The following is a 57,671-nucleotide window of genomic DNA, read 5'->3' on the forward strand; positions in this document are numbered from 1 at the left end:
GGCAGCGAAATATGGCGAGGGCACGGTAATTGCCGTGGCCGGCGACCAGGTGACGCTGGCCTTCCCTGGACAGGAAGAACCGCATACTTTCCTGGCCGGATTCCTCCAGCCGCTGCAGGCCTCGCAGGCCCAGGCGGCGTGAGCCGCGCTTCAACGAGAAAGGACCGCATGGGAGACATGGTAGTCGTGCGCAAGGAGGGGCTGTATTGCGTGCCCGGCCAGTTCTATATCGACCCCTGGCGCCCGGTGGACCGGGCCGTGATCACGCACGCCCACGGCGACCACGCGCGGGTCGGCCACGGGCATTACCTGTCCACTAGCTCCGGCGTGAACGTGCTGCGCTCGCGCTTAGGTAGCGACATCAATATCGACGGCATCGAATACGGCGAGACCGTCACCCATAACGGCGTGGCCATCTCGCTGCACCCGGCCGGCCACGTGCTCGGGTCGGCCCAGGTGCGCATGGAATGTGGCGGCGAAGTCTGGGTTGCCTCGGGCGACTACAAGGTCGAACCCGACAAGACCTGCGTACCCTTCGAGCCGGTTGTCTGCGACACCTTCATCACGGAATCTACGTTCGGCCTGCCGATCTACCGCTGGGAGCCCGAGCAGCAGACCATCGACGAGATCAACGCCTGGTGGCGCAAGAACGCTGACGAAGGCCGCTGCAGCGTGGTGTTCGCCTACGCCTTCGGAAAGGCCCAGCGCATCCTGTCGCGCCTCGACGCGTCGATTGGTCCGATCGTCTGCCATGGCGCGGTCGAGCCGCTCAACCGCGTCTACCGTGCCGGCGGGGTGGACCTGCCCGAGACGGTGATGGTCAGCGACATCGACAAGGCCGCGCTGCGCCGTGCGATCGTCATCGCGCCGCCGTCCGCGGGCGGCTCGCCCTGGATGAAGCGCTTCGGCGACTACAGCGACGCGTTCGCCAGCGGCTGGATGCTGCTGCGCGGTGCGCGCCGCCGCCGCGGCGTGGACCGCGGTTTCGTGCTGTCCGACCATGCCGACTGGCCCGGCCTGATGAGCGCCATCAAGGCGACCGAAGCCGAACGCGTCATCGTCACCCATGGGTCGATTCCGACCATGGTGCGCTGGCTGTGCCAGAACGGGCTCGATGCCAAGGGTTTCGATACCGAATACGGCGACGAGGAAGAGGACGAATCGGCGCCGCCGGCTCTTGATGCGGCCTCAAAGGTGAAGGCGGAGGGGGAGGATGAGGCGCCCGCAGGAGAGCCTGATGCGTGAATTCGCCCGCCTGTACGCCGAACTCGACGAAACCACTTCCACCACCCGCAAGCTCGACGCCCTGCAGCAGTATTTTTCCAGCGCGGCGCCCGAAAACGCCGCCTGGGCCGTCTACTTCCTGGCCGGCGGCAAGCCGCGCCAGGCAGTGCCGACCAAGCTGCTGCGCCAGTACGCCATCGAATACGCGGGGCTGGACGAATGGCTGTTCGACGAGTCCTACCACGCGGTCGGCGACATGGCCGAGACCATCGCCCATATTTTGCCGGCGCCCAGCAGGCGCAGCGACGTCGGGCTGGCGCAGTGGATGGAAGAGCGCATCGGCCCCCTGCGCGGCGCCGACCCCGGCACCATCCGCGAGGCGCTGTTCGCGGCCTGGGATGAACTGGATTGGCGCGAGCGCTTCCTGTTCGTGAAACTCATCGGCGGCGGCTTCCGGGTCGGCGTCTCGCGCCTGCTGGTGACGCGTGCGCTGGCGGCGATTGCCGCCGTGGACAGCAAGCTGATTGCCCAGCGTTTGATGGGCTGGACCGACAATTCCGTCAGACCCACGGCGACCAGCTTCCTCCAGCTGATCGCCGAACAATCCGATGAGGAGCACAAGCTGCGCGGCGGCCAGCCTTACCCCTTCTTTTTGGCGCACCAGTTGCAGGGCGACCCTGCTACTTTAGGCGAAGTCGACGACTGGCAGGTGGAGTGGAAATACGACGGCATCCGCGCCCAGCTGGTGCGGCGCGGCGGCCAGAACTACCTGTGGTCGCGTGGCGAAGACTTGATCACCGAGCGCTTTCCGGAACTGGCGAGCGTGCGCATCCCCGAAGGCACGGTCCTGGATGGCGAAGTGCTGATCTGGCAGCCTGGTTGCGACGCCCCGGCGGCGTTTGCGGACCTGCAAAAGCGCATTGGCCGCAAGACCTTAAGCAGTAAACTGCTGGGCGAACTGCCGGCGGTGCTGTGCTGCTACGATTTGCTGGAGTTCGGCGGCGTCGACCTGCGCGCGCTGCCCCAGCACGAGCGGCGCGCCCTGATGGAAACCGAGGTGGCCGCCGCCGCTTCCCCGCAGCTGCGCACGTCGCCTGTCATCAAGGCCGACAGCTGGGCCGAGCTGGCGACCTTGCGTGAAGAATCGCGCCAGCGCGGGGTCGAGGGCATGATGCTCAAGGCGCGCGGCGCGCAGTATGGCGTGGGCCGCACCAAGGATGTCGGCACCTGGTGGAAGTGGAAGGTCGACCCGTACACGGTGGATGCGGTGCTGATCTACGCCCAGGCCGGCAGCGGACGCCGCGCCTCGCTCTACACCGACTACACCTTCGCGGTCTGGGATGGCGAAGGCGAGGAGCGCAAGCTGGTGCCCTTTGCGAAAGCCTATTCCGGCCTGACCGATGCCGAGATTGCGCAGGTCGACAATGCCGTGCGCAAGACGACCATCGAGAAATTCGGGCCGGTGCGTTCGGTGAAACCCACCATGGTGTTCGAACTCGGCTTCGAAGGCATTGCGCTGTCGACCCGGCACAAGGCCGGTGTGGCAGTGCGCTTTCCGCGCATCCTGCGCCGGCGCCAGGACAAGCCGGTGGACGAAGCCGATACCCTCGATACCCTGAAAGGCTTGCTGGCCGCAGCGGGAGAAAAAGCGGGTGCATGACTAAAAAGAACCCTGTTACCGAACGCATCGACGCCTGGTTCGCGGAGAAAGGCTGGAAGGTCTTTCCCTTCCAGCGCAACGTCTGGAAGGCGGCGCTCAAGGGCGAATCGGGCCTGCTGCATGCGAACACCGGCGCCGGCAAGACCTTCGCTGTCTGGTTCGCCGCCCTGCAGCGCGCAGGCCTCAAGACTGGACGCCAGACGGCGGGCCTGCGCGTGCTGTGGATTACGCCAATGCGCGCGCTCGCGGCCGACACCATGCGCGCACTCGAAGAATCCGCCGCCCAGCTCATGCCCGAGTGGGCCATCGGCGCGCGAACCGGCGACACCGGCTCGGCCGAGCGTGCGCGCCAGACGCGCAAGATGCCGGCCACCCTGGTGACCACACCGGAAAGCCTGTCGCTGATGCTGAGCCACGCGGCCGCTGGTGAGCAGTTCAAGCATCTCGACATGATCGTCATCGACGAGTGGCACGAACTGATGGGCAGTAAACGCGGCGTGCAGGTGCAGCTGGCGCTGGCGCGCCTGCGCCACTGGCGCCCCGAATTGCTGGTGTGGGGTGTGTCGGCCACCATGGGCAACCTCGACCTGGCGCGCCAGGTGCTGTTAGGGGGCGACGAGGGCGTGCTGGTCGAGGGCGACATGCGCAAGCAGATCCAGGTCGACTGCCTGATTCCCCAGAACGTGGCGCGCTTTCCCTGGGGCGGGCACATGGGCCTGCAGATGCTGCAGCCGGTGATCAACGAGATCGAACACTACAATGCGACCCTGGTGTTTACCAATACCCGGGCCCAGTCCGAGATCTGGTACCAGAACATCCTGGAGGCGCGGCCCGACTGGGCCGGCGTGATTGCGCTGCACCACGGCTCCTTGGATCGCGAGGTGCGCGAATGGGTGGAACAGGGACTCAAGAAGGGCGAACTGAAGGCCGTGATCTGCACCGCCAGCCTGGACCTGGGGGTGGACTTTTTGCCGGTCGAGCGCGTGCTGCAGATCGGCAGCGCCAAGGGCATCGCCCGGCTGCTGCAGCGCGCCGGCCGCAGCGGCCACGCGCCGGGACGCATCTCGCGCGTGACCCTGGTGCCGACCAACAGCCTGGAACTGCTGGAAGCGGCCGGCGCCAAAAAAGCGGTGGCGGCGCGCCGCATCGAAGGCCGCTACGTGCCGAACAAGCCCTTCGACGTGCTGGTGCAGCACCTGGTCACGGTGGCACTGGGCGGTGGCTTCGTGTCGAAAGAGCTGTACGAGGAAGTGCGCCAGGCCTGGTCCTACCGCAACCTGGATGAGGAAGAATGGCAGTGGGCGCTCGACTTTGTCGCGCGCGGCGGCCAGAGCCTGACGGTCTACCCGGAATATCGCCGCGTGCTGCCCGACGAAGAGGGCGTCTACCGCGTGCCCGACAGCGCCATCGGTCGCCGCCACCGCATGGGCATCGGCACCATCGTGTCCGATGCCTCGATCTCGGTGAAATACATGAGCGGGGGCCGCATCGGCAGCGTCGAGGAATCCTTCATCTCGCGCATGAAGCAGGGCGACCATTTCCTGTTCGGCGGGCGCATCCTGGAATTCATCCGCGTGCATGAGATGACGGCTTTCGTCAAGCGCGCCACGGGCAGCCGCGGCGCGATCGCGCGCTGGGGCGGGGCCAAGATGCCGATGTCGTCGGAACTGGCGAATGCGGCGCTCGAGGAATTGCGGCTGGCATCAACGGGCATCTACGATAGTCCCGAGATGGAATCGATCCGCCCGCTGATCGAAATCCAGTGCCGCTGGTCGGCGCTGCCCACCAACGAGACCCTGGTGCTGGAGCATATGAAGAGCCGCGAAGGCTACCACCTGTTCGTGTACCCGTTCGCGGGACGCTCGGTGCACATGGGCCTTGCCTCGCTGTTCGCCTACCGCGTCGGGCGCATGCAGCCATCGACCTTTTCGATCGCGATCAACGATTACGGCTTCGAGCTCATGAGCCCGGAGCCGGTCGACTGGCCGGGCATTTTTGACGCCGAAGCAGGCGCCGGCGTGGACTTGTTCTCCACCGACTGCCTGCTCGAGGACGTGTTGGGCAGCCTGAACGCGACCCAGTTGTCGCAGCAGCGCTTTCGCGAGGTGGCCCGCATCGCCGGCCTGATCTTCCAGGGCTATCCGGGCCAGCCGAAATCGAACCGGCAGCTGCAGGCTTCGTCCTCGCTGTTTTTCGAAGTCTTCCGCAAGCACGATTCAGGCAACCTGCTGCTGACGCAAGCCCAGCGCGAGGTGCTGGAGCAGGAGCTGGAACTGACCCGGCTGCGCGAGACCCTGGTCGAACTGCACGGGCGGCGCGTGGCCTACCGCGAGGTCAAGCGCGCCACGCCCTTCGGTTTCGCGCTGATGGTCGAGCGCTTCCGCGAGAAGGTCAGCACCGAGAAGCTGTCCGACCGCGTCTCGCGCATGGTGCGCGAACTGGAAAAAGCGGCTGCCGTATGAGCACCATGGCCAAGACCACGAGCCTGCCGGTGCGCATCGCCGGCGAAACCATGCTGCTGCTGCCCGAGAAGGCGCTGTACTGGCCGGCGCAAGACATGCTGGTCATCGCCGACATCCACTTCGGCAAGGCCGCCGCCTTCCGCGCGCTCGGCGTGCCAGTGCCGCGCGGGACCACCACCGAGAACCTGGCCGGGCTGGACGCGCTGATCGACGCGCATGGGGCGCGCCAGGTCGCCTTCCTCGGCGATTTTTTGCATGCGCGCGCGGCCCATGCCAGCGCCACCCAGCAGGCAATGCTGGCCTGGCGCGAGCGCCGGCGCGAGCTCAACCTGATTCTCGTGCGCGGAAACCACGACCGCCATGCGGGCGACCCGGCCAGGGCGCTCGGTATCGAACTGGTGGACGAGCCGCATGCGCTCGGGCCCTTCGCCTTTTGCCACCACCCCGACCTGGCTACCCCGGGCTATGCCCTGGCCGGCCACATCCACCCGGTCTACGTGCTGGCGACCCGCTTCGATTCCCTGCGCCTGCCGTGTTTCGTGGTCGGGCGCGAGCGCATGATCCTGCCGTCCTTCGGCTCCTTCACCGGCGGCCATGCGATTCGTCCGGAAGCGGGCGACACCATCTACGTCACCTCCGGGGAGGCCGTTCACTACGTTCGTTAGCGAACGGACTCCTGTTGGGTCAGGGCGTAACTTGCACGTATTGACATACAAGCTCGTGCCTGCATTCAAAAACGGAGGAAACACCATGCAATTTCGTAATCTAGTACAAGCCGTCTTCGCCACCATCGTGGCGTTCGGCCCCGTCGCCCTGGGTGGCGCCGCTGCCCAGGCCCAGCAATACCAGGACCGCGACAGCCGCGACAGCCGCGACAGCCGCGACAGCCGCGCCTACGGCCCGGTCATCAATGGCTTCAACGTGGAAGAAGTGCGCCGCCTGATGCCGGGCGTCGAGCTGCACTTCGACCTGTACGGCAGCCCGGGCGGCAACGCCACGCTGCGCATCGACGGCGCCACGCGCAACCTGAACCTGACCGAAGTCGAGCCAGGCCAGTACACCGGCACCTATACCATTGGCACACGCGACCGCATCGTGGCCAGCAGCGGCGTGACCGCAAACCTGCGCCTGGGGAACCAGGTCGCTACCAGCCTGCTGAGCGAATCGGTGCTGGCCGCGAACGTCCAGCGCGGCGACCGCCGCGGCCAGATCGCCTCGAACCTGGTGATCCAGCGCTTCGACGTGCAGGGCGCACCGGATCTCGGCCCGGGCAACGAGCTGCGCTTCATGGTGGTCGGCACCCCCGGCGCCCGCGTCGAAGTGGCGATCGCCGGTACCCGCGGCGTGTTCTTCCTGCCGGAAGTGCGTCCGGGCGAATACGAAGCCATCTACACGGTGCGCAACCGCGACGCCGTCACCCCGACCAGCCGAGTCACCGCGACCATCCGCGCCAACGGCCGCTACACGACCTCGGTGCTGGCCCGTCCACTGCTGATGGAAACCCGCGGCGAGCAGGCGCGGGTGGCACGTTATTGCACCAATTGCGCCACCGTGGAAGCGGTCAACGTGATCGAAGTGTCGGGTAACGGCAACTACCTGGGCACCGTCGGCGGCGCCGTGGTCGGCGGCCTGCTGGGCAACCAGGTCGGCAGCGGCAGCGGCCGTACGGCAGCTTCGGTGGCCGGCGCAGTGGCGGGCGGCCTTGCTGGCCGCAACATCCAGCGCAACATGAACAAGGCCCAACGCTACGAGGTCGTGGTGCGCTACGCTAACGGCGGCACCCAGACCTTGCAGTACGAAAACGACCCGGGCTTCCGCCAGGGCGACCGCGTGCGCGTGAACAATGGCGTGCTGGCGCGCGATCAGTAACTAATTAATGGCGGGGCGGTTCGCCGCTCCAATGAAGAAGGCCGGCTTCCTTGTGGGAGCCGGCCTTTTTATTATTGGCGGGGAGTTCAGGCAGTCGCCAGCACCTGACTGTCGCCGGCCTGGTCGAGCTCGGCTTTCTTGGCCGCGCCCTTGGTGCGCGAGCGCGATGGCGGCAGGCGGCGCAGGGTCTTGAGCGCTTCGGCATCCTTGATGCCGATGGTGCGCTGGTCGACGGTGATCAGGCCGATTTCGTTGAAGGCCGACAGCGTGCGGCTGACCGTTTCCAGGGTCAGGCCCAGGTAGCTGCCGATCTCGTGGCGGGTCATGCGCAGGTTGAACAGCTTGCTGGAATAGCCCATTGCGGCGAAGCGGTCGGCCAGCGAGACCAGGAAGCGGGCCACCCGCGCTTCGGCCGACAGGGCGCCAAGCATGCCGATCATGGTCTGCTCGCGCACGAGTTCGCGGCTCATGACGCCGTACATCATGTTTTCGAGTTCCGCGTGCACGCGGCCGAGGGCGGTGAGCTTCTTGAACGGCAGCAGGATCAGGTCGCAGTCCGACAGCGCGACAGCTTCGGAAGCGTAGTGGCGGGTGTGGATGCCGTCGACGCCGAGCATGTCACCCTTCATGGGGAAGCTCAGCACCTGCTCGTTGCCGAACTCGTCGATGAGCACGGTCTTGAGGAAGCCAGAGTTGACGATGTAGAGGGTGTCGAAGGCCTGGCCGATGGTGTGGACGCGCTGGCCGGTCTTGAATTGCACGTGCTGGAACAGCAGTTCTTCCGAGGTGACCGATACGCTGGCAGGGATGCGCAGCAGGTCGCAGACTTCCTTGAGGTTGGACCAGAGACGTCCCTGGCGCTGGCGGCCAGCTTCCATGGGGGAATGCAGGGTAGGCGTATTGACGTTGCGTTGTTCTGACGTTGGCTGGGACTGCATGCTCATCTCCAGGTAAAAAATCTTGGGTTTCAGGCGGCGACCACAGGGCGGAGACCCAACCGGCACTGTAGAGGCGGACCTCGCCGCAGGCTGGCTCACGCTGGGACTTGGATCGCAGGCAAGTCGAAACGTTGAATTCAGTATGCCAACACGAGTCCGGCACGGATATCAGCGGCTACTGAAAATGTAGGTAGGAGGGATTACGGCTTTGTAGGAATCGTCTGACGCCCGACAGTAACGCCAGAGGGAGAGGCGGGGCAGGAGCAGGAAATGCGGGGAAGGGCAAGGGCAGGGCGCAGCCGACGGTTTGCGCCCGAGAGTGGCACAAAAACCGCGGCGGCTTGTCTAAAGCTGTTTGTCCTATGCGTTCATTGGCGAGAGCAGGCGGTGGGCGACCGCGTATTGCACCATCTCCGACAAGGACGTCATGCCCATCTTTTGCATGATGCGGGTCTTGTGGGTGCTGACGGTCTTGACCGACAGGTGCAGGCCATTCGCAATTTCCGTGATCGACTTGCCGCCGACGAGTAGCGAAAATACCTCGAATTCGCGGTCTGACAGCTGTTTATGGAGCAATTGTTCATTCGGCGCCATGATGTTCAGCGCCAGCTGCTCGGCTACCTCGGTACTAATATAAGGGCGTCCCGAGGCCACCTTGCGGATCGCCCCCACCAGTTGCGTGCCCGCGCTTTCCTTGGTCAGGTAGCCCTGGGCGCCGGCGCGGATCGCGCGCACCGCGTATTGCTCTTCTTCGTGCATGGTCAGGATCAGGATCGCCAGCTTGGGCGCTTCGCTGCGCACCTGGCGGATCAGGTCGACCCCGCTGCGGCCCGGCATCGACAGATCGAGCAGCAGCAGGTCGAATCCGCCCTGGCGCACCTGGGCCAGCACTTCGAAGCCATTGGTGGCCTCGCCGGCAATCTCGATATCCGGCGCGCCGTCGAGGATGCGCTTGAGGCCCTCGCGCATGATGGTGTGGTCGTCGGCAATGACAATTCTAATCATGAATCACCCTTCCAGCGGGAAGCGATAGTAAGCAGCAAAGGCTAACACAGTATTACAAAACAAATTGTCATTGAATGCTATCCGGCCGCAGGCCGGTGCCCGGGCCTGGGCCTTTCCCGGCGGCCGATGACGGGCGGCGGCCCTCATGTGGCGGCCGGCTCGCTGATCAGGCGGTGTACCAGCACCGGCTTGGCCGTGTGCGACAACACCTTGTTGGTGACGCTGCCCAGCAGCAGCTGGCCCCAGCCGCTGCGGCCGTGCGAGCCCATGAAGATCAGGTCGCAGCCCTCTTGTTCGGCAACGTCGACGATCTTGAGGGCAGCGGTATCGGAGAAGGCGGTCACGCAGGCATGCTTGAGGCCGGCATTCTCGGCCGAGCGCATGATCTTGCCCATGTATTCCTCGCCCAGGCGGCGCATCTGGGCGATGTATTCTTCTTCACTGGGGTAGGACGGCGGAATGATCTCCACGTACACGGGATACTGGTAATCGGGCGCGACGAACAGGGCCAGCACTTCGGCGCCCATCTGTTGCGCAAATTTGACACCGGCGCAGGCCGTGTGCTGCGACACGGCCGAGCCGTCGGTAGTGATCAGGATTTTGCGATACATGGTTGACTCCTCCAATGGCCACGCCATTCTGGGCTGTCCGGGACGTGGCGGCTATTGCGGGAACGCAAACTGTTGAGCTCGATCAAACATCAGGCCGCCTCCTCGGCGCACGACCACATGCAAGAAACAAACGATCGCGATTACGAAAAACAACACCAAGCTTGTGTAAACACTCAGGAACCGGGCATTTTGATTGTCGCGGAATTAAGATTCCTTGTCCATTTTGTTGCGTTGCCTTCGCCGACATTTACCTACGGCAACCACGCTGCTACACTCCCGTGCAGACTCTCACCATCTGTCACATTGCGCCTTTGCGCGGACCGGATGGCCGCAGTACACACCGACGCACACGCACATCGCGAACCAAACACCATGGAGAAGCAGGGATTATGACTGACGCCGCTGACGATTTCGACGCACTATTCGAGGAAGTGGCGGCCCAGCGCGCCAGTGCGCCTGCTGCCGCCCCGGCGCCTGCCGCGTCTGCCGCCGCCGCTCCCGCCATTGACGAAGACGACCTCGAGTCGCTGTTCGACCAGGTGGCCTCCAGCGCCGCTCCGGTAGCCGCCGCACCGGCAGCACCGGTAGCCGCACCAGCCCAGGCCGGCGCCGCGAGCGCCGCCGCCGCTGCCGACGGCGAGCATAGCGGCATGTTCGAACGCCTCGGCGGCATCGTGCGCCTGCTGCACGATTCGCTGCGCGAACTGGGCTACGACAAGGCGCTGACCGAAGCCTCGTCGGCCATCGTCGATGCCCAGGACCGCCTGGAATATGTCGCCACACTGACCGAACAGGCCGCCAACAAGGTGCTCAATACCCTGGACGACGGCATGCCGGCCCAGGACCTGCTGTCGAAGCAGGCCAAGGACATGGAAACGCGCTGGGCCGACCTGTATTCGGGCAAGCTGAGCCTGGACGAATTCAAGGCCCTGGCCGGCGACTCGCGCCAGTTCGCCGCCACCGTGAGCGAAGCGACCGAAGCCGAAAAGGCGCGCCTGCTAGAGATCATGATGGCCCAGGACTTCCAGGACATCACCGGTCAGCTGATCAAGAAAGTGGTCAAGATCACCCAGACCGTGGAATCGGAACTGGCGCAGCTGCTGCGCGACCACGCACCGGCCGACCTGAAGGAAAAGCTGGCCAAGAAAGAAGCGCCGCCGCCACCGGCGCCGCTGATGTCGGGCCCGTCAGTGCCGGAGTCGGCACTGAACCAGGACAACGTTGACGACCTTCTCGCCGATCTGGGGTTTTAATGGACGATATGCTCAAGGACTTCGTCGTCGAGGCGATGGACCTTGCAGTAAATGTTGAAGAACATTTGCTGCGCCTCGAACGCGATCCGGACAACAAGGAAACGCTCAATGCGGTGTTCCGCTCCTTCCACACCATCAAGGGCGGCGCCGGTTTCATGGGCCTGCCCGCGCTGGTCGCCGCCTGCCACCTGACCGAGAACCTGTTCGACGCCCTGCGTACCGGCCAGGCGCCGGTCACGCCGCTGGCGATCGAAGCAGCGCTGGAAGCCTCGGGCTTCGTGGCCGACCAGCTCAATGACCTGAACAACGGCACGCCGCCGGAAGGCCTGGCGCAAATGCCGGCCGCCCTTGAGCGCATACTGACGGACGCGATCGAAGGCAAGGCAGCCGCGGCCGCTGCACCTGCGGCAGCACCGGCGCCTGCCGCTGCCGCGCCGGTCGCGGTGGCAGCAGCGCCGGCCGCAGCTGCCGTCGGCGACGATGGCCTGGACTGGACCGCGATGTACAACGCCGTGGTGCCGGCCGGCAGTGCCATCGCCGTGACGGCCGGCGCCGCGGACGCACCGGTTGCCGCTGCTGCCGCACCCGCAGCGCAGGGCGAGGCCGCAGCGCCGGCACGCGCGAGCGGCTGGGATGGCGTCGATCGCCGCAGCGACAAGGTGGCCGATGCACGTGCCGCCGCGGCGCCTGCGAAAGACGAAAGCATCCGTATCGATGCGGTCAAGCTCGATGCGCTACTGGAAGTGGCGGGCGAATCGGTGCAGGCTGCCAACCAGGCCGCCGTGCTGCTCGAGCGCCTGCAGCAGTTCAAGTTCGAAGGCCCGGCCGCCGCTTTGATGGCTACGCTGACCGAAACGCTGGAACGCGCCTCGCGCTATTCGGCCGAACTGCAGCGCGCCACGCTGGCGACCCGCATGCAGCCGGTGGGCCGCCTGTTCCAGAAATTCCCGCGCCTGGTGCGCGAGCTGGCCAAGGACCTCGGCAAGGACGTCGAGCTGACCATCGAAGGCGCCGAGACGGAAGTCGACCGCGTCGTGGTGGACAGCCTGTACGACCCGCTGGTGCACATGCTGCGCAATGCGCTCGACCACGGTGTCGAGTCGCCGGAAGAACGTGTCGCCGCCGGCAAGCCGGCCAAGGCTTTCATTTTGCTGAAAGCCTGGCAGGAAGCCAACAGCGTCATGATCGTGCTGCAGGACGACGGCAAGGGCATGGACCCGATCAAGCTGCGCAAGAAGGCAGTCGACAAGGGCCTGATCGGCGAGAACGGCGCCCAGAGCGACGAAGACGCTTATCAACTCGTGTTCCTGCCGGGCTTCTCGACCAAGGAAGTCGCGTCCTCGGTCTCGGGCCGCGGTGTGGGCATGGACGTCGTGAAAACGGCGGTGGAAAAGAACCGCGGCGCGATCCGCATCGATTCCTCGCTGGGCCACGGCACCAAGTTCGCGATCCGCCTGCCGATCGAACTGTCGATCGTCCCGACCATGCTGGTGTCGACCTCGAGCGCCTCGCTGGCGCTGCCGATGGCCGTCGTCGAGCGCGTGGTCGAGCTGCCGGAAGAGTTCCAGTGCGTCGGCGGCGCCCCGGTGCTGAAAGACCAGGGCCGCCCGCTGCCGGTGCGCTCCCTTGCCGCGGCGCTGGGTTACGAAGCCTGCTCGGAACGCGTCGGCATCGTCATCAACGCACCACAGCCATATATTTTGGCGGTGGAAGCGGTGGATGGCACGGCCGACCTGGTGATCAAGCCGATGACGGCGCTCAGCGTCGAAGGCATTACCGGTACCGCGCGTTCGGCCGAGGGCGAGCTGGTGCTGGTGGTGGGGCTGTCCTTCCTGATGGATGGGTGCCGCGGCAATGTGCGATTGGCTGCGTAGGGTTGTCGGCGGAGCCGACCACCCTGCCGCACTGCGCAATACGGGTTATCCACCCGTAGCGTGACAAAAGCGCATACAAAAGCCTGTGCAAGCCGCGCAGGCTTTTTTTATTTGCATCCCGACTTGCCTGTGCAAATTATATTTGCATGAGATCGTATTGATTGGCAGAAAAATGCGCCGCCCCCTCTTGGTGCGGCACTGCACAATTATGGCATAATCAAAATCCGGCTCCGCACAAGCGGTGCGCGCTTACGGATTGACCATGCAAAAAACGCTCTACGACAAACTCTGGGATTCCCATGTCGTGCGTGCCGACGCCGATGGCACCACTGTCCTCTACATCGACCGCCACCTGGTGCATGAAGTGACCAGCCCTCAGGCCTTCGAAGGCCTGCGCGAAGCGGAACGGGGGCTATGGCGCACGTCCGCCAACCTGGCCGTGGCCGACCACAACGTGCCGACCACCGATCGTGCCCAGGGCATCGCGGACCCGACTTCGCGCCTGCAGGTCGAGACGCTGGACGCCAACGCCAGGAGCTTCGGTCTGACGTATTTCAACATGAACGACAAGCGCCAGGGCATCGTCCACGTGATCGGCCCGGAGCAGGGCGCCACCTTGCCTGGCATGACCGTGGTCTGCGGCGATTCGCACACCTCGACCCACGGCGCCTTCGGCTGTCTGGCGCATGGCATCGGCACCTCTGAAGTCGAGCACGTGCTGGCCACGCAAACCCTGCTGGCGAAGAAATCCAGGGCAATGCTGGTGCAGGTTGAAGGCAGCTTGGGGCCGGGCGTGACCGCCAAGGACATCGTGCTGGCAGTGATCGGCGAGATCGGCACGGCCGGCGGCACGGGTTATGCCATCGAATTCGGCGGTTCCACCATCCGCGCGCTGTCGATGGAAGGCCGCATGACGGTCTGTAACATGGCGATCGAAGCGGGCGCCCGCGCCGGTATGGTCGCGGTGGATGACACCACCATCGACTACGTGAAAGGCCGCCCGTTCTCGCCCAAGGGCGAACAATGGGAGCAGGCCGTCGCTTACTGGCGTACCCTGCGGTCCGACGAAGGCGCGGTGTTCGACACCGTCGTCAGCCTGGACGCGTCCAGGATCCGCCCGCAGGTCACCTGGGGCACCTCGCCCGAGATGGTCACTTCGGTGGACGGCCGCGTGCCCGACCCGAGCATCGAGCCGGACGCCGTGCGGCGCGGCGCGATGGAAAAGGCGCTGGCCTACATGGACCTGGCGCCGAACACGCCAATCGAGCAGATTGCGATCGACAAGGTTTTCATCGGCTCCTGCACCAATTCGCGCATCGAAGACCTGCGCGCGGCAGCCGACGTGGTGCGCGGCCGCCAGCGCGCCGCCAGCGTCAAGCTGGCGATGGTAGTGCCGGGCTCCGGCCTGGTGAAAGAGCAGGCCGAGCGCGAAGGACTGGACCGTATCTTCATCGATGCCGGTTTCGAATGGCGCGAGCCGGGCTGCTCGATGTGCCTGGCCATGAACGCCGACCGTCTCGAGCCGGGCGAACGCTGCGCCTCGACCTCGAACCGCAACTTCGAAGGACGCCAGGGGCAAGGCGGCCGCACCCACCTGGTCTCGCCGGCCATGGCGGCGGCCGCAGGAATCGCCGGCCACTTTGTCGACGTACGCGCACTTTGATACGTTAATACCGTTTTAACCGTTCCACCGAACCACAGGATCATCATGAAAAAAGTCATCGCACTCGCAGCACTCGCCGCATTTGTCCTCACCGGCTGCAACACTATCTCGGGCTTCGGCCGCGATGTGCAGAAGGTCGGCCAGGTCGTCACCGGCGCCGGCGGCAAATAAGACGACACCCGCACGGGGCAACAGAGGACAACTGAGGGGCAAGGCAGATGGACAAATTCACCGTACACGAAGGACTGGTAGCGCCGCTGGACCGCGCCAATGTCGATACCGACGCCATCATCCCGAAGCAGTTCCTGAAGTCGATCCGCCGCACCGGCTTCGGCCCCAACCTGTTCGACGAGTGGCGCTACCTCGACCACGGCGAGCCGGGCCAGGATTGCACGAACCGTCCACTGAACCCGGACTTCGTGCTGAACCAGTCGCGCTATGCCGGCGCCTCGATCCTGCTGGCGCGCAAGAACTTCGGCTGCGGCTCCTCGCGCGAGCACGCGCCCTGGGCCCTGCAGCAGTATGGTTTCCGCGCCATCGTCGCGCCGAGCTTCGCCGATATCTTCTTCAACAACTGCTACAAGAGCGGCCTGCTGCCGGTCGTGCTGCCGGAAGATGCGGTCGAGGATTTGTTCCAGGCAGTGGAAAACACGCCCGGCTTCAGCCTCGTGGTCGACCTGGAGCAGCAGCGCATCGGTTCGAAGGACGGCAGCCTGTCCTACGGCTTTGCCATCGACGACTTCCGCAAATACTGCCTGCTCAACGGCCTGGACGATATCGGCCTGACCCTGCGCCATGCCGACGAGATCCGCAGCTTCGAGCAAGGCCACCTGGCGGCCCAGCCCTGGCTGGCCAACACGATCTGAAAGAGTCTGCATGAAAATCGCAATCCTGCCGGGTGACGGCATCGGCCCCGAGATCATGAGCGAGGCCGTGAAGGTGCTGAACGCACTGGGCGAGCCGTTCGAGATGGAGACGGCGCAGGTTGGTGGCGCCGGGTATGCCGCCCATGGCCACCCGCTGCCGGATAGCACCCTGAAGCTGGCGAAACAAGCCGACGCGGTGCTGTTCGGGGCGGTGGGCGACTACCAGTACGACACGCTCGAGCGCGCGCTGCGTCCCGAGCAGGCGATCCTCGGACTGCGCCGCGAACTCGGCCTCTTCGCCAACCTGCGCCCGGCCATCCTGTATCCGGAGCTGGCCGGCGCCTCCACCTTGAAGCCCGAAGTGGTCGCCGGCCTGGACATCCTGATCATCCGCGAACTCACCGGTGACATCTATTTCGGCAAGCCGCGCGGCGTGCGCGAATGCCCCGACGGCCCGTTCAAGGGCCAGCGCGAAGGCTTCGACACGATGCGCTACGCCGAGGGCGAGATCCGCCGCATCGCCCACGTCGCCTTCCAGGCCGCGCGCAAGCGCGACCGCCGCGTGACCAGCGTCGACAAGGCCAATGTGCTGGAGACCTTCCAGTTCTGGCGCGACGTCGTGACAAGCGTCCATCAGGAATACCAGGACGTCGAGCTCGAGCACATGTATGTCGATAACGCGGCCATGCAGCTGGTGCGCGCGCCGAAAAAATTCGACGTCCTTGTCACCGGCAACATGTTCGGCGACATCCTGTCCGACGCCGCGGCCATGCTGACCGGTTCGATCGGCATGCTGCCCTCGGCCTCGCTCGATGCCAATAACAAGGGCCTGTACGAGCCTTCGCACGGTTCGGCGCCGGACATCGCGGGCAAGGGCGTGGCCAATCCGCTCGCGACCATCCTGTCTAGCGCGATGATGTTGCGCTTTACTTTCGGCCGCGTTGATCAGGCCGAGCGCATCGAGGCGGCCGTCAAGCGCGTGCTGGCCCAGGGCCTGCGCACCCCCGACATTTTTGAAGCGGGCACCAAGAAGGTCGGCACCCGGGAGATGGGCGACGCGGTGGTCGCCGCCCTCCAGTAAAATATTCGCAAATTTTGATACCTGAGAGAAGACAATGACTTTAGTAGGCCTGGTAGGTTGGCGCGGCATGGTGGGTTCGGTCCTGATGCAGCGCATGCAGGAAGAGGGCGATTTCGACCACATCGAGCCGGTGTTCTTCACCACCTCGAACCCGGGCGGCGCCGCGCCAGGCATGGCGAAGAACGAAACGACCTTGAAAAGCGCCAGCGACATCGCTGAACTGAGCAAATGCGAGATCATCATTTCCTGCCAGGGCGGCGACTACACCAGCGAAGTCTTCCCGCAGCTGCGCGCCAGCGGCTGGAACGGCTACTGGATCGACGCCGCCTCGACCCTGCGCATGAACGATGACGCGGTCATCGTGCTCGATCCGGTCAACAGGGACGTTATCAAGAACGCCATGTCGCGCGGCGTGAAGAACTACATTGGCGGCAACTGCACGGTGTCCTGCATGCTGATCGGCCTGGGCGGCCTGTTCGAGCAGGGCCTGGTGGAGTGGATGACTTCCATGACCTACCAGGCGGCGTCCGGCGGCGGCGCCCAGCACATGCGCGAGCTGCTCACCCAGTTCGGCACCATCAACGGCGCCGTCAAGCCGCTGCTCGACAATCCGGCTTCGGCCATCCTCGAGATCGACCGCACCGTGCTGGCGACCCAGCATGGCTTGAGCGCGGACGAAACGAAGCAGTTCGGCGTTCCGCTGGCCGGCAACCTGATCCCGTGGATCGACAAGGACCTGGGCAACGGCCAGTCGAAGGAAGAATGGAAGGCCGGCGCCGAGACCAACAAGATCCTGGGCCGTGGCGAAGGTTTTGGCTCCCGCGCGATCCCGGTGGACGGCCTGTGCGTGCGCATCGGCGCCATGCGCTGCCATTCGCAGGCGCTGACCATCAAGCTCACCAAGGATGTGCCGCTCGACGAGATCAACGACATCATTGCCTCGCACAACCAGTGGGTGAAAGTCGTGCCGAACACGCGCGAAGCCTCGATGCTTGAGCTATCGCCGGCTGCCGTCACCGGTGGCTTGAGCATCCCCGTGGGACGCTTGCGCAAGATGTCGATGGGCGGCGACTACCTGTCGGCCTTTACCGTCGGCGACCAGCTGCTGTGGGGCGCGGCCGAGCCGCTGCGCCGCATGCTGCGCATCGTGCTCGACAAATGATGTAGAAACAGGCGGGCGCAGCCATGCGCCCGCGCCGGGTTTCGCGGCCTTGTCGCAGGACCATATTGAAACATCATCGGCCGGCGGTTTTTCCGCCAATCTGGCCACACTTCCCTTCTCGCGGGAAGGAGTTGTGCGCGGAGAGCTTGCATGCTCCAGAGCATGATGATATGTTGAGACTCCCGGGGAGTTTCTTGCCCAGAGTCAACTATTTCACTGCCAATTATGCACCTTCCTCACCGTCCTGCGCTCATGGCGTTTGCGCTGAAAACAGTCACCGCGGCAGTTGCCAGTGCCGTGCTCCTGTCGCCTGCCGCCTCTGCTGCCGGCCTCGGCAAGCTGTCGGTGCTGTCGGCCCTCGGCCAGCCGCTGCGCGCCGAGATCGAACTGACGACGACGGCGGGCGAAGATGCGTCCAGCCTGGCAGTGAAACTGGCCTCGCCGGAAGCCTTCCGCGCGGCGAATATCGAATTCAACCCGGCGCTCCTGTCGCTACGCTTCAACGTCGAGACCCGCGCCGGCCGCCAGTTCATCCGCGTGAGCTCGACGCAGCCGCTGAACGAACCTTTCGTCGACATGCTGCTCGAGCTGTCGTGGAATAACGGCCGCCTGGTACGCGAATACACCTTCCTGCTCGACCCGGCCGAACTGCGCGCCACCCAGCCGGCCCAGGTCGCCGCCGAGACCCCGCGCCCGGCAGCCGCCATGGCGCCCGCTGCTGCTGCGGCCCAGCCGCGCGCCGCGACGGCGCAGCCGGCCCCAGTGCAGGAGCCGCGCCGCGAGGCGGCAGCCCCAAGCCCGCGCGCCACGCCGGCCGTCGATGCCCCGTCGAGCTACCGCGTGCGCCCGGGCGACACCCTGGGCAAGATCGCGACCAGGCTCAAACCGGCCGACATCTCGCTCGACATGATGCTGGTGTCGCTCTACCGTGCCAATCCGGATGCCTTCATCGGCAACAACATGAACCGCCTGAAGTCGGGCCAGATCCTGTCCGTGCCGGATGCCGGCGCGCTGCGCGGCAGCGGCGAGGGCGAGGCCAATGCCGTCGTCGTGGCCCATGCCGCCGATTTCAACGCCTACCGCAACAAGCTCGCCGGCCAGGTGGCCAGCGCCGCGCCCCAGCGTACGCCCCAGGCCGGCCAGAGCGCGACCGGCAAGATCACCGCCAAGGTCGAGGAGCGCCCGACCGCGGCGAACGAATCGCAGGATCAGCTGCGCCTGTCGAAGGCGACCCAGGCCGCTACCGGCGCCGCGGGTGCCACCGCGAGCGCCGAAGACCGGATCGCACGCGAGCGCGAACTGGCCATGGCCCAGGCCCGAGTCAAGGAACTCGAACGCAATGTCAGCGAGCTGGAAACGCTGATGACGGTGAAGAGCCGTACCGGGACCGACACCCAGAATGCCGCGGCCGTCGGCGCCGCAGCCGGTGCGACTGCAGGCGCCGCCGCCGGAAAGGTCGCAGAAACCACGCCTGCGCCTGCGTCGAAGCCGACCGACAAGGCCGTGGCCAAGCCGGAGAAACAAGCCAAGCTCGAGGAAAAGACCCTGGCCGACACGCTGATGGACAACATCAACCTGGTCGCCGCCGGTGCTGCCGTGCTGCTGCTGGCAGCCTTCGGCCTGTCGCGCCGCAAGAAAAAGAAAGCCAACGAACGCATCCTGGACGCCGAGCCCTCGATGCTGGGCGTGCCGACCAAGGCGGCGCACTCGCTATACGCAGAAGCGGGCGGCCAGAGTGTCGATACCAGCAACAGCGTGTTCAACTCGAGCTTCGCGCCCTCGGCTTCGCAGCTCGACACCAATGAAGTTGACCCCGTGGCCGAAGCCGACGTCTATATCGCCTATGGCCGCGATGCCCAGGCCGAAGAGATCCTGAAGGAAGCCCTGCGCAACCATCCGGAACGCCATGCGGTGCGCCTGAAGCTGCTTGAGATCTATGCCGCGCGCAAGGACACGCGCGCGTTTGAGACCCAGGCCGGCGAACTGTTTGGCATCACGCGCGGGCAGGGCGACGAATGGACGCAGGCGGTGGCGCTGGGCCAGAGCATCGACCCGAGCAACCCGCTGTATGCCAGCGCCAGCGGCGCTGCGCCCGTGGCGCACGTGCCAAGCCCACAGGAACGCGACCAGCAGTCGCTGCTCTCGCAGCAGCTGGAAGACGCCTTCCGCAGCGGCGGCCCGGCATCAAGCTTCGGCGCCGGCGCGGCTGGCGCCGCACTGGCCGGTGGCGCGGCTTATGCCGCCATGGACCATGACCAGGATGCAACCGCAGTGCCGGCCGCGGACACCGTGGCCGAGCAGCGCGCCGAAGACAATGCGCTCGACTTCGACCTCGGCGGCTTGAGCTTCGAGCCGGTGAGCAGCAGCGGGTCGATCGCGATGGGCGGACCGTATTCGCCGGAGCAGGACGAGACTGCCGTGCCAGACCTCGATTTCGCGCTCGACCCGGTCACGCCGGCCGACATCACCGCGGCGCCGGCCCCGGCGTCCGAAGAACCCTTCGACCTCGCCTTCGACATGGGCTTCGGCGAGCCGGACGCGCCACAGGCGCAAGCCGCCCAAACGGCGATGAACGCGCCGGGCATGGATGTCGACATGGCCGGCCTGGCCGCCGACTTCGAGCTGCCGCCGCTGCCTGCCGTCACCGAGGACGAGGTGCCGATGGCTTCGGCCCCGGGCGCCGCGCAGGATCCGCTGTTCGACCTCGACATGATGGACTTCGGTCTGCCCGCTACCCCGGCCGCGCCGGCGGCCGTGGCCGAGGCCACGCCCTTCCACGACGAGGTGCCTGCCATCGTCGCCACGCCGGCAATGTCCGGCGTGGCGGACGATCCGCTGTTCGACCTCGATACCATGGACTTCGGCAGCCCGTCCGACTATGCCCAGGCTGCACCGGCGCCGGCCCGGGCTCCCGTCGAGCCCTTCGAATTCGACGCGCCGCCTGCCGCCCAGCCGCCACGCGAAGCGCCGCAGGCTTTCGACCAGCAGTTCGCGTCCGACGAGGATCCGTTCGCGCTGCCGGAGATGCCGATGGCCGCACCAGCCTACGATGCCGCCCCAGCTGCAAGCGCGCCAAGCTTCGACCTGACCGACATCGACCTCGACCTGCCCGCAACCAGCCAGGCGGCGGTGGCCGATGCCGCGCTGCCGGAGCCGGACGAAGCCCTGGCGCCGGGGGCGATGTCGCCCGAGCACATGGAAATGGAAACCAAGCTCGATCTTGCGATCGCCTACCAGGAAATCGGTGACAAGGAAGGCGCGCGCGAGCTGCTCGATGAAGTCATCAAGGGTGGCAACAGCGAACAGGTGAGCAAGGCCAGCTCGATGCGCTCCCTGCTCGCGTGAGGCGTATCGCATTAGGTCTCCAGTACGTCGGCACGGGCTGGAACGGTTACCAGAAACAGCCCGACCGAAACACCGTCCAGGACCGGCTCGAGATCGCGCTCGAGAAGTTCGCCTGCACGCCGCTGGCCACGACCTGTGCCGGCCGCACCGACGCCGGCGTGCACGGCCTGGAGCAGGTTATCCACTTCGACACTGAGCTCGACCGCGCCACCCAGAGCTGGGTGCGCGGCGTGAACACCTTCCTGCCCGATTCGATCGCGGTGCGCTGGGCCCACGAAACCCAGCCAGAGCTCGACGGCCTGGAATTCCATGCGCGCTTCTCGGCGCGCTCGCGCACCTACCACTACGTGCTCTACAACCACCCGACCCCGTCGGCGCTGCTGGCCGGCCGGGCAGGGTGGGTATTCCGCCCGCTCGACCTGGACGCCATGCGCGAGGCAGCGCGCCACCTGGTCGGGGAACACGATTTCTCGGCCTTCCGCGCCGCCAGCTGCCAGGCCAATACCCCGGTCAAGCTGATGCACGAAGTCGGCATCCAGCGCTACGGCGACGTGATCGTGTTCACCGTGCGCGCCAGCGCCTTCCTGCACCACATGGTGCGCAACATCGTCGGCTCGCTGGTGTATGTCGGCACCGGGCGCCACCAGCCGGGCTGGATGGCCGAGGTGCTGGCCAGCCGCTCGCGCGACGTGGCTGCGCCCACCTTCATGCCGGACGGCCTGTACCTGGCCAAAATCGATTACGATCCACGCTGGGGATTGCCGCAGGAGCCATCCTCGCCGCTACCCTGGCTTTGAGAATTCCTTAGGATCGACATGCAACGCACCCGTATCAAGATCTGCGGCATCACGCGCGAGGAAGACCTGCGCGCGGCTGTCGCTGCCGGCGCCGATGCGCTGGGCTTCGTGTTCTACCCGAAGAGCCCGCGCTACCTCACCCCCGAACGGGCAGGGGAACTGTGCGCCGCGCTGCCGCCTTACGTGAGCGCGGTGGCGCTGTTCGTCAACGCGACCATCGACGAGGTGCGGGCGGTCGCGGCCCATGCCCCGCTGTCGCTGATCCAGTTCCATGGCGACGAAACGGCCGAGGAATGCGCGGCGGCGGCGGCGGCCGTGCAGCGCCCCTTCGTGCGCGCCTTCCGGGTCCGGCCGGACACGACCCAGGATGAACTGCTAGAATACGAGCGTGCATACCGCGCCGCCAGCACCTGGTTTTCGGGTCTCCTGCTCGACACCTGGGTGGATGCCTACGGCGGCACAGGAAAGGTTTTCGATTGGTCTCTCATCCCAAAAGAGCTCGCGCCTCGGGTCGTTTTGAGTGGTGGCTTGAACGTACAAAACGCGACTGACGCGGTGGTACGTGTTCGTCCCTTCGCGGTCGACGTCAGTAGTGGCGTCGAAGCGCAGAAGGGCATCAAGGATGCCCGCAAGCTCGCCGACTTCGTCGGCGCGGTGCGGGCGGCCGACGCCACCATCTGGAGTGAGACATCCCATGAAAGAATTGCCTAGCCGCGGCACTGCCGCCCTGTTCAAGAACCTGGAATACCAGCTGCCCGACACCTCGGGGCATTTCGGCCCCTACGGCGGCAGCTTCGTCGCCGAAACCCTCTCGCACGCGCTGGCCGAGCTGAGCGAAGCCTACGCGCGCTACTCGCAAGACCCCGAATTCCTCGACGAATACCGCTACGAGCTGGCCCACTTCGTCGGCCGTCCGTCGCCCGTGTACCACGCGCGCCGCTTCTCCGAGCAGGCCGGCGGCGCCCAGATCTTCTTCAAGCGCGAAGACCTGAACCACACCGGGGCGCACAAGATCAACAATGTGATCGGCCAGGCCCTGCTGGCGCGCCGCATGGGCAAGAAACGCATCATCGCCGAAACCGGCGCCGGCCAGCACGGTGTAGCCACCGCCACCATCTGCGCTCGTTTCGGCCTCGAATGCGTGGTCTACATGGGCAGCGAAGACGTCAAGCGCCAGGCCCAGAACGTCTACCGCATGAAACTGCTGGGCGCGACCGTGGTGCCGGTGGAATCGGGCTCCAGGACCCTGAAGGACGCGCTCAACGAAGCGATGCGCGACTGGGTCACCAATATCGAAAACACCTTCTACATCATCGGCACGGTGGCCGGCCCGCACCCTTACCCGATGATGGTGCGCGATTTCCAGTCGGTGATCGGCGAGGAATGCCGGGTGCAGATGCCCGCCATGACGGGGCGCCAGCCCGACTACGTGGTCGCCTGCATCGGCGGCGGCTCCAACGCCATGGGTATCTTCTATCCATATATCGACGAGCCGGGCGTCAAGCTGGTGGGCGTCGAGGCGGCGGGCGAGGGCCTGGACTCGGGCAAGCATGCGGCCTCGCTCACGGCCGGTTTCCCGGGTGTGTTGCACGGTAACCGCACCTATTTGCTGCAGGATGCGAACGGCCAGATCATCGAGACGCATTCGGTGTCGGCAGGCCTGGATTATCCGGGCGTGGGGCCCGAGCACGCATGGCTGAAGGATTCGCTGCGCGCCGAGTATGTGTCGATCACGGACGATGAGGCGCTGCAGGCTTTCCACGACTGCTGCCGCATCGAGGGGATCATCCCGGCGCTGGAGTCCTCGCACGCGATCGCGTATGCGGTGAAGCTGGCCGCCACCCTGCCGAAGGACCAGCTCATCCTGGTCAATCTGTCGGGCCGCGGCGACAAGGACATGCACACGGTGGCGCAAAGGATGGGGCTCGATTTTAGCTGACGCATGTCGGCCCGTCGTTTCCCGCCCTTCGTGAACCCTGATTGAAAGAACCGCATGTCCCGTATCGAATCGACCTTTGCTGCGCTCAAGGCGCAGGACAAGACCGGCCTGGTCACCTTCATCACCGCAGGCGACCCGGCGCCCGAACTGACCGTGCCGCTGATGCACGCCCTGGTAGAGGGCGGCGCCAACGTGCTCGAACTCGGCGTTCCGTTTTCCGACCCGATGGCCGAAGGCCCGGTCATCCAGCGCGCCTGTGAGCGCGCCCTGAAGTTCGGCATCGGCCTGGCGGACGTCTTTAACTTTGTGCGCGAATTCCGCCAGAAGGACACCACCACGCCGGTGGTCCTGATGGGCTACGCCAACCCGATCGAGCGCATCGGCCCCGACAACTTCATCCGCCTCGCGAAAGAAGCGGGGGCCGACGGCGCCATCGTCGTCGACTACCCGCCGGAAGAGTGCGCGTCCTTTGCCGAGGCCATGCGCGCCAACGGCCTGGACCTGATCTTCCTGCTGGCCCCGACCTCGACCACCGCGCGGGTGCAGCAGGTGGCGCAATATGGCAGCGGTTTCAGCTATTACGTCTCGCTCAAGGGCGTGACCGGCGCCGGCACCATCGACACGGAAGACGTGGCACGCCGCGTCGCCGCCATCCGCGAGCACGTCAAGTTGCCGATCGGCGTAGGCTTCGGCATCCGCGACGGCGCCACCGCCCGGGCCGTGGCTGAAGTGGCAGACGCCGTCGTCATCGGCAGCCGCATCATCCAGGAACTCGAATCGGTGCCGAAAGACCGCGCCGTCGACGCCGTCCGTACCTTCACCACCACCATCCGCACCGCCCTCGACGCCTGAACCCTGGGGTCAGAGTTGAATTGTTGAGAAACTCTCAAAAGTTTCCTGCAATTCGACTCCGACCCTCATTATCAGCAGGCGAGACCGGGCGCTGATTAATTAGGGTCAGAGTTGAATTATTGGGAAACTTTACAAAGTTGCTCAACAATTTGACTCTGACCCTCGTTGCGTTGAAACTTAATCTCGACAATAAATTGCTTTCACTCAAAAGGCGATTTGCGTTATCGCGCCTTTGTCTTCGAGCTCGGCGGTATATTGGGATTGGTATTTCCGATAACCAATATTTCGGATGCTGCCATGTCACAAATGTTTCGGTAGGCCAGTCGGCAAAGGTGTTCGCGGTAATGTACACGGTCATGTCGCTTCCCATCTTCATCGTCTTGGCAGCTGCCGGCATGCTTGGAGGGAGCGGGATTGCCTTGGTTGCCTTAGTGGTGGCGCCAGTCGTCTATGGTGTTTTGGCATTCCTCGGTGCCGGTCTGTCTGCCTGGCTCTATAACGTAGTGGCAAAATTCGTCGGCGGCCTCGAATACAGTACGAAAGAAGTGTCGGAGGCCCCGGCAAACGCATAGGCACGTCGCGCGATCACCCTCAGTTGTAGTGCTTATTCACGGTTGCAGCCTCGTCGTAATGAGGGTCAGAGTCGAATAAGTGGGAAACATTCTAAAGCTCGTAATGAGGGTCAGAGTCGAATAAGTGGGAAACATTCTAAAGTTTCCTGTAATTCGACTCTGACCCTAATTATTTTGCAACAGACCTGCTAGCCGGCAGTTAGGGTCAGAGTCGAATTGTGGGAAATTCCGGGGAATTGCTCAACAATTTGACTCTGACCCCAGGGTGGGAGAGATGATGTCAGGATGCTAATTGGCAGCCAGACATGATTCGACAAGCGGGTTCTGAGCGGCTACACTACCGCCACCTCGAAGAACTGCCGCAAGGAGAAAAAGATGAGTTGGCTAGAAAAACTGCTGCCCCCACGGATTCAGCGCTCCGATGCCGCCAACCGCAAGACCATGCCCGAAGGGCTGTGGGTCAAGTGCCCCTCGTGCGAAGCGGTGCTGTACCGGGCCGACCTGGAGTCGAACCTGCACGTTTGCCCGAAGTGCAACCATCACATGCGCATCCGCGCGCGCGACCGCCTCGATGGGCTGCTCGATGCCGGCGGCCGCTATGAAATCGGCCAGGAAACCCTGCCGGTCGATACCCTGAAGTTCAAGGACAGCAAGAAATACCCGGACCGCCTGAAGTCGGCAATGGAAGCCACCGGCGAGACCGATGCGCTGATCGTCCAGGGCGGCTCGATCATGAGCCTGCCGGTCGTCGTGGCCTGCTTCGAATTCGAATTCATGGGCGGCTCGATGGGCTCGGTCGTCGGCGAGCGCTTTGCCCGTGGCGCCCAGGTGGCACTCGAGCAGAAGGTGCCCTTCATCTGCATCACCGCCACCGGTGGTGCGCGCATGCAGGAAGGCCTGCTGTCGCTGCTGCAGATGGCCAAGACCACCGCCATGCTGACCAAGCTGTCGGAAAAGAAGCTCCCGTTCATCAGCGTGCTGACCGACCCGACCATGGGCGGCGTGTCCGCGTCGTTCGCCTTCATGGGCGACGTCGTGATCGCCGAACCAAAAGCGCTGATCGGCTTTGCCGGCCCGCGCGTGATCGAGAACACCGTGCGCGAAAAGCTGCCGGAAGGCTTCCAGCGCGCCGAGTTCCTGGTCCAGAAGGGCGCTGTTGACATGATCGTCGACCGCCGCAAGATGCGCGAAGAAATCGCGCGCCTGCTGGCCTTGCTGCAGAACCAGGCAGTCGAAGTCCTCGCTTGACCCCGTTCGCGCAGCGGATGCCACGCATCCGCTGCGCGTATCCGCATCTGCGCGTCGATCGCGAATGAGTACCGTGCCACGCACGCACCACCGAAGTTCATCCATGCCCACTACCCCGACCACCTTGCCCGACTGGCTGGCTCTGCTCGAGTCGCGCCATGCCGAAACCCATATCGACATGGGACTGGACCGCGTGCGCGCCGTCAAGGAGCGCCTGCAGCTTGGCTTTGCTTGCCCCGTGATCATGGTGGCCGGCACCAATGGCAAGGGCTCGACCTGCGCGATGCTCGAAGCGATGCTGCTGCAATGCGGCTACCGCGTGGGCCTGTACATCAAGCCGCACTTCCTCGACTTCAACGAGCGCGCCCGCATCAATGGCGAGATGGCCTCGAACGAAGCCCTGGTGGCAGCCTTCGATGCAGTGGAAAGCGTGCGCGGCGACGTGTCGCTGACCTATTTCGAATTCACCACGCTGGCGATCATGCACCTGATCTCGCAGTCGAACGTCGACGTGGCCATCCTCGAAGTGGGCCTGGGCGGGCGCCTCGACGCGGTCAACGTGGTCGACGCGGATGTGGCAATCGTCACCAGCGTCGACATCGACCACACCGACTACCTCGGCGACACGCGCGAAAAGATCGGCTTCGAGAAAGCCGGCATCTTCCGCGCCGGCAAAGCGGCCATCTGCAGCGACCCGGTGCCCCCAACAACGCTGATCGATCACGCGGAGACCATCGGCGCCGACCTGTGGCTGCTGGGACGCGACTTCAACTACCAGGGCGACCAGCAGCAGTGGAGCTATGGCGGGCGCGGCCAGCGCCGCAATTCGCTGGCCTATCCGGCCCTGCGCGGCGCCAACCAGCTGCTCAATGCCTCGGCCGCGCTAGCCGCGCTCGAAGTGCTGCGCATGCAGCTGCCCTGCGGCGCCCAGGAAGTGCGCGCCGGCCTGGCGCTGGTCGAGCTGCCGGGACGCTTCCAGGTGCTGCCTGGGCGCCCGACCCAAGTGCTCGACGTCGCGCACAATCCGCACGCCGCCGCAACCCTCGCGCAGAACCTCGGCAACATGGGTTTCCACCGCTTTACCTATGCGGTGTTCGGCATCATGGAAGACAAGGACATCGACGCGGTGATTGCGCCGATGGCGCAGTACATCGACCACTGGTGCGTGACGGCGCTGCCTTCGCCGCGCTCGAGCGACCCGGCGCAGCTGGCCGAAAAACTCGCATTGCTCAAGCCCGCGGGCGCGAAAGCAGACGATTTTTCGGTCGCCACTTTCGCCAATCCTGCCGAGGCGTATGCGAATGCGGTGAGCCGGGCAGGGGAGAATGATAGAATTGTGGTCTTTGGTTCGTTCTATACGGTCGCCGGCGTGATGGCGGCCCGTAAATCCTCTCTACACTGATACCTGAAACGCATGGGCTTGTTCTCGTTCGGCAGCAAAAACAAGCAAGACACCGTCCGCGACAGCGGCCACTTCGTCAAGGATGACGACGCAGCCTATGGCGAGCGCGCCCGCGCCAAGCGCGCGACGCACGCCGGCGAAGGCGCACGGCGCAGCCGCGGCCCGGATCCTGTCCTCCCCGAGAAAAAACGCGCACGCCGCCGCCTCGTCGGCGCGATCGCACTGGCGCTGGCCGCGGCCGTCGGGCTGCCGATGCTGCTCGATTCCGAGCCCAAGCCGCTCGGCACCGACATCGCCATCAACATCCCGGACAAGGAAAAATCGGCGCCCCTGCCGGTGCCGGCAGCGGCCACCGTGGACAGCGGCGAGGAAATCGTCGAGCCGGTGGACGTCGGCCCGCAGCCTGGCGCCACGATCGCGGTGCCGCCGTCCGATCCACTGCCGATGCGTACCGTCGACACCGGCCGCACAGACCCCGTGCCGCCACTGAAGCCCGAACCCAGACTCGAGCCCAAGCTTGACGCAGCCAAGCTGGATGCGAAGCGCGCGCCCGCCATCGACACTGTCCATCCAAAGGCCGCCGACCTGGTCCTCAAGAAGCCCGAGCCAGCCGCTGCCAAACCCCTGGAAACCAAGCCGAAGGCCAAGGAAGACGCCGCCCGCGCGATCGCCATCCTCGAGGACAAGGCGGCCGTCAAGGTCGAAGGCCCGTCGCAGAAATACGTGGTGCAGGTCGCCGCGCTGACGACCCCGGAAAAAGTCACCGAGCTGCAGGGCCGCCTGCGCGCTGCCGGCGTGTCCTCGTTCACCGAGAAGTCCGGTGACCTGATCCGTGTGCGGGTAGGACCGTTCAGCAAGGAAGAGGCGGACAAGGTCAGCTCGAAGCTGATCGGCATCGGCCTGTCGGGCAAGATGGTCCCGCTCTGATGGACGTTTTCAAGCGGGGCAGCGCGGCGTGACGATTTTCGATTACCTGGTCCTGTTCGTACTGATTTCGTCGGTCATCATTTCCACCCTGCGCGGCCTGGTGAAGGAGATCCTGTCGCTGCTGGGCTGGGTGGTCGCCTTCGTGGTGGCCAACATGTACGGGGCAAAACTGGCCCCCATGCTGCCCGACCTGGTTCCCGGCGCGACCGCGCGCCTGATCGCGGCGTTTGTCCTCCTCTTCCTCGGCGTGCGCGTATTGATGGGCCTTCTGTCGCTGGCGATCGGCGCCCTGATCACCGCGAGCGGCCTGAGCCTGGCAGACCGGGGACTGGGCGGATTGTTCGGATTGGGCCGCGGCATTGTAATCGTGCTTGCCGCCGTCATATTGTGTGGGATGACTTCCATCCCGCAACAGGATTTCTGGACAAATGCGCTGCTCTCGCCAATGGCGGAAACCGGAGCGCGCACGGTCAAGCCTTTCTTGCCTGCAGCATTGGCGCAGCATGTGAAGTATTGAACACCCTCATTGAATTCTTTTTTGTAATCAGCAGGTCAGTTATTAGGAGCGCACCATGTGTGGCATCGTCGGCGTCGTTTCGCACAATCCCGTCAACCAGCTCTTGTATGACGCATTGCTGCTCCTGCAGCACCGCGGCCAGGACGCTGCGGGTATTGCTACCAATCACAGCAGCATGTTCTCGATGTACAAGGCGAATGGCCTGGTCCGTGACGTGTTCCGCACCCGCAACATGCGCTCGCTGCAAGGCAATACCGGTATCGGCCACTGCCGCTATCCGACCGCCGGCTCGTCGAGCGAGGAAGAAGCGCAGCCCTTCTACGTCAACGCACCTTTCGGCATCACGCTGGCGCACAACGGCAACCTGACCAACCAGGCCGTGCTCAAGGACGAGCTGTTCCGCAACGACCGCCGCCACATCAACACCGATTCCGATTCCGAGGTGCTGCTCAACGTGCTGGCCCACGAGATCCAGGAGGCGGCCGATGGTTTCAACCTGAACAAGGAAGCGGTCTTCAAGGCCGTCGCGGCAGTGCACCGCCGCGTGCGCGGGGCGTACGCCGTGGTGGCCCAGATCGCCGGCCACGGCATGCTGGCCTTCCGCGACCCCTTTGGCATCCGTCCGCTTTGCCTGGGCATGAACGAGACCGAAGGCGGCACCGAATACCTGGTGGCCAGCGAATCGGTGGCCCTGGAGGGCCTGGGCTTCCGCTTCGTGCGCGACATCGCGCCGGGAGAAGCGGTCTATATCGACAACGATGGTAACTTGTCCGAACAGCAGTGCGCCGAGAACCCGTCGCTGAACCCCTGCGCCTTCGAATACGTGTATTTGGCGCGCCCGGACTCGGTGATCGACGGCGCCTCGGTGTACGCGACCCGCCTGCGCATGGGCGAATACCTGGCCGACAAAGTCCGCGCCGAGATTCCCGATGGCGAGATCGACGTGGTCATGCCGATTCCCGATTCGTCGCGCCCGGCCGCCATCCAGCTGGCTTTGAAACTGGGCATCGAGTACCGCGAAGGCTTCATCAAGAACCGCTACATCGGCCGCACCTTCATCATGCCCGGCCAGGGCATGCGCAAGAAGTCGGTGCGCCAGAAGCTCAACGCCATCGCCTCCGAATTCAAGGACAAGAACGTGCTGCTGGTGGACGACTCGATCGTGCGCGGCACCACCAGCCGCGAGATCGTGCAGATGGCCCGCGAAGCCGGTGCGCGCAAGGTGTTCTTCGCTTCGGCCGCGCCGCCGGTGCTGTACCCGAACGTGTACGGCATCGACATGCCGACCCGCGACGAGCTGATCGCGCACGGCCGCACGACCGAAGAAATCTGCCGCGAGATCACCGCCGACCGCCTGGTCTACCAGGATGTCGACGCGCTCAAGCGCGCCATCTCGGACGTCAACCCGGCGCTGAAAAACTTCGAGGCGTCATGCTTCGACGGCGTCTACGTCACCGGCGACGTGACCCCGGAATACCTCGACCGCCTGGAATCGGCACGCCACAAGCCGAGCCCGAAGCGCGGCGAGGATGACGTGACCACGCACCTGCACCTGAAGGCTCCGGCCGCCGAATAAGGTTCTGCTTCAAGCGAAATCCCATGAGCGATACCAAGTACGGTTTCACCACCACCATCCTGCACAACGACCGCCGCAAGACGGTCGAGCAGGGCTCGCTGCACAAGCCGGTGCATACCTCGGTGGCCTTCGGCTACAACGATGCGCGCCAGTTGGCCTCGGTCTTCCAGGGCAAGGAGCCGGGCTTCCGCTACGGCCGCCAGGGCAACCCGACCGTCAGCGCGCTCGAGGACAAGATCACGAAAATGGAAGACGGTGTCGGCACACTGTGCTTTGCCACCGGCATGGGCGCCATCGGCGCGCTGTTCCAGGCGCTGCTGCGCTCGGGCGACCAGATCGTGTCCTCGTCCTTTTTGTTCGGGAATACCAACAGCCTGTGGCAGACGGTGGCGGGGCAGGGCGTGGATGTCGCTTTTGTTGACGCGACCGATGTGGCGAACGTGGAAGCGGCGCTGACGCCTGCAACGCGCATGGTGTTCGTCGAGACCATCGCCAATCCGCGCACGCAAGTGGCCGACCTGGCCCGCATCGGCCAGCTGTGCCGCGAGCGCGGCATCCTCTATGTGGTCGACAACACCATGACCACGCCCTACCTGTTCCGCCCGAAGGCGGTCGGCGCGGGGCTGGTGGTCAATTCGCTGACCAAGTCGATCGGCGGTCATGGCAATGCGCTGGGCGGGGCGCTGACCGATACCGGTTTGTTCGACTGGAGCGGCTACCCGCACATCGCGCCGAACTTCCGCAAGCAGCCGAGCCAGGCGCAAGGCCTGGCCCAGCTGCGCGCGAAAGCCCTGCGCGACTTCGGCGCGGCGCTGGGTCCCGAGGCGGCCCACCATATCGCTGTCGGCGCCGAGACCTTGGGCCTGCGCATGGACCGCACCAGCAGCAATGCGCTGGCGCTGGCCCGGCTCTTGGAGGCCGATGAGCGAGTCGCCGCGGTGCACTACCCCGGCCTGGCCTCGCACCCTCAGCATGGCATCAGCTCGGAGCTGTTCCGCGCTGCCGGTTCGCTGCTCAGTTTCGAACTGGTCGACGCGATCGACCCCTTCGACTACCTGAACCGCCTGAAGCTCGGCATCCCGGCCAGCAACCTGGGCGATACCCGCACCCTGGTGATCCCGGTGGCGCATACGATCTTCTTCGAGATGGGGGCGGAGCGGCGTGCCAGCATGGGCATTGCCGAGTCCTTGATTCGGGTCTCGGTGGGCATCGAGGACACCGACGACCTGCTCGCCGACTTCCGCCAGGCCCTTGACGCGTAAGGACGACAGCAGCCTTCGGGCTGCCGTTCTTGTGCCAAAGGTTGAGTAGCACGGACGATGCCGCTATGATGGGGATTCGATTCCTCATCCGTAAGCGCCCATGAAGACCACGCTGTTCTGCCTCTCCCTCTTGTTCTGCGGTAGCGCCTTTGCCGGCGAGCTGGAAGATGCCCACGCCCTGTTCGCGAAGAAGGACTACGCCCAGGCCATGAAGCTGTACACGAAGCTCGCCAATGGCGGCAACGCCGAGGCGCAGCAGGCGCTGGGCCAGATGTACTGGTATGGCGAAGCAGGTCAGGTCGACGAGGCCAGGGCCGAAGCGCTCTTCAAGAAATCGGCCGCCAAGGGCAACAAAGTGGCCGCCGCCTCGCTCGATGTGATGGACCAGCGCGTCAAGCGCCGCAAGGAGATCGATTACTGGGTCAAGGGCTATGACGGCGAAGACCTGAAGTCGGGCGAATTCCGCTGCACCGCCCCGCGTATCCCGGCCATGTCGAAGATTAACGCCGACATCGACCGCATCGGGGCGGCCGTGACGAGCTGGCAGGATTGCTACAACAAATTCGTCACCAACCTGAACGCGGCAACGCCGCTGACCAAGCGCATCCCCGCGGATATCGCCAAGCTGATGACTAAAGAAGAGACGGAGAAGTCGACCGCCTACCTGACGCAGCTGCAGTCGAACCTGACCGAGGAGGCGAAGGTGAGCTCACAGATGGTGCTGGCCGATTTCGCGGCATGGCGTAAGGCGACCGAGGCCTATGTGTCCGAGCACAATGCGATGGTGAAGAGTTCTTCGGATGCGAAGAAGCTGAAGTGACGGGAGCGCGGCTATTCGCAAAAATTGGGGTCCCGCCTTCGCGGAAACGACGGTCTTAAGAGTAACGGTATTAACTGCGATGTTTGTACCATTCCCCTAAAAACCGTCATCCCCGCGCAGGCGGGGATCCAAGTTCTGGTATTGCAGTGTTAGCTGGATTAATGCCAACTACGCATCAACCCCACCGCCAGCCCCTCGAGCGCAAACTCGTCCTCGGGGGTGACTTGAATGACCTTGAAGTCCGGGTTTTCCGGCAGCAGTTCGACCACGCTGCCCGTCTTGCGGTAGCGCTTGACCGTGACTTCGTCGCCCAGCCTGGCCACGACGATCTGGCCGTTCTTGGCGCTGTCGATCTTCTTGACCGCCAGGAAGTCGCCGTCGCAGATGCCGGCATCGCGCATCGACCAGCCCTTGACCTTCAGCAGGAAGTCGGGCCTGGCCGAGAACATCGCGGCGTCGACGTTATAGGTGGCTTCGACGTGTTCCTGGGCCAGGATCGGCGAACCGGCGGCGACGCGGCCGACCAGCGGCAGGGCCATCATCAGGGCGGCAGGCACCAGGGGGACCTGTTCGACGGAAGCGCCGATCAGGCGGATGCCGCGCGAGGTGCCGGGCGAAATCTCGATCGCGCCCTTGCGCGCCAGGGCCTGCAGGTGTTCTTCGGCGGCGTTGGCCGACTTGAAGCCAAGTTCGGCCGCGATTTCGGCGCGGGTCGGGGGGAAACCGGTGTTCTCGATCGCTTCCCTGATCAGGTTCAGGATCTGTTCTTGCCTTGCAGTGAGCTTGAGCATGGGTGTGTTAAAGCAATCCGTTGTGTGAGTAGACTGTATTTTTGTACAGTATTCCTGTCTGCGCAAGGGAAAACACGGGAAAAGTGTAAAAAAATTGTGCAGCGCGGTCACGGGCGTGGCAAAAACCGCGCGTCCTTGCAGGCCCATCAGCGCCGCGAACAACGCCCGGCTTTCCAACTCGGCCAATCTCAGGCTATAATGTCCGGCTTTCCCTTCCCACACTCGTCTTGACGCCGAGGTGGGCATTTGTTTAAACGTCCTTAAGGAGTAATGCATGCGTCATTATGAAATCGTTTTTATCGTCCACCCGGACCAAAGCGAGCAAGTCCCGGCGATGATCGAGCGTTACAAAGCCACGGTGTCGAGCCGCGGCGGTAACATCCATCGCGTCGAAGATTGGGGCCGTCGCCAGATGGCTTACCAGATCCAGAAGCTGCCGAAAGCCCACTACATCTGCCTGAACATCGAGTGCGACAACGAGACCCTGGTCGAGCTGGAAACCGCATTCAAGTTCAACGATGCCGTCCTGCGTCACCTGACCGTCAAGATGAAGAAGGCTGAAACCGCACCGTCGCCGATGATGAAGTCGGTCCAGCGCGAAGACGCAGCCAAGAGCCACCGCGCTGAAGCCGCAGCACCAGCTGCCGCCCCGGCCGCAGCAGCCTAATTGTTGATCCGGTTTTTCCAGGGAATCCCGAACACGAGTGAATCAGTAGCGTGAACGAACTGCGGCTCGTGGCGACCATCGCCGAGCGTGACGTGTTGCGTTACACCCCGGCCGGTGTCCCCATCGTGGGCGCCATCCTGATGCACAGTTCGCAGCAGGAAGAGGCAAGGGTAGCGAGGCTGGTCGAGTTTGAAGTCACCGCGCTGGCCGCGGGCGAGATTTCAGGCAGGTTTGCCAGCGCCGAACTCGGCGCGGCCTACCAGTTCACCGGATTCCTGGCACGGAAGAATCGCAACAGTAAAGCCTTGGTGTTTCACATCATTGATTTCAGTGCCGCCTGAAGCGGCATTCATTTAGATACAGGAGCCTAAAATGGCATTCGGTAAAAAGTTCGACAAAAACAAAGCGAAACTCAAAGAGAAGCGCAAACAGCAAAACCCGCTGTTCAAGCGTAAGAAGTTCTGCCGCTTCACCGCTGCAAACGTGGAACAGGTCGACTACAAAGACGTCGACACCCTGAAGGACTTCGTCCAGGAAAACGGCAAGATCATGCCGGCACGCCTGACCGGCACCAAGGCGCACTACCAGCGCCAGGTCGACACCGCGATCAAGCGCGCACGCTACCTCGCGCTGCTGCCGTACACCGACCTGCACCACGGTTAATCCGCGGCGTACAGATCAGAATTTCTGGAGAAAAATATGCAAGTTATCCTTTTGGAAAAAGTTGTTAACGTCGGCAACCTGGGCGACGTGGTCAAGGTCAAGGACGGTTACGCACGTAACTTCCTGATCCCGCAAAAGATGGCACGCCGTGCTACCCAGGCCGCCGTGGCCGAGTTCGAAGTCAAGCGCGCAGAACTGGAAAAAGTAGCAGCTGAAAAGCTGTCGGCTGCCCAGGCGCAGGGCGACAAGCTGAGCGGCATGACCGTCACCATCGGCCAGAAAGCCGGCGTCGACGGCCGCCTGTTCGGTTCGGTCACCAACTTCGACATCGCCGAAGCCCTGAGCAAGCAAGGCTTTGCGGTCGAGAAGTCGCAGGTTCGCCTGCCGACCGGCCCGCTGAAGACCACCGGTGAATTCCCGGTTGCAGTCGCCCTGCACACCGATGTCGTGTCGGAAATCACCATCGCCGTCGTCGGCGAAGCTGCTTAAGTTCTAGCGTAAAGCACTTGTTGCATAAATAAAAAAGCCGGGTTCGCCCGGCTTTTTTTATTGCCAGAATCTACCCAATTATTTCAGCCGTGTGACCGGAAAAGGTATAATGCCCGCCATGAATTCCCCATCCGATCCGCAAGTCGACTCGCTGCGCATCCCCCCGCATTCCATCGAGGCAGAGCAGTCCGTCATCGGCGGCCTCCTGCGCGATAACGCGGCATGGGACCGTATTGCCGACTTCATGCACGCGGACGACTTCTACCGCTACGACCACCGCATCATCTTCGAACAGATGGTCCGCCTGATCAATGGCGGCAAGCCGGCCGACGTGATCACGGTCTACGAGGCCATGGTCTCGCTGGGCAAGGCCGACGATGTGGGCGGCTTGCAATACCTGAACGCGATGGCGCAGAACACGCCGTCGGCGGCCAACATCCGCCGCTATGCCGAGATCGTGCGCGACCGCGGCATCCTGCGCAAACTCATTACGGTGGCAGACGAGATCTCGGGCAATGCCTTCAACCCGCAAGGCAAGGAAGTCAAGCAGATGCTGGACGAAGCCGAATCGAAGATCTTCGCGATCGCCGAGACCGGCGCGCGCGGCCAGCAGGGCTGGAACCCGATCCAGCCGCTGCTCACGCAAGTGGTCGAGCGCATCGACGAGCTGTACTCGCGCGAGAACCAGGGCGAGATCACCGGCGTGCCGACCGGCTTCATCGACCTCGACCGCATGACCTCCGGCCTGCAGCCGGGCGACCTGGTGATCGTGGCCGGCCGTCCGTCGATGGGCAAGACCGCGTTCTCGATCAATATCGGCGAGAACGTCGCGATCGAGGCGGGCCTGCCGGTGGCCGTTTTCTCGATGGAGATGGGCGGCACCCAGCTGGCCATGCGTATGCTCGGTTCGGTCGGCCAGCTGGACCAGCACCGCCTGCGTACCGGCCGCCTGAACGACGAGGACTGGCCGCGCCTGACGCACGCCATCCAGAAGATGAACGATGCCCAGCTCTACATCGACGAGACGCCGGCGCTGAACCCGATCGAGATGCGCGCACGCGCGCGCCGCCTGGCCCGCCAGTGCGGCAAGCTCGGCCTTATCATCGTCGACTACCTGCAGCTGATGCAGGGTAGCCAGCCGGGCGACAACCGCACCGCCGAGATCTCCGAGATCTCGCGTTCGCTCAAGGGCCTGGCCAAGGAACTGCATTGCCCGGTCATCGCGCTGTCGCAGCTGAACCGCTCGCTGGAGCAGCGCCCGAACAAGCGCCCCGTCATGTCCGACTTGCGCGAATCGGGCGCAATCGAGCAGGATGCGGACGTGATCATTTTCCTGTATCGCGACGAAGTCTATAACCCGGACTCGCCCGATAAAGGCACCGCCGAGATCATCATCGGCAAGCAGCGTAATGGTCCGATCGGGGCGATCCGCCTGACCTGGATCGGCCAATACACCAAGTTTGGCAACTACAGCGGCAACCTCGCCGTCTACCAAGGCGATTAAGCCGATATTGCGCCACGGCCGGGATGCCATCGAGGCAGGCCTGCCGCGGACCCTCGCAGACCCCCAAAGTTTTACAACGGAGAACTACATGTTTGGACGCCTGATGCCCCAGGAGGGGAAGTTTTTTGACCTGTTCAACCAGCACGCCGCATTGTGCGTGAAGGGTGCGCAGGAGATGGTTGGCCTGATGACCAACTTCGACGACCTGGAAATCCGCACCCACGCCGTGGAAAGCATCGAAAAACAGGCCGACAAGATCACCTACGCCTGCGTCGACCTGCTGCACAAGACCTTCATCACGCCGATCGACCGCGATGACATCCACAAGCTGATCACCCGCATGGACGACATCCTCGACATGATGGAAGACGGCGCCCAGACCGTGTCGCTGTACGACCTGCACGCGGTGACCCCGGAAGCCAAGCGCCTGGCCGAGCTGTGCCTGTCGTGCTGCCTGAAGGTGCAGGAAGCCGTCGGCCTGCTGCACGACATGGGCAATGCCCAGAAGATCGTCGCCATCTGCGAAGAGATCGACCGCTTCGAATCCGACGCCGACCACGTGATGCGCGCCGCCATGTCCAAGCTGTTCCGCGACGAGCCGGATGTGCGCAACCTGATCAAGATGAAGGCCATCTACGAGATCCTGGAGACCGTCACCGACCGTTGCGAGGATGTCGCCAACATCATCGAAGGCATCATCGTCGAGAACGCGTAACCCGCCGCCAAGAACAACAACAATTATGGAAACTATTAACATCAGCATCTGGGTGCTGGGCATGCTGGTGCTGCTCGCACTGGTGTTCGACTTCATGAACGGCTTTCACGATTCGGCGAATTCGATCGCCACCGTGGTGTCGACCGGGGTACTGAAGCCGCAGGCCGCGGTGGCGATGGCGGCCTTCTTCAACTTCATCGCGATCTTCGTGGTCAGCATGAAGGTGGCGCAGACCATCGGCAAGGGCACGATCGACCCGCACATCGTCGACCATTACGTCATCTTCGGCGCCCTGGTCGGAGCGATCACCTGGAACGTGATCACCTGGTACTACGGCATCCCGTCCTCGTCCTCGCATGCGCTGATCGGCGGCCTGGTGGGCGCCGCGGTGGCCAAATCCGGCACCGGCGCGCTGATCGCCGGCGGTCTGCTCAAGACCGTCGCCTTCATCGTCGTGGCTCCGCTGCTCGGCTTCGTGCTGGGGGCCACCATCATGCTGATCGTGTCCTGGATCTTCGTGAAATCCACGCCGCGCAAGGTCGACGTCTGGTTCCGCCGCCTGCAGCTGGTGTCGGCGGCCGGCTATTCGCTGGGCCACGGCGGCAATGACGCACAGAAGACCATGGGCATCATCTGGATGCTCCTGATCGCCGCCGGCGTGACCAGCCCCGATGCGCCCCTGCCGCCGATCTGGGTGATCATCTCCTGCTATGCGGCGATCGCCTTCGGCACGCTGTTCGGCGGCTGGCGCATCGTCAAGACCATGGGCCAGAAGATCACCAAGCTCAAGCCGGTCGGCGGCTTCTGCGCCGAAACCGGCGGCGCGATAACGCTGCTGATGGCGAGCTTCTTCGGTATCCCGGTCTCGACCACCCACACCATCACCGGCGCCATCGTGGGCGTGGGCGCCTCGCAGAAGGCCTCGGCCGTGCGCTGGGGCGTGGCGGGCAATATCGTGATGGCCTGGGTCGTCACCATCCCGGCATCGGCTTTCATGGCGGCGGTGGCGTGGTGGATCGGCACCAAGATCATGTAAGTGACGCCTGTAGCAGGGTCGCTCCACACAACCCGGCGATTGCCGGGTTTTTTTCTGCGCCGCGCGTCGACGTCCTGGCGAGACCATTGGCTTTGGGCACTATTTTTACCCGTGCAGGGCCCTGGAATGCTACAGTCACAGTCCGATTGTGCCGGAGTCCCCATGTTGAACGATTTGAGCATCAAGAACAAACTGATACTTGGCCTGGGAGCCATTGTCTCGATCATGCTGTTCCTGCTGGCGCTGGCGTATAACAACTCGCAAAAGCTCGCCGATGCCAACAAATGGGACCGCCACGCGCTGGAGGTGCTGGTCCAGTCCGACCATATCGCCACTTCCGTGCTGCAGGTCCAGAGCGCCATACGCGGCTTCCTCCTGACCGGCAACGAGGGGCTGATCGCGCCCCTGAACGCCGAGTTTGCCGAGGCAAAGGACCACCTGGCCACGGCCACTCGGCTAACGGCTGACAATCCACTCCAGCACGGCCGTCTCAAGCAGCTTGGGCCGACGCTCGACGAATGGATGGCCCAGGCGGTGCTGCCGCAAATTGCCTTGCGCCGGGCGCGGGATGCCGCCCCCGGGACTGCCAATGCGGCCGACACCAACGCAGCCGTGCTCGCTGGCGCGCGCACCGTGGCGGCGATCCGCAAACAGATCAACGATATCGCGGCCGAGGAAAATCGCCTGATGACCCTGCGCTCGCAGCACTCGGCGGCGCTCCAGGAAGACATGACGCTACTGCTCACGGTGGGCGGCGCGGCGACCATCGCACTGGCGGTGCTGATCGCATGGCTGCTGATCCGGGCCCTGCTGGCGCCGCTCAACAGCCTGAACCAGACGCTCGGGCGCATCGCCGCGGGCGACCAGTCGGCCCGAGCCCGCATCGATTCGAATGACGAGCTGGGCAAGGTGACCCGCGAATTCAATCGCATGGCGCAGGCGATCCAGGACAGCCAGGCCAAGGAGCAGGCAGCCACTACCGACCTGCGCGACAAGGTCGACGCGCTGCTGGCCGTGGTCTCGAAGGCCGCCGCTGGCGACCTGAGCGGCCGGATCGGCATCCATGGGAAGGACGCCATCGGCCAGCTCGGCCAGGGCTTGTCCACCATGTTCGACAACCTGCGCAGCCACCTCAACAACGTGCAGAAGGCCGGCATCCAGGTTACCACCTCGGCCACCGAGATCGCGGCCTCGTCGAAACAGCAGGAAGCAACCGGCATCGAACAGGCCCAGACCAGTGTCGAGATCCTGTCGACGACCAGGGAAATCTCGGCCAACACCACCCAGCTGCTGCGCACCATGGAGCAGGCTACCGCGGTGGCCGATTTCACTACCAGCGCCACGGCCGAAGCCCAGGGCAACCTCAAGCGCATGGACGCCACCATGCAGCACATGGTCAGCGCGACCGACTCGATCAACGCCAAGCTGGCGGCGCTGTCGGAAAAGGCGGGCAACATCAACAGTGTGCTGGTCACGATTACCAAGGTGGCCGACCAGACCAATATCCTGTCGCTCAATGCCGCGATCGAGGCCGAGAAGGCGGGCGACGCCGGGCGCGGCTTCTCGGTGGTAGCCACCGAAATCCGCCGCCTGGCCGACCAGACCTCGGTATCGACCTGGGACATCGAACAGATGGTCAAGGAAATGCAGTCGGCCGTGTCGGCCAGCGTCATGGGCATGGACAAGTTTTCCGAAGAGATCCGTCGCAGCGTGGGCGAGGTGCGCCAGGTGGCCGAACAGCTGTCCTCGGTGATGGACCAGGTGCAAAAGCTCGCGCCGCAGTTCGACCTGGTGCTCGAAGGAATGCAGTCGCAGGCGGTGGGTGCCTCGCAGATTTCGGAAACCATGCTCCAGCTGAGCGACGCGACGCAGCAGACGGTCGAGTCCCTGAAGGCGACCAGCGAAGCGGTGCGTCAGCTCCAGTACGCGGCCGGCGACCTGCAGTCGTCGGTGGCCACCTTCTCCGTCAACAGCTGATACGGCCATGAAAGTGCTGGTCTTTCACATCGGCGCCCAGCGCTACGGCTTGCACCTGGCGGGCATCCGCCAGGTGCTGCCGGCGGCGGCGCTCAGGGAGCTGCCGCTGGCGCCGCCCTACGTGGCCGGCCTGCTCGACCTGCACGGCGCGCCGGTACCCGTGATCGACCTGGACCGGCTGGCCGGCATCGCGCCGTCGCCGCCGCACTACGATACCCGCATCGTGGTGGCCGACTACGTCCTCGGTGACGGCAGCCTGCGGGCCCTGGGCCTGCTCGCCGCGCGCGTCCAGGGCGTGCAGCAGATCGCGCCCGGCCTGCTCACCGATGCCGGAGTGCGCGGCGCGCCTTTCCTCGGCCAGGTCGCCTCAAGTGACGGTGCCATGCTGCAGCTGGTCGAGGTCGACCAGCTGCTGTCGCCCGAGGTGCGCGCCTTGCTGTTTCCCGAGGGGCAGGCGTGAGCGCCCGTCAATTGCTGCAGCAGGCCACCGGCCTGAACGTCAGCGAGGCCGACGCCGAACGCGCGGTGCGCGAACGGATGGCCCGGCTGGGGGTGGCCGAGCGCGGCGCCTACCTCGATGCATTGCCCGCTGGCGAACTCGAGGCGCTGACCGAGCTGGTGGTGGTGCCCGAGTCCTGGCTGTTCCGCGACGCTGGGGCCTTTCGCGCCGCAACCGGGTTCGTCCAGCGCGCGCTGGCGCTGCAGCCCGCGCGCACGCTGCGCATCCTTTCGCTGCCATGCGCCGGCGGCGAAGAGCCGTATTCGATGGCGATGGCGCTCGACATGGCGGGGGTGGCGCCGGCATCGGTGCGGATCGACGCGATCGACCTGTCGCATGCGGCGATCGGGCGCGCCAGCGCCGCGCACTACACGCGCAACGCCTTCCGCGGCGCCGACCTGGCCTTCCGCGCCCGCTACTTCAGGGCCGAGGACGACGGCTACCGCCTGTGCGACGCCATCCGCGCCAGGGTCGGCTTCAGGCAGGGCAACCTGTTCGCCCTCGACACGGCGCTGTTGGCCGGTTGCTACGACCTGGTGTTTTGCCGCAACCTGCTGATCTACTTCGACGATCCGGCCGCGCATGCGGCGGCGCAGGTCCTGCGCCGCCTGCTGGCGGACGACGGCCTGCTGTTCGCCGGCTATGCCGAAGTGCCGGCCTTGTGCCGCCATGGCTTCGCTGCGCTGCGCCTGCCCGGTGCGTTCGCGCTCGAGAAAAGCGCGGCGCAGCCGGCGCTGCCGCTGCCGGCCTTGCGGCGCACCCTGGCAGTGCGGCCGGTCCCCGCGCCGGCGCCGCTCCCTGGTATGCCCGCGCGCGCCCGGGCGGCAAATCCCCTAGCGGCGGAGCATGATGCGCTGGCGCAGGCACGGCAGCTGGCCGATGCCGGCGACCATGCGGCGGCGGCGAGGCTCTGCCACGGCTGGCTGGCCGCCCACCCGGACTCGGCCGACGCCTATTTCCTGCTCGGCCTGGTCAGCGAGTGCGCAGGACAGCTGCGGCCGGCCGCCGATTACTGGCGCCGCTGCGTCTACCTGCAGCCGGACCACTACGCGGCGCTGTGCCACCTCAGCCTGCTGGCCCGGCGCGATGGCGACGTACGCGGCGCCGATGCCTACCAGGAGCGCGCCGCACGCGTGTATGGACGCGGCCAGGCCGGGAGGAGGACCGCATGAGCCTGCCTGAAGACGCGGCGCGGCGCATCCTTGAACGCCCGGTCGATGGCGCCTACCGTGCCTATTGGGCCGAGCGCCTGCGCCAGCCACCGGCGGCGGTCGAGGCGCCGGATGCCTCGGCACTGGTATTCCGGGTGGGGGCGGAGTGGCTCGCGGTGGCAGCGGCGATGGTGGAATCGGTCGCTCCCGTGGCCCCGGTGCACCGGGTGCCGCACCGCAGCGGCGGCGCGCTGCTCGGCGTCGTGAACGTCGGCGGCCGCCTGGTGCCGGCGCTGTCGCTGGCAAGCATGCTCGGCATCGACGAGGCCAGGGGCGCCGCGGTCAGCGGCCGCCATGTGTTCGCCCGGCTGCTGGTGCTGGACTGCGCGGGCCAGCCATGTGCCTTGCCGGTAGCCGAACTCAAAGGGCTGGTGCGCTACACCGGCGCCCATCTGGCGGCGCCGGCCGCCACCATCGACAAGGGCCTGGGACGGCAGCTGGCGGGCGTGCTGTCGCACGACGGCCTGCTGGTGGGCGTGCTCGCCCCGGGCCTGCTGGCCGCGCATTGCGCGGGATTGCTGCGATGAGCCACGAATCCGTCGACCTGAGCCAGTTTTCGCTGCTCGACCTGTTCCGGATGGAGGCCGATGGGCAGGTGCGCCACCTGACCGAAGGCTTGCTGCGCCTGGAGGGCGGCGGCGGCGCCGAGGTGCTCGATGGCCTGATGCGTGCGGCCCACTCGATCAAGGGGGCGGCCGCCATCGTCGGGCTGCAGGTGGTGGTGGAGCTCGCGCATGCAATGGAAGATGCCTTCATCGCGGCCCAGGCTGGAGCGCTGGCGCTGCAGCCGGCCGCCATCGACGTGCTGCTGGGCGGCGTGGACCTGGTCGCGCAGGTGGCGGCCTTGAGCGAGGCAGGCCTGGACGACTGGATGCGCGCGCACCGGCACGCCATCGATGCGGCCGTGACGGCCATGCGCGGCCTGGGCGCACCGCCCGCCGAGGACAAGGCCGGGCATGTCCCGGCGGAGCCCGTGCACGTTCCGGCGCAGCCGCCTGCGCCGCCACCGATTGCCGCCGCACCCGATCCGGCGCCGCCTGCGCCTGCCGCTGCGCCCCGCGGCGCCGGCCCCGCCGCCGACGCCTTGCTGGCGCAGGCCAGCCAGGCGCGTGTCAATGCCCACAAGCTCGCCGGCTTCAACGCCTCGCTGCAACGCTTCAAGCGCCAGCAGGCCACCATGCTGGCCGCGCTGGCGCAGCTGCACGAAGCCGTCGCCGCCCGCGGCGACCCTGCGCTGGCCGAGCAGTCGGCGCTGGTGTTGGCGCGCGCCGAGCCGCTCAAGCTGCTGCTGCAGCAGCACATGGCCGAAGCCGAAACCCATGAGCGCCGCGCGGCCCAGGTCGCCACTCGCATGGTGGACCAGGTGCTGGCGCTGCGCATGGGCCCGTTCAGCGACGGCGTGCATGCCTTGCCGCGCATGGTGCGCGACCTGGCACGCAAGCTCGGCAAGCAGGTGAAGCTGGTCATCGAAGGCGGCGCGATACCGGTCGACCGGGCGATCCTTGCGCGCATCGAGAATCCGCTCAACCACCTGCTGCGCAATGCGCTCGATCACGGCATGGAAAGCCCGGACGAACGCAGTACGGCGGGCAAGCCGGCGCAGGGCACGATCCGTCTGGCGGCGCGCCATCGCGGCGGCATGCTGGTGATCGAGGTCAGCGACGACGGCCGCGGCATCGATCCCGATCGGGTACGCAGCGCGGTGGTCGAGCGCGGGCTGGGCAGCGCGGCCATGGCGGCGGCGCTGTCGCCGGCCGAGCTGATGGAATTCCTGTTCCTGCCCGGTTTCAGCCTGAAAGCGGATGTGACCGATATCTCCGGCCGCGGCGTGGGCCTGGACGTGGTCCAGCAGGTGGTGCGTGAGCATAACGGCAGCGTGCGCGTCGACAGCAGGCCGGGCCAGGGCTTGCGCACGGCGATCACGCTGCCGCTGACGCAGTCGATCGTGCGCGCGCTGGTGGTGCTGGTAGCGGGCGAAGCCTATGCCATCCCGATCGCCAAGGTGCAGCAGGTGCTGCGGGTGGCCCAGGATGCCGTGCACACGCTGGAAAACAAACAGTTCTTCGAGCTCGGCGGCGTGCATTACGGGCTGGTGGCCGCGGCCCAGGTGCTGGAGCTGGGCCAGGCGCCGCCGGCGGCCGAGCTGTCGGTGGTGGTGCTGGGCGAGGGCGCCGCGCGCTATGCGCTGGTGGTCGATGCCATCGCCGGCGAGCAAAGTCTCACCGTGCAGGCGCTCGACCCGGTGTTCGGCAAGCTGCGCAACGTGGCGGCCGGCGCGCTGCTCGACGATGGCGCACCGGTGCTGGTGCTGGACGTGGCCGACCTCCTGGTGTCGATCGACAGGCTGCTGCATGCCGGCGACCTGCAGCAGCTGCCGCGCCAGGACGAGGGCGCAGTGCGCGCCACGCGCCACGTGCTGGTGGTCGACGACTCGCTCACGGTGCGCGAAATGGAGCGCCAGCTGCTGGCGGCGCGTGGCTACCGGGTCGATACCGCGGTCGACGGCGTGGACGGCTGGAACATGGCGCGCGCCGGCGACTACGACCTGCTGGTGACCGACATCGACATGCCGCGCATGGACGGCATCGAGCTGGTCGGCCTGGTGCGCCAGGATGCGCGCCTGCGCAAGCTGCCGGTCATGATCGTCTCGTACAAGGACCGTCCGGAAGACCGCGCGCGCGGGATGGAGGCGGGGGCCGACTATTACCTGGCCAAGGGCAGCTTCCATGACGCGACCCTGCTCGATGCCGTATTCGACCTGATCGGGCCGGCCGCGCCATGAGGATCGGCATTGCCAACGACCTCAATCTGGCAGCGGAAGCCTTGCGCCGCGTCGTCACGGCCGGGACCGGGCACCAGGTGGCGTGGATCGCGCGCACCGGCCTGGACGCGGTGCGCCTGTGCGCCGAGGACCGCCCGGACCTGGTCCTGATGGACCTGAACATGCCCGGCCTCGATGGCGTCGAGGCCACCCGGCGCATCATGCTTGCCTCGCCCTGCGCGGTCCTGGTGGTCACCGGCCATCCGCAGGACAACGTCGGCCAGGTGTTCCGCGCGCTGGGCGCGGGAGCGCTCGACGTGACCGCCACGCCAGTGCTGGCCGGCGACGGGAATGGCGCGGCCGAACTGCTGGCCAAGATCAAGACCATCGGCAAGCTGATCCGCTTCGACCGGACAGCCCCTGCCGCCGCCGGCGCCGGGCCCGGACGCCCGCACCTGCCCGCGGGGCGTATCCGGCACCTGCTGGCCATCGGCGCCTCGACCGGCGGCCCGGTGGCGATTGCCGCCGTCCTGGCCGGGTGGCAGGCGCCGCCCGACACGGCGATCGTGGTGGTGCAGCATATCGACGCCAGCTTCGCCGGGCATTTCGCGCGCTGGCTCGACGATCAGCTCGGCATGCCGGTGCGGGTGGTCGCCGAAAACGACGCCTTGCAGGGCGGGGTGGTGCAGGTCGCGCAGAGCAACGACCACCTGGCGCTCGGTGCCGGACAGCGCTTCCATTACCAGCCCGAACCGGTCGACAATCCCTACCGGCCGTCGGTTGACGTCCTGTTCGGCTGCGTGGCCTCGCACTGGGCGGGAAGTGCGACCGGCGTACTGCTGACCGGGATGGGACGCGACGGCGCCGCCGGCCTGCTGGCGATGCGCCGGGCCGGGCACGCGACCATCGCCCAGGACCAAGCCAGTAGCGCCGTGTATGGCATGCCGCGGGCCGCCGCTGAGATTGGCGCTGCAACAGATATTTTGCCGCTTGGTAAGATTGGCGCGGCGATTCGCGATAGAATTCGTGATTAATTCCAGTTAAAAACAGATTGAACCCTCACTTATTATTGCAGGCTTACCATGTCTGAAGTTGTACCCATGGACGTTCCGCAGCAAGATCCCTTCCGCCATCGCGTCCGGGTCTTGCTGGTGGACGACCAGCTCATCATCGTCGAGGCGATCCGTCGGATGCTCGTTGCCGAGCATGACATCGAATTCCACTTCGTGACCGATGCCGCCAAGGCGCAGGCGGCTGCGGCCGTGCTGCGGCCAACCGTGATCCTGCAGGACCTGGTGATGCCGGGAAGCGACGGGTTCGACCTGATCCGCCAGTACCGCATCGACGCCGCCCTGCGTTCGGTGCCGGTGATCGTGCTGTCGGCCAAGGAAGACCCGAAACTCAAGGCTCACAGCTTCGCCGTCGGCGCCAATGACTACCTGGTCAAGCTGCCCGATGCGCTGGAGTTGCTGGCGCGGATTCGCTACCACTCGGCCGCCTATGTCAGCCGGCTCGAACGCGACGAAGCCTTCCGTTTCCTGCGCGAGAGTCAGCAGAAGCTGGCCGATGCCAACGTCCAGCTGCAAAAGCTGGCGGCCCTGGACGGCCTGACCGGCATCGGCAACCGCCGGGCCTTCGACGACACCGTGCAGCGCGAATGGCAGCGTGGGCAGCGCACCCAGAAGCCGCTGTCGATGCTGCTGTGCGACGTCGACCATTTCAAGCTGTACAACGACGAGTTCGGCCACCAGGCGGGCGACCTGTGCCTGAAGAAAGTGGCGGCCGTGCTGACCGAGCAGCTCAAGCGTCCGGCCGACCTGGCGGCGCGCTACGGCGGCGAGGAGTTCGCCATCGTCCTGCCCGAAACCGACCTGGTTGGTGCGGTGAAGCTGGCCGAAGCCTGCCGCGCCCGCCTGGCAGGCCTGGCGCTCGAGCATCCCTGCACCGAGGCGGGCATGGTCACGATCTCGATAGGCGTCGCCTCGCTCGTGCCCGCTCCCGAGCACACGGCGGAACACCTCATCGCCAGCGCCGACAAGGCCTTGTACGCGGCCAAGGCCGAGGGACGCAACCGCGTTCGCCAGGGATAAGGCGGCGGGCCGGGCAGGGTCATCCTTGCTTGTGTGTCCCAGACGAATGCGCTGCGGCTGTTCCGGCAAGCCTCGTGGCATACTTTGCCCGTGGCTGTCCATGCCGTGCCGGAGCGCGAATGACCCAGCATATCGACAAGGCCTTACCCTCTGGCACCCCGATTGGTCTCGGTGTGCTCGGCCCCCTGCGTCCTTTCCTGGCCTTCCTGCGCCGGCACCTGGCGCTGCTCTTGCTGTGGCCGGCGATCGCGCTGGGCACCGCAGCCGTGCTGTGGAGCATGGTACTACTCGACCTGAAGCACGAACGGCATGACCGCGAGGCCGAGCTGGAGCAGCAGGTCGACGCCTATACCCGCAGCCTGGTGCTGCGCACGCGCCGCTCGATCGGCGACGCCGACCGGCTGCTGCTGCTGCTGCGCCACAACTGGACCACATCCGGCCAGCGCCTCGACCTGGGCGGCACCATCGAGGCCGGGATTTTTGCGCAGCAATTCATCTCCGCCGTGGCCCTGATCGACCGCAACGGCCTGGTCCTGAGCAGTTCCCATTCCGCCGCACCCGGCCTTGATTTCAGCGCCAAACCGTATTTCAGCGCGCAGCAGCGCGCGGCCAGCGACCAGCTCTATATCAGCGCCCCGCTCGACGGCCAGTTGTCGAAGCGCGAGATCATCGCTTTTTCGCGCCGGCTGCTCGCGCCCGACGGCAGCTTCGACGGCATCGTGCTGGTGTCGGTATACCCGTCCTTCTTCACCCAGCATTATGCCGAGCCGATACTGCGCGACTACGGCCTGGTCGGCTTCGTCGGCGCCGACGGGGTGGTGCGCGCCACCCGCACCGGCAATGTCGTGCATTCGGCGCGCATGCCCTTCCTGCGCGCCGCGCTCCCCACCGAGCCGCCCCAGGGCGTGGCGCGCTTCGAGGGCAGGCACTGGTTTGCCGACGGGCGCACCCGCGTGCTCGGCTGGCAGCGCATGATGGAACACGGCCTGGTCGGCGTGGTAGGCGTAGACGAATACTCGGCCATGGCGCCCTTCCGCGCGCACCGCCGGGCTGCGCTGGACAACGCATGGTGGAACACCGCCTGGCTGGCCCTCGCCGCACTGGCGGCCACCAGCTTTTACCTGCACGCCAAGTGGAAGCAGCACCAGATCGAGACCATCCGCTCCACCTACCGCCTGGCCACCGAAGACGCGGGGGAGGGCTTCTTCATCAACCGCCCGCTGCGCGACGCGCACGGCAAGGTACGCGATTTCGAGGTCGTCGACTGCAACCAGTACGGGGCCGACATGTTCGGGACGGAGCCTGGCCGGCTGATCGGGCACCGCCTCTCCGAGTTCTACCAGGGCAAGCTGTTCGAGGCCGCCTGCGCCCGGCTGCAGGAAGCGCTCGACACCGGCCTGTACGACAGCGAGCTCCAGGTGACGGCCGCGAAGCAGTTGCTCAAGCCGAAGTGGATCCGCTACAAGGCCGTGCGCGCCGGCGACGACCTGGCGGTGACGATCCGCGACATCAGCGAGGCCAAGGCGCATCTGACCGAGCTCGAGCGCAGGAGCAATTCCGATGCGCTCACCGGCCTGCCGAACCGCCACTGGATCCAGCACTACCTGCCGCAGGCGATCGAAGCCGCGCGCTCGGGCGGCCACGGCCTGGCGGTGCTGTTCATCGACCTCGATGGTTTCAAGACCGTCAACGACGCGCTCGGGCACTCGGCCGGCGACGAACTGCTGCGCACCGTCGGCAAGCGCCTGAAGCTGGCGGTGCGCCCGCGCGACCATGTGGTGCGCCTGGGCGGCGACGAATTCGTGGTGGTGCTCGAGCACGTCGACAGCGCCGCCGCCGTCGAACACGTCGCCGGACGCGTGCTCGAGGCCTTCCACAACGGCTTTCATCTACAACATACCACCCACGTGCTGGGCGCCTCGATCGGCATCAGCCTGTTCCCCGAGGATGGGGACGACGCCCAGACCCTGCTCAAGAATGCGGACATCGCGATGTACTCGGTCAAGACCGAAGGCAAGGGCAGTTTCCGCTTCTTCCAGTCGCGTTTTTTCGAAGCGATCCGCACCCGCCTGGAGACCGAGCTGGAACTGCGGCGCGCGCTCGACCACCATCAGTTCGTGGTGCATTACCAGCCGCGCGTCGACCTCGCCGCCGGCACGGCCTCGAGCATGGAGGCACTGGTGCGCTGGGACCGCCCCGGCAAGGGGCTCACCGGACCGGACAGCTTCATCGCCCTGGCCGAAGAGACCGGCCTGATCGTGCGGCTGGGCGAGCAGGTGGTCGACAGCGTCTGCCGCCAGCTGGCCCTGTGGGCAAAGGACGGCGCCGAACTGGTGCCGGTGTCGGTGAACATCTCGCCGCGCCAGTTCAGCCAGTGCGACGTGCTGGCGCTGTTCAGGAGCGCCAGCGCCCGCCACGGGATCGACCCCTCGCTGCTCGAAATCGAGGTCACCGAGTCGTCCATGATGCAGGAGGGGATCGGGGAGTCCGACGTGTTCCGCCAGCTGCGCGGCCTGGGGATCAAGCTGTGCATCGACGACTTCGGCACCGGCTACTCGTCGCTGTCCCAGCTGCAGAAGCTGCGCTTCGACGTGCTCAAGATCGACCGCGCCTTCGTGCTGCGCATCGAACAGCCCGAGGGCGACACCCTGATCGCTTCGATGATCGCGATGGCCCACGCGCTGGGCATGCGGGTGGTGGCCGAGGGCGTCGAGAACCGCAGGCAGATGCAGCTTCTCAAGACGCTCGGCTGCGACGAGGGCCAGGGCTATTTCTTCTCCCGTCCGGTTGCCCCGGGCGAGCGCCAGCCGCAGGGCAGCCGCGAATTCCAGCCGGCAATCTCGCCCAAATCCTGAGCTTGTTGCTATCCAGGGACAGGGCACACCGCCCTGTTTTTTTGTGTGCGTGCACCAGCATATTGCCGAGTCTTGGTAGTAATATTACATCGTGGCGCTCGCCACCCTTGCCGCCAGCGGTCAACCGTAGGGCGCCACTGCCAATGACAATAAAGACAAAGGGGACAACATGCGCAACAGACGTAGTTTGATTTCACGGCTGCGCCTCACCGTGGCGGCTTGCGGAACAATGATGCTGGTGGCAAGCTTCGCCCTGCCGGGCTCAAGCGTCGCCGCCCAGACGGCGGCTGCCAGCGCCGCCGCACCGGTCGCGGCCGGCACCATCCGGGTGCACTTCCGCCGCGTGCAGAACGACACCAGCCAGTGGGGCGTGTATTCGTGGGACGGCCCGGCCAACCCCAGCTCGGCCTGGATCACCGACCGCTTCATGTTCACCCAGGGCGACGCCTTCGGCGGCTATGTCGACATCCCCCTGGCGAGCGGCAAGACCGCGCTGTGGTTCCTCGTCACCGACGGCAGCGGCAACAAGAATTGCGGCGCCGACCAGGGTGCGCCGCTCAACCCGGACGTCGCTACCCGCGGCCACGAGATCTGGCTGCTCGAGGGCGACTGCACCGTCTACACCGCGCCGCCCGCCATCAGCTTCGGCAACCTGGCCAATGCCAGCGCCCACTGGCTGGCCGCGAAAACCATCGCCTGGCCGGGCGTGCCCGCCGCCGGCAGCTACAAGCTGTACTACGCCGCGAACGGCGGATTGGGTTCCAGCCTGGCCGGCGTGACGGGCGCGGACGGCAGCATGGCGCTCACGCCCAGCAGCTTGCCCGAGGCGCTGCGCGAGAAATTCCGCCACCTGGCCGGCGCCACCGGCCTGGCGCTGTCCAGCGCCGATGCCGCCAGGCTCCCAATCCTGGCCAGCGCGCAGTTCGCCGTGGCCCAGTTCGACGCCGCCGGCCAGCTGGTGCAGGTCACTTCGCTGCAGAACGCCGGCATGCTCGACGAGGTGTTCGCCGAGCGCGCCGCGACCGCCAAGCTGGGCGTGAGCTTCAGCGCCCAGGGCGTGCCGACTTTCCGCCTGTGGGCGCCAACCGCGAAATCGGTGGCGCTGGACATCTATGCCAGTGCCGACGCGCCGGCCAGCACCCAGGTGCCGATGCGCTTCGACGCCGCCAGCGGCATCTGGAGCTATACGGCGCCGGATGCCGCCTTGGCCAACCGCGCCTATTACACCTATACCGTGAAGGTGCTGTCGCGCTGGGCCAACAACACCCTGGTGACGAATACCGTCACCGATCCGTATTCGCTGAGCCTGAACGCCAATAGCGGCCGTTCCTTCGTCGCCAGGCTCGACAGCCCGGCGCTCAAGCCGCGCGGCTGGGACAGCCACCAGCTGCCCCGGCTCGAGCACCCGGCCGACATCTCGCTGTACGAGCTGCACGTGCGCGATTTCAGCGCCGGCGACGACTCCGTGGCGGCCGCGAACCGCGGCAAATACCTGGCCTTCACCGAGCGCGGTTCGCGCGGCATGCGCCACCTGAAGTCGCTGGAAGCGGCGGGCCTGACCCATGTGCACCTGCTGCCGGCGTTTGACTTCGCCAGCGTCAACGAAGCCGGCTGCAGCACCCCGGTCATTCCGAATGCGGCGCCGGATTCCGCTGCGCAGCAGGCGGCGGTGGATGCAAGCCGCGACAGCGACTGCTTCAACTGGGGCTACGACCCGGTGCACTACAACGCGCCGGAGGGCAGCTATGCGTCCAACGCCAACGACGGCGCCGCGCGCATCCGCGAGTTCCGCGCGATGGTGCAGGGGCTGCACGAAACCGGGCTGCGGGTGACGATGGACGTGGTCTACAACCACACCAGCGCCTCGCAGCAAGGCCCGCTGTCGGTGCTCGACAAGATCGTCCCGGCCTACTACTACCGCCTGAACGCCAACGGCGCCAACCTGAACGACAGCTGCTGCGCAGACACCGCCGCCGAGCACGCGATGATGGGTAAACTCATGATCGATTCGGTGTCGCTGTGGGCATCGGAATACAAGGTCGACAGCTTCCGCTTCGACATCATGGGCTTCGCGCCGCTGGACCTGATGAAGCGCCTGAAAGCCAGCGTGAACCGCGCCGCCGGCCGCGAGATCTACCTCTACGGCGAAGCATGGAACTTCGGCGCGGTGGGCAACGACCAGCGCTTCGTGCAGGCGCGCCAGGCGAACATGTTCGGCAGCGGGATCGGCTCGTTCAACGACCGGCTGCGCGATGCGGTGCGCGGCGGCGGCTGCTGCGACGGCGGCGACAACCTGATCAGCCAGCAAGGCTTCATCAACGGCGTGTGGTACGACCCGAATGCGTTAAGCAACCAGTCGCGCGACGATGCCCTGCGCCTGGCCGACCTGGTGCGCGTGGGCCTGTCGGGTACCTTGCGCGACTACCGCTTCACGGACCGTTTCGGTTCGCTGCGCTCGAACGCCCAGATCGATTACTTCGGCCAGAACGCGGGCTTTGCCGCCAGCCCGGCTGAAACCATCAACTACATCGAGGCGCACGACAACCAGACCCTGTTCGACATCAACGCCTTCCGCCTGCCGCAAGCGACGTCGCTTGCGGACCGCGTACGGGTGCAGAACCTGGGCGCGGCCATCGTGCTGCTGTCGCAGGGCGTGCCCTTCATCCATGCGGGGCAGGAGATCCTGCGCTCCAAGTCGCTCGACCGCGACAGCTATAACGCGGGCGACTGGTTCAACCGCCTGGATTACAGCTACACGTCGAACAACTTCGGCGTCGGCTTGCCGATGGGCGGCCCGAACGGCGACAACTGGGGCCGCATGGCGCCGGTGCTGAACAACCCCTTGATCATGCCGGATACGAAAGCGATCCTGTCGGCCAAGGCGGCGGTTGAAGAGTTGCTGGCGATCCGCAAGGACAGCAGCTTGTTCCGCCTGCGCACGGCGAAGGACGTGAGCGAGCGCCTGGTCTTCCACAACACCGGCCCGGACCAGCAGGCGGGCCTGGTGGTGATGCGCATCGACGGCGATTCGCCTTACCGCTACCCCGACGCGCAGTACCGCAGCGTGGTGGTGCTGTTCAACGTGGACAAGGAAGCAAAGACCATCGCCATCCCCGCGCTCAAGGGTCTCAAGCTCAAGCTGCACAAACTGCAGCGCAAGTCGGATGACCCGGCGGTGAAGGCGTCCGGCTACCAGGATGAGAGCGGCACCTTCACCATCCCGGCGCGTACCACGGCGGTCTTCGTGGAAGGCGGCTCGGGCGACTGAGTGGTATTCACGCCCTAAAAGAAAGGCCGGCAGCGCGCGATGCGTTACCGGCCTTTTTGCCGTGCGGGGACCGGGCGCCGGGCTGCTTGCCGGCGCGGCCTTTAGGTGCCCGTCGGGGTGGGCTGTCCCGAATTCATGTTGCGCTGGTTTTCGAGATCGTCCTTGTTGACCGTGCCGACATTGGTGGCGTTCGGGCCCTGGTTCTTCTTGCGCGGGATGATGGTCCCGGTCGGAACATGGGCTTCTTCGCGGGCCAGCTTCTGGCCGCCCTCGGCCGGCGTCGACTCACAGCCCGTGAGCAGGGTACAGGCCGCAGCGGCGGCCGCGATGAAATATTTCATGTGGGGCTAACTCCTCTAAATGTCCCGTTATCGTGTATGCATAATTCGGTAAGTGACGAAAAATGGCAGGGTTGATTGTAATGGTGATTTGCAGGGAAAATGTCAGCTAACTGTAGCGCTTTGCAAAGATTCGTATTTTTATGCAAGACGCGAAAGCGGCAGGCCAAAAAAAGCCAGGAGGGCAGGCGCGCTCCTGGCTTCGTCCCGGCGCGATGCTGCCCCGTTTACAGCACCACTTCCAGCCCTTCGTAGGCCAGGTGCACCTGCAGGCTGCCCAGGCGGTCGCGGTGGCGCGCCATCACGCCGGCAAACACGGCTTCGAGGTCATCGTCGCTGCGGGTCGGCTCGTGGTGGGTGCAGTAGAGGGCGCGCGCGCCGACGCGCAGCGCCATGTCGATGGCGGCGTCAAACGTGCCGTGGCCCCAGCCGGCCCTGGCCGGGTATTCCTCGCGCGTGTACGAGCAGTCGACGATCAGCGCATCCACCCCGCGCATCGCGGCATCGATCGCGCGCTCGCGCTCGTTCAAGTGCTTCTCAAAGGCGTCGAAGGCAGGGTTGCCCGGCGGATAGGGGTTGTGCCAGGGTTCGTGGTCGCCCGTGAAGAACAGCGCGCGGCCTTTGCTGGCGATGCGGTAGCCCAGGTTGGTCACGGGATGGTTCATGACCACGTTGCCGACGACCGCGTCGCCGACCTCGATCGGCACGCCGATGTCCAGCGTGCGGTAGTCGATGGTGGCGTCCATCTGGGTTTCGCTCACTGGAAAATAGCTGTTCTGGAGCTGTACGCCCATCACGTGCTCGATGCCCTGTTTCGTCACCGGGTCGTAGGCGCCGTGCAGGCGCACCCGGCTGCCCTTGATGAACAGCGGGGTGAAGAAGGGCAGGCCATGGATATGGTCCCAGTGGCTGTGGGTGATGAAGATGTTGGCGTTCACCGGCGGGCGCTGCGGCTGGGCCAGCAGGTGCTGGGCCAGCGGGAACAGGCCGGTGCCGCCGTCGAGGATGAGCAAGGTGCCGTCGTCCGTGCGCACTTCGATGCAGGTGGTATTCCCGCCATAGCGCGCGGTACGCGGACCCGGGGACGGTATCGAACCGCGCACTCCCCAAAAGCGGAATTTCATCTGTACTCCCAGCCGGACAAGTCGTTATTTTTTGGCGAACATCGAACATGATAGCGAGTTTGTGTAGTAAATAGTCCAAAATTTCTCGTTTTTCCCTTCCCGGGCCCCATGGTGACAAATCGAGCACATCAGGGGATATACAGCCAGGCGTAAGAAAGCTACACTTCCCTAAAATTACCACCCGGCAAAAACTGTTCCACGTGCACCTCCGGCGCGTGCACACGCCCTGTACCGAGCAACCACCATGCAAGAGCTGAACCCGTCACAAATCGCGCAACGCCTGCACCAGCTGACGGAAGTGAGCGTCGCGCTCGGGGACATCCATGGCACGCCCGCGCTGCTCGACCGCATCCTGCGCGTGGCCAAGGGCATGACCGATGCCGACGGCGGCACCCTGTACCGCCCGAGCGAGGACCGGCGCAGCCTGTGCTTCCATATCTCGATCAACGACAGCCTGGGGATCTACCAGGGAGGCGTGAGCGGCCAGCCGATCGACATCGCGCCGGTGCCGCTGTACGACGCCGACGGCGACAAGAACCTCGCCTCGGTGGCGGCCTATGCGGCCAACTGCAACCAGTCGGTGAATATCGAAGACGTGTACCGGGCGGAGGCCTTCAATTTCTCGGGCATGCGCAGTTTTGATGCGACCTTCGGCTACCACTCGCAGTCCTTCCTGACGGTGCCGATGACCGACCACGAGGGCGAGCTCGTGGGCGTGCTCCAGCTGATCAACGCCAAGGACCCGGAGACCGGCGCCATCCGCGCCTTCACCCAGACCGACCAGCGCTTCATCGAGGCCCTGGCGGCCCAGGCGGCGTCGGCGCTGACCAAGCAGCTGCTGATCCAGCAGCTCGAGAACCTGCTCGAGTCCCTGGTCAACCTGATCAATATCGGCATCGACGAAAAATCGCCCTATACCGGCCGCCACTGCCAGTTCGTGCCCGAGCTGACCATGCTGCTGGCGGAGGCGGTGCACCAGACCAGTGAAGGGCCGCTGGCGGCCTTCCGCATGACGGACGCCGACCGCAAGGAACTCTGGCTGGCCGGCCTGCTGCACGACTGCGGCAAGATCACCACCCCGGTGCACATCGTCGACAAGGCCACCAAGCTGGAAACCATTTTCGACCGCATCCACCTGGTCGATACCCGCTTCGAGGTGCTGCTGCGCGATTGCGAGATCCGAGCGCTGCGCGGGAAATGCCAGCCTGGCGCTGACCACGCGGCGATCGACGCACGCTGCGGGGAAGAACAGGCGCGCATGCGCGCCGACCGCGAATTCCTGCGCCGCGCCAACCTGGGCGGCGAAGGCATGTCCGAGGACGACCAGGCGCGGGTGCGCCGCATCGCCCGGATTCGCTGGACCGGGCCAAGCGGCCAGGAACAGGACTTCCTGAGCGAGAACGAGATGCTCAACCTGACGGTGCGCTTCGGGACCCTGACCGAGGCCGAGCGCAAGGTCATCAACAACCACATCGACGTCTCGGTGCGCATGCTCGAGTCGCTGCCCTGGCCCAAGCACCTCAAGAACGTGCCGGAATACGCGGGCGGCCACCACGAGCGCATGGATGGCAAGGGCTATCCGCGCGGCCTGATGCGCGACCAGATGTCGGTGCAGGCGCGCATCATGGCCATTGCCGACATCTTCGAAGCGCTGACCGCCGCCGACCGCCCCTATAAGAAGGGCAAGCTGCTGTCCGAGTCGCTGAACATCCTCGGCAAGTTCGCGCTCAACGGCCACATCGACCCGGACCTGTTCGACATCTTCGTGCGCAACAAGGTGTACCTGGAGTTCGCGCACAGGAACATGGACGCGCACCAGATCGACCCGGTGGACGAGTCGGCGATCCCCGGCTACCGGCTGTAGGCCCCCGCGGTCATGACACGTCTACGGCAGCTGTTGTCACGCTATGGCGCGCGCTGGGCGCTCGGACTGCTCCTGACGCTGGCCGCCGTGCTGTACCCGCTCGACTTCTGGACCAGCCACACGATCGAGCGCCAGGACACCATCATCTCCGACCTGCGCATGCGCCTCGAGCCGTTCGAGCTCGACCCGGGTATCGTCATCGTCGACATCGACAGCAAGAGCCTGAACGAACTCGGGCGCTTCCCCTGGAGCCGCAACGTGCTCGCCAAACTGGTCAGCCAGCTCACCACGCACTACGAGGTCGGCGCGGTGGGCTTCGACGTCTCCTTCCCCGAGCCCGATACGAGTTCCGGCTACGACGTGCTGGCGCGCCTGGCCGGGCACGAGCTGAAGGACGTGCCGGGACTGCGGCGCCAGCTCGAGATGCTTCAAACCTCGCTCGACTACGACGGCATGTTCGCGAGCGCGCTGCAGGGCCAGCCGGTGGTGCTGGGCTTTAACGTCTCGGACGGCCAGGCCAAGGGCCTGCTGCCCGAACCGGCCTTTACGCTAGAGTTCCTGAACGGGCGAGAAGGCCATGCCTATACCGCCAAGGGCTATGAAGCCAATATCGCGCGCCTGCAGCAGGCCGCCGCCGGCGCCGGCATCTTCACTGCCATCACCGATGCCGACGGCATCGTGCGCTCCTCGCCGGTGCTGTTCCGCATCAAGGATGGCTACTATCCTTCGCTGTCGCTGGCGACCCTGGCGGCTTTCCTGGACACCGGCTCGATCAAGCCGGTGCTCAGCGGGACCGTCGACACCCTGTCCGAGAACGAGCGCCAGGCCTCGGCCTTCGACACCCTGCAGATGTTCACGAAAAAGGCCGGCCGGGTGGTGTTCCCGGTGGGCGAG

Annotated in this window: 50 protein-coding genes (2 of these 50 cut by a window edge); 44 read left to right on the forward strand and 6 right to left on the reverse strand. The window is 65.4% G+C overall.

The features are described 5' to 3' along the window. From AC56K1_RS12460 to AC56K1_RS12485, 6 genes are all read left to right on the forward strand, one after another. Positions 1–142: the 3' portion of a RecQ family ATP-dependent DNA helicase gene (locus AC56K1_RS12460; RefSeq protein WP_497158157.1), read on the forward strand. Its footprint begins 1,589 nt before the window's first position; the window shows 142 of its 1,731 coding nt (coding positions 1,590–1,731); its start codon lies beyond the left edge, outside the window; its stop codon occupies positions 140–142. 26 nt (positions 143–168) lie between these two features. Continuing rightward, complete coding sequence (locus tag AC56K1_RS12465) at positions 169–1,245, forward strand: ligase-associated DNA damage response exonuclease (RefSeq protein ID WP_497158158.1); 1,077 nt, start codon at positions 169–171, stop codon at positions 1,243–1,245. Then, on the forward strand, positions 1,238–2,884 hold the full coding sequence (locus tag AC56K1_RS12470; protein WP_497158159.1) for an ATP-dependent DNA ligase: 1,647 nt from the start codon (positions 1,238–1,240) through the stop codon (positions 2,882–2,884). Before AC56K1_RS12465 ends, AC56K1_RS12470 begins: the two co-directional genes overlap by 8 nt. Then, on the forward strand, positions 2,881–5,346 hold the full coding sequence (locus tag AC56K1_RS12475) for a ligase-associated DNA damage response DEXH box helicase (RefSeq protein WP_497158160.1): 2,466 nt from the start codon (positions 2,881–2,883) through the stop codon (positions 5,344–5,346). Before AC56K1_RS12470 ends, AC56K1_RS12475 begins: the two co-directional genes overlap by 4 nt. Continuing rightward, entirely contained in the window at positions 5,343–6,011 is a 669-nt protein-coding gene (pdeM, locus tag AC56K1_RS12480) for a ligase-associated DNA damage response endonuclease PdeM (protein WP_497158161.1), read from the forward strand. The genes AC56K1_RS12475 and pdeM overlap by 4 nt, the downstream gene beginning before the upstream one ends. 85 nt (positions 6,012–6,096) lie before the next feature. Beyond that, positions 6,097–7,215 (forward strand): glycine zipper 2TM domain-containing protein, encoded by a 1,119-nt coding sequence (locus tag AC56K1_RS12485; protein WP_497158162.1) that lies wholly within the window; start codon positions 6,097–6,099, stop codon positions 7,213–7,215. Positions 7,216–7,301: 86 nt separating this feature from the next. Here the strand turns inward: AC56K1_RS12485 and AC56K1_RS12490 are convergent, their stop codons facing one another. The 3 genes from AC56K1_RS12490 to AC56K1_RS12500 all read right to left on the reverse strand — a co-directional run bounded on the left by AC56K1_RS12490 (position 7,302) and on the right by AC56K1_RS12500 (position 9,769). Beyond that, positions 7,302–8,093 carry a Crp/Fnr family transcriptional regulator gene (locus AC56K1_RS12490; protein WP_489873594.1) on the reverse strand — a complete coding sequence of 264 codons (792 nt, stop codon included), beginning with the start codon at positions 8,091–8,093 and terminating at the stop codon, positions 7,302–7,304. 420 nt (positions 8,094–8,513) lie between these two features. Next, positions 8,514–9,158, reverse strand: a complete 645-nt coding sequence (locus AC56K1_RS12495; RefSeq protein WP_497158163.1) for a response regulator — start codon at positions 9,156–9,158, stop codon at positions 8,514–8,516. A 143-nt stretch (positions 9,159–9,301) separates the two neighbouring features. Then, positions 9,302–9,769 (reverse strand): universal stress protein, encoded by a 468-nt coding sequence (locus AC56K1_RS12500; RefSeq protein ID WP_497158164.1) that lies wholly within the window; start codon positions 9,767–9,769, stop codon positions 9,302–9,304. A 389-nt stretch (positions 9,770–10,158) separates the two neighbouring features. On the opposite strand from AC56K1_RS12500, the gene AC56K1_RS12505 reads away from it, so the two are divergent. From AC56K1_RS12505 to AC56K1_RS12600, 20 genes are all read left to right on the forward strand, one after another. Beyond that, entirely contained in the window at positions 10,159–11,022 is an 864-nt protein-coding gene (locus AC56K1_RS12505; protein ID WP_497158165.1) for a protein phosphatase CheZ, read from the forward strand. Next, positions 11,022–12,896, forward strand: a complete 1,875-nt coding sequence (locus AC56K1_RS12510; RefSeq protein WP_497158166.1) for a chemotaxis protein CheA — start codon at positions 11,022–11,024, stop codon at positions 12,894–12,896. The genes AC56K1_RS12505 and AC56K1_RS12510 overlap by 1 nt, the downstream gene beginning before the upstream one ends. Before the next feature lie 262 nt (positions 12,897–13,158). Continuing rightward, positions 13,159–14,559, forward strand: a complete 1,401-nt coding sequence (gene leuC / locus AC56K1_RS12515) for a 3-isopropylmalate dehydratase large subunit (RefSeq protein WP_497158167.1) — start codon at positions 13,159–13,161, stop codon at positions 14,557–14,559. Positions 14,560–14,604: 45 nt separating this feature from the next. Next, a complete protein-coding gene (locus AC56K1_RS12520; RefSeq protein ID WP_497131926.1) occupies positions 14,605–14,730 on the forward strand; it encodes an entericidin A/B family lipoprotein in 126 nt (41 codons plus the stop codon). A 47-nt stretch (positions 14,731–14,777) separates the two neighbouring features. Further along, complete coding sequence (gene leuD, locus AC56K1_RS12525; protein WP_497158168.1) at positions 14,778–15,425, forward strand: 3-isopropylmalate dehydratase small subunit; 648 nt, start codon at positions 14,778–14,780, stop codon at positions 15,423–15,425. 10 nt (positions 15,426–15,435) lie between these two features. Beyond that, on the forward strand, positions 15,436–16,506 hold the full coding sequence (gene leuB / locus AC56K1_RS12530) for a 3-isopropylmalate dehydrogenase (RefSeq protein WP_497158169.1): 1,071 nt from the start codon (positions 15,436–15,438) through the stop codon (positions 16,504–16,506). Positions 16,507–16,540: 34 nt separating this feature from the next. After that, positions 16,541–17,668, forward strand: coding sequence for an aspartate-semialdehyde dehydrogenase (asd, locus tag AC56K1_RS12535; RefSeq protein ID WP_497158170.1), 1,128 nt, complete (start codon positions 16,541–16,543; stop codon positions 17,666–17,668). Positions 17,669–17,893: 225 nt separating this feature from the next. After that, positions 17,894–21,013, forward strand: a complete 3,120-nt coding sequence (locus AC56K1_RS12540; RefSeq protein WP_497158171.1) for a motility hub landmark protein FimV — start codon at positions 17,894–17,896, stop codon at positions 21,011–21,013. After that, a complete protein-coding gene (gene truA / locus AC56K1_RS12545; protein ID WP_497158172.1) occupies positions 21,010–21,810 on the forward strand; it encodes a tRNA pseudouridine(38-40) synthase TruA in 801 nt (266 codons plus the stop codon). The genes AC56K1_RS12540 and truA overlap by 4 nt, the downstream gene beginning before the upstream one ends. An 18-nt stretch (positions 21,811–21,828) precedes the next feature. Further along, positions 21,829–22,521, forward strand: coding sequence for a phosphoribosylanthranilate isomerase (locus AC56K1_RS12550; RefSeq protein WP_497158173.1), 693 nt, complete (start codon positions 21,829–21,831; stop codon positions 22,519–22,521). Next, positions 22,505–23,749, forward strand: coding sequence for a tryptophan synthase subunit beta (trpB, locus tag AC56K1_RS12555; protein ID WP_497158174.1), 1,245 nt, complete (start codon positions 22,505–22,507; stop codon positions 23,747–23,749). The genes AC56K1_RS12550 and trpB overlap by 17 nt, the downstream gene beginning before the upstream one ends. A gap of 54 nt (positions 23,750–23,803) precedes the next feature. After that, complete coding sequence (gene trpA, locus AC56K1_RS12560) at positions 23,804–24,601, forward strand: tryptophan synthase subunit alpha (RefSeq protein WP_497158175.1); 798 nt, start codon at positions 23,804–23,806, stop codon at positions 24,599–24,601. Positions 24,602–24,738: 137 nt separating this feature from the next. Further along, positions 24,739–25,173, forward strand: a complete 435-nt coding sequence (locus tag AC56K1_RS12565) for a hypothetical protein (RefSeq protein WP_497158176.1) — start codon at positions 24,739–24,741, stop codon at positions 25,171–25,173. Between the two features lie 375 nt (positions 25,174–25,548). Beyond that, positions 25,549–26,421 carry an acetyl-CoA carboxylase, carboxyltransferase subunit beta gene (accD, locus tag AC56K1_RS12570; protein ID WP_497158177.1) on the forward strand — a complete coding sequence of 291 codons (873 nt, stop codon included), beginning with the start codon at positions 25,549–25,551 and terminating at the stop codon, positions 26,419–26,421. A 103-nt stretch (positions 26,422–26,524) separates the two neighbouring features. Further along, positions 26,525–27,823: a bifunctional tetrahydrofolate synthase/dihydrofolate synthase gene (gene folC, locus AC56K1_RS12575; protein ID WP_497158178.1), complete on the forward strand. Its 1,299-nt coding sequence runs from the start codon at positions 26,525–26,527 to the stop codon at positions 27,821–27,823. A 12-nt stretch (positions 27,824–27,835) separates the two neighbouring features. Then, positions 27,836–28,750 (forward strand): SPOR domain-containing protein, encoded by a 915-nt coding sequence (locus AC56K1_RS12580; RefSeq protein ID WP_497158179.1) that lies wholly within the window; start codon positions 27,836–27,838, stop codon positions 28,748–28,750. A gap of 28 nt (positions 28,751–28,778) precedes the next feature. Beyond that, positions 28,779–29,267 carry a CvpA family protein gene (locus AC56K1_RS12585; protein ID WP_497158180.1) on the forward strand — a complete coding sequence of 163 codons (489 nt, stop codon included), beginning with the start codon at positions 28,779–28,781 and terminating at the stop codon, positions 29,265–29,267. A 55-nt stretch (positions 29,268–29,322) separates the two neighbouring features. Next, on the forward strand, positions 29,323–30,843 hold the full coding sequence (gene purF, locus AC56K1_RS12590; protein WP_497158181.1) for an amidophosphoribosyltransferase: 1,521 nt from the start codon (positions 29,323–29,325) through the stop codon (positions 30,841–30,843). Between the two features lie 23 nt (positions 30,844–30,866). Further along, a complete protein-coding gene (locus tag AC56K1_RS12595) occupies positions 30,867–32,105 on the forward strand; it encodes a cystathionine gamma-synthase family protein (RefSeq protein ID WP_497158182.1) in 1,239 nt (412 codons plus the stop codon). Positions 32,106–32,205: 100 nt separating this feature from the next. After that, entirely contained in the window at positions 32,206–32,925 is a 720-nt protein-coding gene (locus AC56K1_RS12600; RefSeq protein ID WP_497158183.1) for a tetratricopeptide repeat protein, read from the forward strand. 158 nt (positions 32,926–33,083) lie between these two features. Here the strand turns inward: AC56K1_RS12600 and lexA are convergent, their stop codons facing one another. Then, the gene (gene lexA, locus AC56K1_RS12605) at positions 33,084–33,716 is read right to left on the reverse strand and encodes a transcriptional repressor LexA (RefSeq protein ID WP_497158184.1); all 633 of its coding nucleotides are present in this window, start codon (positions 33,714–33,716) and stop codon (positions 33,084–33,086) included. A 274-nt stretch (positions 33,717–33,990) separates the two neighbouring features. Here lexA and rpsF point away from each other — a divergent pair, with 274 nt between their 5' ends. From rpsF to pulA, 16 genes are all read left to right on the forward strand, one after another. Then, the gene (rpsF, locus tag AC56K1_RS12610; RefSeq protein ID WP_497131908.1) at positions 33,991–34,383 is read left to right on the forward strand and encodes a 30S ribosomal protein S6; all 393 of its coding nucleotides are present in this window, start codon (positions 33,991–33,993) and stop codon (positions 34,381–34,383) included. A gap of 50 nt (positions 34,384–34,433) precedes the next feature. Next, a complete protein-coding gene (gene priB, locus AC56K1_RS12615; RefSeq protein ID WP_497158185.1) occupies positions 34,434–34,724 on the forward strand; it encodes a primosomal replication protein N in 291 nt (96 codons plus the stop codon). 31 nt (positions 34,725–34,755) lie between these two features. Beyond that, positions 34,756–35,046: a 30S ribosomal protein S18 gene (gene rpsR / locus AC56K1_RS12620; RefSeq protein WP_497158186.1), complete on the forward strand. Its 291-nt coding sequence runs from the start codon at positions 34,756–34,758 to the stop codon at positions 35,044–35,046. 36 nt (positions 35,047–35,082) lie between these two features. Further along, positions 35,083–35,535, forward strand: coding sequence for a 50S ribosomal protein L9 (rplI, locus tag AC56K1_RS12625; RefSeq protein ID WP_497158187.1), 453 nt, complete (start codon positions 35,083–35,085; stop codon positions 35,533–35,535). A gap of 118 nt (positions 35,536–35,653) precedes the next feature. After that, positions 35,654–37,039: a replicative DNA helicase gene (locus AC56K1_RS12630; protein WP_497158188.1), complete on the forward strand. Its 1,386-nt coding sequence runs from the start codon at positions 35,654–35,656 to the stop codon at positions 37,037–37,039. An 88-nt stretch (positions 37,040–37,127) separates the two neighbouring features. Next, complete coding sequence (locus tag AC56K1_RS12635) at positions 37,128–37,754, forward strand: DUF47 domain-containing protein (RefSeq protein WP_497131904.1); 627 nt, start codon at positions 37,128–37,130, stop codon at positions 37,752–37,754. A gap of 25 nt (positions 37,755–37,779) precedes the next feature. Continuing rightward, entirely contained in the window at positions 37,780–38,790 is a 1,011-nt protein-coding gene (locus AC56K1_RS12640) for an inorganic phosphate transporter (protein WP_497158189.1), read from the forward strand. Between the two features lie 162 nt (positions 38,791–38,952). Then, positions 38,953–40,767 (forward strand): methyl-accepting chemotaxis protein, encoded by a 1,815-nt coding sequence (locus tag AC56K1_RS12645; RefSeq protein ID WP_497158190.1) that lies wholly within the window; start codon positions 38,953–38,955, stop codon positions 40,765–40,767. A 7-nt stretch (positions 40,768–40,774) separates the two neighbouring features. After that, positions 40,775–41,227 (forward strand): chemotaxis protein CheW, encoded by a 453-nt coding sequence (locus AC56K1_RS12650; protein WP_497158191.1) that lies wholly within the window; start codon positions 40,775–40,777, stop codon positions 41,225–41,227. Beyond that, positions 41,224–42,438, forward strand: coding sequence for a CheR family methyltransferase (locus tag AC56K1_RS12655; protein ID WP_497158192.1), 1,215 nt, complete (start codon positions 41,224–41,226; stop codon positions 42,436–42,438). The genes AC56K1_RS12650 and AC56K1_RS12655 overlap by 4 nt, the downstream gene beginning before the upstream one ends. Next, the gene (locus AC56K1_RS12660; RefSeq protein WP_497158193.1) at positions 42,435–43,004 is read left to right on the forward strand and encodes a chemotaxis protein CheW; all 570 of its coding nucleotides are present in this window, start codon (positions 42,435–42,437) and stop codon (positions 43,002–43,004) included. The genes AC56K1_RS12655 and AC56K1_RS12660 overlap by 4 nt, the downstream gene beginning before the upstream one ends. Beyond that, positions 43,001–45,259 (forward strand): hybrid sensor histidine kinase/response regulator, encoded by a 2,259-nt coding sequence (locus AC56K1_RS12665; protein WP_497158194.1) that lies wholly within the window; start codon positions 43,001–43,003, stop codon positions 45,257–45,259. Before AC56K1_RS12660 ends, AC56K1_RS12665 begins: the two co-directional genes overlap by 4 nt. Further along, on the forward strand, positions 45,256–46,272 hold the full coding sequence (gene cheB, locus AC56K1_RS12670; RefSeq protein WP_497158195.1) for a chemotaxis-specific protein-glutamate methyltransferase CheB: 1,017 nt from the start codon (positions 45,256–45,258) through the stop codon (positions 46,270–46,272). The genes AC56K1_RS12665 and cheB overlap by 4 nt, the downstream gene beginning before the upstream one ends. A 48-nt stretch (positions 46,273–46,320) precedes the next feature. Beyond that, positions 46,321–47,328, forward strand: a complete 1,008-nt coding sequence (locus AC56K1_RS12675; protein WP_497158196.1) for a diguanylate cyclase — start codon at positions 46,321–46,323, stop codon at positions 47,326–47,328. 119 nt (positions 47,329–47,447) lie between these two features. Further along, positions 47,448–50,183, forward strand: a complete 2,736-nt coding sequence (locus AC56K1_RS12680) for a bifunctional diguanylate cyclase/phosphodiesterase (RefSeq protein WP_497158197.1) — start codon at positions 47,448–47,450, stop codon at positions 50,181–50,183. 169 nt (positions 50,184–50,352) lie between these two features. Beyond that, on the forward strand, positions 50,353–53,451 hold the full coding sequence (pulA, locus tag AC56K1_RS12685; RefSeq protein WP_497158198.1) for a pullulanase-type alpha-1,6-glucosidase: 3,099 nt from the start codon (positions 50,353–50,355) through the stop codon (positions 53,449–53,451). Between the two features lie 101 nt (positions 53,452–53,552). Here the strand turns inward: pulA and AC56K1_RS12690 are convergent, their stop codons facing one another. Both AC56K1_RS12690 and AC56K1_RS12695 read right to left on the reverse strand, forming a co-directional pair. After that, a complete protein-coding gene (locus AC56K1_RS12690) occupies positions 53,553–53,792 on the reverse strand; it encodes a hypothetical protein (RefSeq protein WP_497158199.1) in 240 nt (79 codons plus the stop codon). Between the two features lie 224 nt (positions 53,793–54,016). Next, positions 54,017–54,913 (reverse strand): MBL fold metallo-hydrolase, encoded by an 897-nt coding sequence (locus tag AC56K1_RS12695; RefSeq protein ID WP_497158200.1) that lies wholly within the window; start codon positions 54,911–54,913, stop codon positions 54,017–54,019. A gap of 244 nt (positions 54,914–55,157) precedes the next feature. On the opposite strand from AC56K1_RS12695, the gene AC56K1_RS12700 reads away from it, so the two are divergent. Both AC56K1_RS12700 and AC56K1_RS12705 read left to right on the forward strand, forming a co-directional pair. After that, positions 55,158–56,777, forward strand: coding sequence for a GAF and HD-GYP domain-containing protein (locus AC56K1_RS12700; RefSeq protein WP_497158201.1), 1,620 nt, complete (start codon positions 55,158–55,160; stop codon positions 56,775–56,777). Between the two features lie 12 nt (positions 56,778–56,789). Further along, positions 56,790–57,671: the beginning of a CHASE2 domain-containing protein gene (locus tag AC56K1_RS12705; protein ID WP_497158202.1), read on the forward strand. 1,386 nt of this gene lie beyond the right edge of the window; only the first 882 of its 2,268 coding nucleotides appear in the window; its start codon is at positions 56,790–56,792; the stop codon falls past the right edge of the window.

The sequence above is a fragment of the Telluria sp. ZB4P37 genome (assembly GCF_059685855.1).

Bases quoted from the DNA above. Each gene is read 5' to 3' on its own strand.
- AC56K1_RS12465 (WP_497158158.1), top strand. From the start codon at position 169: ATGGGAGACATGGTAGTCGTGCGCAAGGAGGGGCTGTATTGCGTGCCC.
- AC56K1_RS12470 (WP_497158159.1), top strand. From the start codon at position 1,238: ATGCGTGAATTCGCCCGCCTGTACGCCGAACTCGACGAAACCACTTCC.
- AC56K1_RS12475 (WP_497158160.1), top strand. From the start codon at position 2,881: ATGACTAAAAAGAACCCTGTTACCGAACGCATCGACGCCTGGTTCGCG.
- pdeM (WP_497158161.1), top strand. From the start codon at position 5,343: ATGAGCACCATGGCCAAGACCACGAGCCTGCCGGTGCGCATCGCCGGC.
- AC56K1_RS12485 (WP_497158162.1), top strand. From the start codon at position 6,097: ATGCAATTTCGTAATCTAGTACAAGCCGTCTTCGCCACCATCGTGGCG.
- AC56K1_RS12490 (WP_489873594.1), bottom strand. From the start codon at position 8,093: ATGGAAGCTGGCCGCCAGCGCCAGGGACGTCTCTGGTCCAACCTCAAG.
- AC56K1_RS12495 (WP_497158163.1), bottom strand. From the start codon at position 9,158: ATGATTAGAATTGTCATTGCCGACGACCACACCATCATGCGCGAGGGC.
- AC56K1_RS12500 (WP_497158164.1), bottom strand. From the start codon at position 9,769: ATGTATCGCAAAATCCTGATCACTACCGACGGCTCGGCCGTGTCGCAG.
- AC56K1_RS12505 (WP_497158165.1), top strand. From the start codon at position 10,159: ATGACTGACGCCGCTGACGATTTCGACGCACTATTCGAGGAAGTGGCG.
- AC56K1_RS12510 (WP_497158166.1), top strand. From the start codon at position 11,022: ATGGACGATATGCTCAAGGACTTCGTCGTCGAGGCGATGGACCTTGCA.
- leuC (WP_497158167.1), top strand. From the start codon at position 13,159: ATGCAAAAAACGCTCTACGACAAACTCTGGGATTCCCATGTCGTGCGT.
- AC56K1_RS12520 (WP_497131926.1), top strand. From the start codon at position 14,605: ATGAAAAAAGTCATCGCACTCGCAGCACTCGCCGCATTTGTCCTCACC.
- leuD (WP_497158168.1), top strand. From the start codon at position 14,778: ATGGACAAATTCACCGTACACGAAGGACTGGTAGCGCCGCTGGACCGC.
- leuB (WP_497158169.1), top strand. From the start codon at position 15,436: ATGAAAATCGCAATCCTGCCGGGTGACGGCATCGGCCCCGAGATCATG.
- asd (WP_497158170.1), top strand. From the start codon at position 16,541: ATGACTTTAGTAGGCCTGGTAGGTTGGCGCGGCATGGTGGGTTCGGTC.
- AC56K1_RS12540 (WP_497158171.1), top strand. From the start codon at position 17,894: ATGCACCTTCCTCACCGTCCTGCGCTCATGGCGTTTGCGCTGAAAACA.
- AC56K1_RS12550 (WP_497158173.1), top strand. From the start codon at position 21,829: ATGCAACGCACCCGTATCAAGATCTGCGGCATCACGCGCGAGGAAGAC.
- trpB (WP_497158174.1), top strand. From the start codon at position 22,505: ATGAAAGAATTGCCTAGCCGCGGCACTGCCGCCCTGTTCAAGAACCTG.
- trpA (WP_497158175.1), top strand. From the start codon at position 23,804: ATGTCCCGTATCGAATCGACCTTTGCTGCGCTCAAGGCGCAGGACAAG.
- accD (WP_497158177.1), top strand. From the start codon at position 25,549: ATGAGTTGGCTAGAAAAACTGCTGCCCCCACGGATTCAGCGCTCCGAT.
- folC (WP_497158178.1), top strand. From the start codon at position 26,525: ATGCCCACTACCCCGACCACCTTGCCCGACTGGCTGGCTCTGCTCGAG.
- AC56K1_RS12580 (WP_497158179.1), top strand. From the start codon at position 27,836: ATGGGCTTGTTCTCGTTCGGCAGCAAAAACAAGCAAGACACCGTCCGC.
- purF (WP_497158181.1), top strand. From the start codon at position 29,323: ATGTGTGGCATCGTCGGCGTCGTTTCGCACAATCCCGTCAACCAGCTC.
- AC56K1_RS12595 (WP_497158182.1), top strand. From the start codon at position 30,867: ATGAGCGATACCAAGTACGGTTTCACCACCACCATCCTGCACAACGAC.
- AC56K1_RS12600 (WP_497158183.1), top strand. From the start codon at position 32,206: ATGAAGACCACGCTGTTCTGCCTCTCCCTCTTGTTCTGCGGTAGCGCC.
- lexA (WP_497158184.1), bottom strand. From the start codon at position 33,716: ATGCTCAAGCTCACTGCAAGGCAAGAACAGATCCTGAACCTGATCAGG.
- rpsF (WP_497131908.1), top strand. From the start codon at position 33,991: ATGCGTCATTATGAAATCGTTTTTATCGTCCACCCGGACCAAAGCGAG.
- rpsR (WP_497158186.1), top strand. From the start codon at position 34,756: ATGGCATTCGGTAAAAAGTTCGACAAAAACAAAGCGAAACTCAAAGAG.
- rplI (WP_497158187.1), top strand. From the start codon at position 35,083: ATGCAAGTTATCCTTTTGGAAAAAGTTGTTAACGTCGGCAACCTGGGC.
- AC56K1_RS12630 (WP_497158188.1), top strand. From the start codon at position 35,654: ATGAATTCCCCATCCGATCCGCAAGTCGACTCGCTGCGCATCCCCCCG.
- AC56K1_RS12635 (WP_497131904.1), top strand. From the start codon at position 37,128: ATGTTTGGACGCCTGATGCCCCAGGAGGGGAAGTTTTTTGACCTGTTC.
- AC56K1_RS12640 (WP_497158189.1), top strand. From the start codon at position 37,780: ATGGAAACTATTAACATCAGCATCTGGGTGCTGGGCATGCTGGTGCTG.
- AC56K1_RS12645 (WP_497158190.1), top strand. From the start codon at position 38,953: ATGTTGAACGATTTGAGCATCAAGAACAAACTGATACTTGGCCTGGGA.
- AC56K1_RS12650 (WP_497158191.1), top strand. From the start codon at position 40,775: ATGAAAGTGCTGGTCTTTCACATCGGCGCCCAGCGCTACGGCTTGCAC.
- AC56K1_RS12660 (WP_497158193.1), top strand. From the start codon at position 42,435: ATGAGCCTGCCTGAAGACGCGGCGCGGCGCATCCTTGAACGCCCGGTC.
- AC56K1_RS12665 (WP_497158194.1), top strand. From the start codon at position 43,001: ATGAGCCACGAATCCGTCGACCTGAGCCAGTTTTCGCTGCTCGACCTG.
- cheB (WP_497158195.1), top strand. From the start codon at position 45,256: ATGAGGATCGGCATTGCCAACGACCTCAATCTGGCAGCGGAAGCCTTG.
- AC56K1_RS12675 (WP_497158196.1), top strand. From the start codon at position 46,321: ATGTCTGAAGTTGTACCCATGGACGTTCCGCAGCAAGATCCCTTCCGC.
- AC56K1_RS12680 (WP_497158197.1), top strand. From the start codon at position 47,448: ATGACCCAGCATATCGACAAGGCCTTACCCTCTGGCACCCCGATTGGT.
- pulA (WP_497158198.1), top strand. From the start codon at position 50,353: ATGCGCAACAGACGTAGTTTGATTTCACGGCTGCGCCTCACCGTGGCG.
- AC56K1_RS12690 (WP_497158199.1), bottom strand. From the start codon at position 53,792: ATGAAATATTTCATCGCGGCCGCCGCTGCGGCCTGTACCCTGCTCACG.
- AC56K1_RS12695 (WP_497158200.1), bottom strand. From the start codon at position 54,913: ATGAAATTCCGCTTTTGGGGAGTGCGCGGTTCGATACCGTCCCCGGGT.
- AC56K1_RS12700 (WP_497158201.1), top strand. From the start codon at position 55,158: ATGCAAGAGCTGAACCCGTCACAAATCGCGCAACGCCTGCACCAGCTG.